Raw genomic sequence first — 44228 nt, 5'->3', positions numbered from 1 at the left:
GCATGAGAACCGACGAACTTACTTGCTTCAAGCTCATGCATTAACTCGCCCTTTAGGCAAAGAGCAATGGTTCACACGAGCTAGGGGTTTAGGCGCTCAACTTGACATGGGGAGTCATACCAACGCCTCAAACACCGGCGCAGCTTCGTTGCGTGATCTACCCCCGATAAAGTAGACACGGGTTAGGCTTCCTTTGCTCTGCCTTCGTATTCTACTGGACTTAAGTATTTTAAACTTGAGTGCAGTATAAATCGATTATAAAAATGTTGTACATATCCTGCTACTTTATCTCTCCCTTCTAACAGAGAAACCCATTACAAGCTTCAATAAAAAGATCGATGGCAACCATGCCAATATTTGGGGAGCTGGGAAAACCACATAGAAAACAACTAGGCCAATTAAAATTATGGATGCAGCATTAATCTCTTGTTGTTTCAACGTCTCCGTATAATTCACGAATAACCCGGCAACAATTGTGAATGCTAAAAGACCGAAGCAATACCATGCATGCCCTACAGCTAAAACCAATAAACCAATATGAATGAAATGCTCAAAATAGAACATCACTCTTTTCTTCGGTTTATTTTTATACCATTCCTGACTGGATTTGGTGAAATTGCCAATGGCTCCTGCAATGATGTCGAATGCCATAAGCATAAATAGAATCGATTTCCAAAGAGCGATATCTGATAATTCTGCTGAATTGTAATAGCCGATTACCGCTAGCAATACCGCGGTTACGCTCAAGATTGTCAGCTTGTCTTTTTGTGTCGGTGTTTCTCCTAAAAATTCTCTTGAAAATGCTGCTAAGAAATTCGTCATATGGGGCTACCTTGTAGTGAATATTTGTTGATATTTATTTCGTCCAATCGGTCTATTTAAATATTCTAGACATCCAGAGGGAGATATGTCAATGTTTATAGTCCGGTTGGTCTAAATAGAAGAAAAGGTAGATTTCATGCCTAAAATTGTTAATCACGAAGCATATCGAGAGGACTTGGTCAGTCGGGCGGCAAGCTATTTCGCTGAACATGGCTATACAGCTTCAAGCATGAGGAAAATTGGAACCCATCTAGGCGTATCAAAAAGTGCGCTTTACCACTACTTTCCCAATAAGGAATCTTTATTTCTCGCTTGTACAGAGTTCATGATGACGAGAGCGGGATCTGATTTTTGTATTCTCGGTGATCATCCTGTTGAAACCAAAATCGAAAAACTCACTGAAATTATGAGACGCGATTTCGGATCTGAAATATCGATCATGGTTGATTACATGCGTGGTAAAAGCAAAGAGGAAATAGCAAACGACAAAGCCATGAAAGTTGCCCTTGAGGTTTATGAAAGTAGTGTATTGGCTATTGTGAGTAAAGAAGAAGCCCGAGACACGCTCGCGAAGATATTTGGAACATTATTTTTGGAATATATGCGAGGGGAAATCTAGACCTTCGGGAAGTCGCTGACTGCATCCTCGACAAAAAATATGCCAATGGGGAGGTTTTTTGATTTTCTCTCAGAGGCGTGATTGATTTGATACATAACATCTTATCACTCATTTATTGAGTTCAAGATTATCACTAAAGCCTACTCAATTCAGCAAGCTAGCCAACACATTGACAATAAACTCATGATGAAAGTATGCAAGCAGCCGGGGAAGAAGGAAAGAAAAAGCACTGAGTGATTACCCAGTGCTTTGGTGTTGATTGAGCGTCTTAAAGGCTTATTACAGGCTAGCTAGGTAAGCGCGCCAGCCGCCAAACTCGCTGACATCTTTGGCTGTTGCTGCTGCATAACCTTCGCAGATAAAGCTGTTTACCCAGGTGCCGTCAGCAAGTTCTATTTTGCCCAAACCCAAGGGATGCGGAATGCCTTGCAGAAAGCTGCCTAAGTGTTGTTTTGGCAGTCGCCATACTTCTACTTCTATGGCTACACCGTTTTGCTCATCGCGGATCATTCCTGGTCTGGCTGGTGGTCCACCTGCTAAAGCATAAAGCTTATAAGCCGCTGCGCTATGAGTGGCTTTAACTAACTGCCCTGCTCGCTCGGTGAGTTGGCCGTTGAGCGGTAAGCCACTTAAGTGTGCACCACATACAGCCAGGTCCATCATCTCGTCTTCGCAAGGCGCTACAGCGTCTAGGGTCGGTAAAGGCTGCTTGCTCGCGCCCAGCTCAAAACCGTTGTCTTGCTGAATTAAGGCCGACATGCTGAGTAAACGTCTATCGGCATAAGCGCAACTAAACAAGGTAATGCCAAAGCTTTGTTGTTGGCCTTGCGGGTTGTGGTAGAAACCCGCCGGTACTGATACCGCACTGTAATCCAATAAATTCATAAAGTTAGTGTAGTACCCCATGTTAGAGTTAAGTTGAATGGGATCTTGGTTTACCGCTTCTATGGTATAGCTACTGCCAGCCGTTGGCGTAACAATGGCGTCAAATTGCTCCACTACTTGATCACATGTCACTTTATAGGCTTGTAGCTGGTAAAAGGCTTTAAAAGCGCCCACTGCATCGTGCTGCTTTGCGCCGCCAATAATGGTTTGTATAACGGGCAAACATTGGTTGGGATCTCTTTCGAAAAATGCCTCGATGGCAGCGTATCGTTCAGCAACCCATGGGCCTTCATAAAGTAACTTTGCAGCAGCCAAGAAGGGTTCAAAATCTATCTCCACCAGTTCAGCACCTAATCGGCGCAGTTGTGCTAGGCTTTCGCCAAATAGCTGTTCGGTAGATGCATTGCCAAAGAAGGCAAGGTTCTCAGCTTTAGCCACGGCGATCTTTAAACCAGTCAGTTCGCTTAAGGGCTGATAGTGGCTTGTATTACTGTCTTGGTTTGGCCTTGCGTAACAGTCCTTCGCATCATATTCGCCCGCTACGTCTAGCAGTAAATTTAGATCATCGGTGGTATGTGCAAACAAAGTAACGCAATCTAAACTCTTGCACGCAGGTACCACTCCGCTGCAGCTGAGTAAACCTTTGGTGGCTTTTAAGCCAAGAATATTATTAAGCGCTGCTGGCACCCTGCCCGACCCAGCGGTGTCGGTACCTAATGAAAAACACACTTGCCCTTTGGCTACGCTTACTGCGCTGCCAGAGCTAGAACCACCAGAGATATAGTTCTCGTCAAAGCTGTTTTTAACTGCTCCCCAAGGGCTGCGAGTACCGACTAAACCAGTAGCAAACTGGTCTAAGTTAGTTTTACCCAAAGGCACCGCGCCAGCTGCAATAAGTTGTTTCACCACAAAGGCGCTGTCACTGGGTTGGTAGCTGTATTCCTTACAGCCCGCGGTAGTTGGCAGCTCCACTAAATCGATATTGTCTTTAATGGCAAACGGCACGCCGTAAAGCGGCAGGTCGGCGATGTTTTGCTGCTCTAGCGCGTCTAGGTAATGATTAAGCTGTTGTTCACTAATCAGTGAGATCCAACAATTGTTAGTGTCGTTGTTTACTGCGGCTAACTGCTGCTGCAAAAACTGTTTGGCGCTAAACTGTTTGCTTAGGTAAGCTTCGCGCAACTGCAAAATAGTGTAGGTACTTGTTGTCATGTTATTCGGTCTCCATAACCATTAGGCGCTGCCCTGCGTGAACTTGGGAACCTTGAATTTGGTTCAACTGTTTTATGGTGCCGCTTTCTGGCGCGAGTACTTCCAGCTCCATTTTCATGGCTTCGAGTACTGCCACTACTTGCCCTGATTTAACCTCTTGCCCAGGCTCTACCATTACTTGCCATAGGTTTCCGGCTACGTGGCTCTCGATAGCGAGTTCCGAATCTTCTAATACGTCGTCGGTGCCGGTTTGTTCGTTAAGTTGTTCAGCCACAAAATTGGCTTGGCCTGTTTCTTCCCATCGCTGACGCTCTGCTTCAAAGGCGACTTGTTGGTTTAACTTAAAGGCTTGAATGCTTTCTTGCTGTTCATCTAGCAAGGCTTGATAACCCTTTAAGCTAAACGCTGTTTCTTCAATTTTTAGCGGGTAATCTCCACGTGGGAAATCTTTACGAATTTGCTTAAGCTCGTCGGCACCGACTGGGTAAAACTTAATTTGATCGAAAAAGCGCAGCAACCAAGGTTTGGTGAATTCTGTGGTAGTGCGATAGCGATTCCACATTTGTAGAGTACGGCCCACAAACTGATAACCACCCGGCCCTTCCATGCCATATACACACAAATATGCACCGCCAATACCTACCGCATTTTCTGGTGTCCAGGTGCGCGCGGGATTGTATTTAGTGGTGACCAAGCGGTGGCGTGGATCAATTGGCGTAGCGACGGGTGCGCCAAGGTATACATCGCCCAACCCCATGACTAAGTAATTGGCGTTAAATACAATGTCTTTTACTTGTTCAACAGTATCTAAGCCGTTAATGCGACGAATAAACTCGATGTTATCGGGGCACCACGGCGCGTCTTTTCTGACTACATCGTTGTACTTTTGAATAGCCAATCGGGTGGCTTCGTCGTCCCACGACAAGGGTAAATGAACAACCCGAGCAGGCACACTGAGCTGATTAATATCACCAAGGCTTGCTTCTGCTTGTTCAAGAATTTCGAGCAGCTTGCTTAGGGGGATCTCAAGGTTGTTGTAATGCACCTGCAACGAGCGAATGCCCGGGGTTAATTCTTGAATGCCGCTTATCGCCAGTTCTTGTAACTTAAGCATTAAAGCATGCACCCGAAAACGCAGTGCAATATCTAAGCGTTGCGGGCCATATTCAATCAGTAAATAATCTTCACCCGCTGGGCGGTAAACCACTTTTTCGCCATATAACTCAGCGGCCAAGGTTTTAACAATCGGAGTAGTAATAGGCGAAGCATCAATGGCAGTATTGTAAGCTTTGCCTAGGCTAATGCATTCTAGCTGCTGACGCTCTGCTTGTTCGGCTTGTGGAATAGTGACCGGAATAAAGCTTATTTCGTCACCCGCTTTAAGTTGACCCATTTTCCACAAGTCAGCTTTAATGATGGTAGCCGGACAAACAAAGCCACCTAGGCTTGGGCCATCGGGCCCCAAAATAACCGGCATATCGCCAGTAAAATCAATGCTGCCAACGGCATAAGCATTGTCGTGAATGTTAGACGAATGCAAGCCAGCTTCTCCGCCGTCTGTGCGTGCCCATTCAGGTTTTGGCCCAATTAAACGTACGCCTGTGCGACTCGAGTTAAAGTGCACTTTCCACTTGGCAGCAAAAAACTGCGTAATATCGTCATCGGTAAAAAAATCAGGCGCACCATGTGGGCCGTAAATAACGTGAATAGTCCAATGTTTCTGAATACTGGGCGCTTGCTCTAACGCTCGACCCACTATAAATTCGTTTAGGTGCTTAACATCGTTAATCACAGGCAGTTGTAAAACGTCTCCGCTGCGTAACGCCCGACCCGCATGCCCGCCAAACTGACCTAGAGTGAAGGTAGATTTACTGCCTAAGTATTCAGGACATTGGAAGCCGCCACTAATCGCGAGGTAAGCTCGAGCACCAGCATCGCTCACTTTGCCTAATGCCAAGCTTTGGCCGGCGCTTACTTTAAATACTTGCCACATCGCGCGGCTTTGGCCATCTAAACTAATCTCTATATCGGCGCCACCTATTGCTACCAAGCTGTCTTGATTAAACTTAAGTGTTGGCCCTTGCAGGGTAATCTCTAAACCAGCGGCATCACTTGGATTACCTAATAGCTGATTAAGAAGCTGAAAGCTTTGCGCATCCATTGGGCCTGATGGCGGTACGCCAATATCCCAGTAACCCGTGCGAGCGGGATAATCTTGAATAGTGGTTTGCGTACCTGCGCTTAATACATCAATAGTATTTGGCTTGTAGGCAAAGCTGTTTAAGCTAGAGGTAAGCAAAGTACCTTGTTGAAGTGCGGGCAGTTTAAGCAACTGCTGCAAGTACGCTAAGTTGTGCTCAATGCCATACACTTGGCAGCTAGCAAGCGAGCGAGCTAAGCCGGCGATGGCTGTGTCTCTATCTGCTCCATGAAACTGCACTTTAGCTAACATGGGGTCAAAAAATGCTGAGACTTCTACGCCACTTTCTATCCAGTGATCAATCCGCAGTTGCTCATCGCTGGCTAAACCTAGTTCTTCTGCCTTTGGCCAACTAACATGGCTTAATAAACCCGCGTTAGGCTGGAAATCTTTATTTGGATCTTCGGCATACAAACGCACTTGAATCGCGTGACCTGTGGGTTGTAAGCCCTCGGCTTTGTCACTTAGCGGATAGTTTTTATTACACGACTGAGCAAAACCCAGCTCAATCATCCACTTGACTAAATCTACGCCAAATACCATCTCGGTAACGCCATGCTCTACCTGCAGGCGGGTATTCACTTCTAAAAAGTAAAAGGCTTGGCTTTGCTGGTCAAATACAAACTCTACGGTACCTGCACTGCGGTAATTAACACTTTGGGTGAGTTGTTTAGCAGTTTGCTGTAGCTGTTCTCGAGTGGCCTGGCTTAAGTTGGGTGCTGGGGTTTCTTCAATTACTTTTTGGTTGCGGCGCTGCGCTGAACAATCTCGTTCGCCCAGGGTGAGTACTTCACCTTCGCCGTTACCAAACACTTGCACTTCTATGTGGCGTGCTTGAGTAATAAATTTTTCTAAGAACAAACCTGCATTACTAAAGTTGTTCTCGCTAAGGCGTTTAACACTGTCGAATGCTTGGCTTAGTTGCTCTGCACTGTCGCAGCGCTGCATACCAATACCACCACCACCGGCAGTACTTTTTAGCATAACCGGGTAACCCAGCTCCTCGGCACAGCTAAGTGCTTGTTCGCAATCATCTAACAAGCCGCTGCCTGGTAATAAAGGCACCTTGGCTTGCTCGGCTAATTCACGCGCTCGATGTTTTAGGCCAAAGGCATTCATTTGTTCTGCCGTGGGGCCTAGAAATACCAAACCTTGTTCTTCACAACGTTGGGCAAATTCTTGGTTTTCACTTAAAAAGCCGTAACCTGGGTGAATCGCCTGAGCGCCACTTTGCTTGGCGACGGCAAAAATTTTGTCGATATTAAGATAGGTTTGGCTGGCTGAGCCCGCGCCTAGGCAATGGGCCTCAGACGCTTGGCTAATATGTAAACTGTCGGCGTCGGCTTCGCTGTAGAGTGCAACGCTGGCAATATTCATTGAGTTGAGGGTTCGAATGATCCGACAAGCTATCGCGCCGCGGTTGGCTATCAATACTTTTTCGAACATAGTGTCACCTGAGAACTGCGGGTCGTCCCGGCTTATTAGTAAAGGCATGTTTAGGGTCGTCCCTAGCCTTAATGTGGAGCGTGTTGCTTATGCAGCATCCCATATCAGCATTTCTACTGGTGTTGGGTTATAGGCGTTACAAGGGTTGTTAAGTTGTGGGCAGTTAGACAGTAAAACTATCACATCCATCTCGGCGCGCATTTCAACGTACTTACCTGCGCCACTGATCCCATCGGCAAAGCTCAAACCGCCTTCGGCAGTCACGGGCACATTCATAAAGAAGTTAATGTTGTGGGTAATATCGCGCTTGGTTAAGCCATATTGATCGTTTTCGGCCACGGCCAATAACCAGCTGTCTCTGCAGGCGTGCATGCACTTTTTCTCTAGGGCGTAACGCACGGTATTACTTTCGGTGGCACAAGCCCCACCTAGGGTGTCGTGTCGGCCACAGGTGTCTGCAGTAATGGTGAGCATCTCGCGGCCTAGGTTTGACACTAAGGTCGTACCCGCCGTTAAATACACATTGCCTTGTTCACGAATAGTGTCCATAGCGCTGTAACGTTCGCTAGGATCGTTAGCGTTATAAAATAGGGTATCGGCAGCTTGGTTGCCTTCTAAGTCTAAGATACGCAGGGTTTGACCGGCTTTTAGCACTTTCATGTAATAGTCACCGGCTGGAACTACATCGCGTAGCGTGGCGTCATCGGCTACTAATTGGCTTGTTTTAATCATCATTTTTTCCTTTTAGTCCCAATACTTAAGCAACTCAACAACTGGCTTGCGTTGTTTCGCAACGATAACGTTCAGTGTTTTCAAAACCTCGACCATTCTCTGGTCTAAAGTTACGGCAATAATCATCTTGGCTAACGCTCTCCGCCTGACACATTTCTACGCTTACTGGATGGTTGGGATAGTCACTAGCAGGGTTCATTGGATGTGGGCAAGTAGACATGAGCACTAATGTGTCCATTTCGAAACGCAGCTCAATAATATCGCCAGCCTTACTCGCTTGTTCATCAAACTGCAGGTTGCCTTCGGCGTCTGTTGCAACTTTGCTAAATAAGTTTAAGTTGGCCGCCATGTCACGCTTGCCTAAGCCGTATTTGGCGAGCTCGACCAACATGCTGTCGTAACCATTTTGTAGCCACTGGTTCCCCTGGGTTTGATAACTACGTTCTCCCCACTTGGCGGCGACTTTTTGCTTGTTGGCTAAACCACCTACGCTGTCTATCCAGCCGCTATCGTCTCGAACGATTGAGCAAAATATTCTGCCCATGTCGGAATATAAACAGTTGCCTTTAGTCAGTTTGAAGGTGTGCTGACACTTAAGCGTATCCGGCGCGTTGTAGCGCTCTAGCAAGTCTTTTGGATTGTGAAACAACAGGCTAACATTGGCTTTACCGTTGGTATTAATAAAACGTAGGATTTTACCCGCAGGCACAGTAACCGACCAATGAGCCGCTCCTGCGATGGTTTCTTGGTAAATAATGTCTTGGGTTGATGAGGTCATAATTTGTCCTTATTACGCGACAGATGCATCGATAACCGGTTTCATATCCTCGGTAAAAGACAGATTTTGGATGTCTTTTGCAATGGGGATATCGTAAGTAACTTGAGCACCAAAACGCTCTGGGTGCTGTGCATCGTGGCGGTGTTTATCAAATACCCACAGCCGATTACCTAGGCTAAAGCCCTCTGATAAGTCGTGAGTAATCATAAAAATAGTGAGTTTGTGTTCTTGCCAAAGTTGATGCACTAACTTGTGCATGTCTTTGCGAATACCAGGGTCTAACGCACCAAAAGGTTCGTCTAATAACAAAATTTTTGGTTTTTTCATTAAGGCTTGAGCAATGGCTAATCGTTGCTGCATACCCCCCGATAATTCAGCAGGATATTTATGTGCCGCGTGGCTTAAGCCAACTTTGTCTAACATCGCCATTGCTTGGGTATAGGCTTGTTGCTTCTCTTTACCAAACAAGCGACTAACAAAAGGCGACTGGGCAAATACATCACTTAACATGACGTTTTGCACGGCACTTAGGTGAGGAAACACTGAGTACTTTTGAAACACAATACCGCGCTCAGGTCCGGGCTCGTTTGGTAGTATGTCGCCATTAAGCAATAACTGGCCTCGGCTAACGCTTTCGTTGCCCAGTAGCAAGTTTAAAAAAGTAGACTTACCACAGCCAGATGCGCCAACAATGCTCACAAACTCGCCTTCCATTACGCTCAGGTTGATTCGCTCTAACACTACGTTGTCGCCGTATTCTTTCCATACATCTTTGGCTTGTATGATGGGGGTAGCCATTACGCGTCTCCTTGTGCAGTGTGGTACCAAGTAAACGCATGTTGCGACAGCTTGCGTAACAACCAATCCATTACAAAAGCCAGCAAACTAATCCAAAGCACGTAAGGTAAAATAACGTCCATGGCGAGGTAACGACGAATCAGAAAGATGCGATAGCCTAAACCTTCGGTAGCGGCAATGGCTTCAGCTGCAATCAAAAATAGCCACGCGCTGCCAAGGGTTAAACGCACTGCTTCAATTAATTTAGGCAGTATTTGCGGCACAACAATGGCAATTATGGTTTGCCAACTTGATGCTCCCAAGGTTTGTGCTTTAAGAATTTGTTCTGGCGGTAAGGCATCGGTTCGTAGCTGCAAATCACGGATCATAATTGGACAAATTCCAATGATGATTAACATCACTTTGGATAGCTCACCCAAACCAAACACAATGAACAAAATTGGTAGTATTGCCATGGGTGGCACTAACGACAAGGCTGTAACCAAAGGTGATAATGGCGCGCGTACAAAGGGCACCATACCGTTAGCCACGCCTACGATTAAGGCAATCAGTGCGCTAATTCCTACTCCCATCGCTAAGCGACTCAAGCTAGCTAAGGTGTCGGCCAACATTAAGTATTCGCCACTACGTCTACTTGGCTCAAAGGCCATGCGGTTTATTGCGTCTACAAAGCTAGACATAGCCGGCAATAGCTTGTCGTTTGGGTTGTCTACCAAACGCGCTTGCGAAGCCATCATGTACAACACAATTAGTACAATGAAAGGAAGTAAGCCCAACAGCAGCCGAGTAATTCGGCTAGGCTTTTTATTTATTAGTCGAGTCATAGAACGGCCTTATAGTTTGCCTTGAACCGCCATGTCCATGTACTCAGAGGTAAAGCGTAGTTTTACATTTGCGCTGTCACCATAGGTACCTGATGGAGTTTCGATACCAATGAAACTAGCATCTGGCGCCCCTTCACCTAGTAGGCCGTGGTGGTGAGAAAACTCAGCCACTTTAGCCATGGTAGATGGCAAGGTTGCACTGTTAGTGAAATCAACAGCGTCTTTTGCGTCGTAGAACATTTTGGTAGAGGCCAGTTGCGCATCGTAACCCGCTAAATCTGTACCCGATGCTTCGGCCATAAAGCTGCGTGCTTTAATTGCTGCTTCGTCATTGCCCGACATGGTAGCCATAATTTCGTACCAAGCGCCGGTTAGCGCTTTACCCAATTTAGGATCTTGATTTAGGGTATCGGTATGCACGACTAATAGGTCGATAATTTCGCCAGGGATCTTAGATGAGTCAAACACCATGTTGGTATCTGGCATAGAGGTAATTTCGCTTAGCAGTGGATTCCACGTGGTTACTGCCGTTACGTCTGAAGTAGTAAATGCAGCAACAAGGTCTGCATCGGAAGTATTCTCTACTTTAATGTCACGCTCTTTTAAGCCTACCGACTCCAATGCACGTGCTAATAAGTAATGAGAAACGCTGAGTTCAACAAGGTTTACTTTTTCGCCCTTCAGATCTTTTAGGCTCTTATTACCTTTTAACACTACGCCGTCGTTACCGTTTGAAAAGTCGCCCACAATTAATGCCGTAGAATCAATGCCGCTAGCTGCGGGAATGGTTAAGGCATCCATGTTAGTCATTACGGTAGCGTCGAAGCCGCCTGCAGTGTATTGGTTAATAGATTCGATGTAGTCGTTAACTTGCACTACTTCGATATTGATGTCGTATTTGTCAGCCCATTTTTGCACGATGCCAGAAGCAGCGCCATAATCCCATGGCATCCAGCCCACGTAAATTGTCCACGCAAGTTTATAAGTAGGTTTATCGGCGGCTTGCGCTGAGCAAATGCTCATTACGCTAGCACTTAGAATAGTGGCTGCTACAGCCAAAGAACGGAGTGGAGATTTAACTAAGTTCAACATGGTCACCTCAATGTGGTTGTACACTTAAAATAAAAACATGAGAGACGTATTTAAGTGTCATCTCCCGGGCTTTTATCCCTCCGTGTAACCCCGCAATGAGGTTGACAACTCTCGGTCCAGACACTGCGTTGCAGCCGGAACCCTAGATGTCTATTGCAAATTGTAGTGGCGGCTCTTGATGTGGCAAAGCCATACATCTCTCATATCGCATAGTTAATACAGCAAACGCTATGCCAAAGTATTAGTACCTAGTTTTGGGTACTTGATGGGTCATTACAAGAAACTTTGCGCACCTAATTGGAGCATATCGACCTAGCGCGCACCAAAGCAGTGAAACTAAGCAAAAGGATAATTTTTATGGGAATTAGAAACCAAAAAAGCCAGTAGCAAATGCTACTGGCTTTTCTGAATTGGTGCCCGGGGCCGGACTTGAACCGGCACGTCCTTTCAGACGAGGGATTTTAAATCCCTTGTGTCTACCAATTTCACCACCCGGGCAAAACTTTACTTTGTAATGGAGGCGGGTCCCGGAGTCGAACCGAGGTCCACGGATTTGCAATCCGCTGCATAGCCACTCTGCCAACCCGCCATACAGCGCTACAAATTTTGGAGCGGCACATCAGGTTCGAACTGATGACCTCAACCTTGGCAAGGTTGCGCTCTACCAACTGAGCTAGTGCCGCTTAATTCTTTAATCAACACTGAAGCAGTGCTAACTAATTCCTATCTTCATTAGCCTTTGGTAAGGACTAACAAATTAAGTCTTTTGTTACCGCTTATGCAGTAGCGAGATTCTCAACTCTAAATACTGGTGCCCGGGGCCGGACTTGAACCGGCACGTCCTTTCAGACGAGGGATTTTAAATCCCTTGTGTCTACCAATTTCACCACCCGGGCGACACGTTTGTTGCTAACAATATCGGCCTACGGCCTGAAAGCGAGATGTACTTTAACGTATTACAGAAATGAGTCAACGGATTTTTTAAGGGAGTTGATTCAAGTGCTTAAAAAGCGATCTAGCAAGCACCAATTAGCTTCTTTAGTGAACGACTAGCCTGCATATTACGCGCTATGAATTAGCGTTTAACTATAGATTACGTCTAGAGAACATGATTGGTGAATTAACAGATGCAACTAAACTAGAGAAGAGTTTGAATCACAGTACAGATGAAAGGTTAGCTGAAAAGCTGGGAGAATAATGCAAAGAAGAGTTGGTGCCCGGGGCCGGACTTGAACCGGCACGTCCTTTCAGACGAGGGATTTTAAATCCCTTGTGTCTACCAATTTCACCACCCGGGCGACACAAATTTCGATAGTAATGGAGGCGGGTCCCGGAGTCGAACCGAGGTCCACGGATTTGCAATCCGCTGCATAGCCACTCTGCCAACCCGCCATACTATCTGTGTTAAATTGGAGCGGCACATCAGGTTCGAACTGATGACCTCAACCTTGGCAAGGTTGCGCTCTACCAACTGAGCTAGTGCCGCTTCTCTGCTTTGCTTGCTAATTAGGTAACTAGTCAAGTTCGGCTTTTTAACACTCCAGCGTTGCCGCTGAATGTGCTGTGCATTTTAGCGGCCAGAATCCTTACGTCAACTGTCTTTTAGCAAGTTTCTTACTGTTCGTTGGATTTTTAGACTAAAGCTGCGATTTATTAGCCATTCTGCTTTAATTGTGGCCATGCCAGCATTAAATAACTGACCATTGACCATAACGTTAATATGGTTGCGACATAAAACAAGCCATAACTTGCTTGGGTAACCAGTGGATCAATTTGTGCAGTAAGGCCGGTAATAGCTGCCATTTGCGCAGCTGTTTTGTATTTGCCAATCCAAGACACTGCTACGCTTGAGCGTTTACCTAACTCCGCCATCCACTCTCGTAGAGCTGAAATAATGATCTCGCGAGAAATCATGATTACCGCAGGCACGGTAATCCAAAATGTTTGGTAATGCTCAACCAATAACACCAAGGCAGCAACCACCATGGCTTTATCGGCTACGGGATCTAAAAACGCGCCAAACGGAGTGGTTTGGCCTAGGCGACGCGCTAGGTATCCATCTAAATAATCTGTTGCAGCTGCTAAACCAAAAATGAATGCAGCAGCAAGCATGCCCCACTCTACAGGAAGGTAAAAAGCTAAGACGAAAAATGGAATTAATACAATTCTAAACGCGGTTAGTAAATTTGGAATATTTATCATTATTTTTCATTTATAAAACTACTGCCGCTATGTTGCCTAATCTTGCCTAGTGATGCAACGTATCAAAAATCTTTTGCGCTAAAGTCGGGCTAATTCCGGGAACTTTTTTCAATTCGTCTACGCTGGCGTTTTTCATTTGTTGCATTCCACCTAAATGGGTAAGCAACGTTTGCCTACGTTTAGCTCCTATGCCTGGAATATCTTCAAGCACACTGGTTTTACGTGCTTTGTCGCGCCTATTTCGATGGCCAGTTATCGCGAAACGGTGGCTTTCATCACGAATATGTTGAATTAAATGCAGAGCAGCCGAGTCACTCGGTAGATGAATCTCAGTCATTGCCTTACCAATTAGCAAAGTTTCTAAGCCTGGTTTACGTGTTACACCTTTAGCGACACCTACCAACAATGGCATAGGATCGAGGTTTAAAGGTTCAATACTGGAAAATGCCGCGGATAACTGCCCTTTCCCACCATCAATAAACAATACGTCGGGGATCTTTTCAGCCAATTGGGCTTTTTGATAACGCCTTTTTAAGGCTTGTGCCATTGCCGCATAATCATCTCCGCCGGTAATACCTTCAATATTGAAACGCCGATACTCTGATTTGTTAGGCCCTTGCCTATCAAATACCACACAAGACGCCACGGTACGTTCACCTTGGGTATGGCTGATATCAAAACACTCCATCCGTTTTATCGGCTTGTCTTGTTCAAGCAAGCTCTCTAATTCGGTCACTCTATGGTGAATAGTCGCTTCTTGGTTAAGCTTAGTGAGTAGTGCGTTCTCTGCATTGGTATTGGCCAAAGCCACAAAACGGAGTTTTTCACCACGCTTAGGTGTAGTGAGTTTTACCTTCGTACCTAACTCGGATTCTATCGCCGCTTCAATCTCAGGCCAATCGCCTTCTACGTCAGGGAGCAATACCTCGTTAGGCTGGTTACCTTTGCGCTGTTCAGAAAAATAATACTGCATCACAAAGCTTCGTAATACTTCTGGCAACTCTGCTTGTTTTGGCACTTTAGGGTAGTAAGAGCGACTACCCAGCACTTGGCCATCACGAATAAGTAATAAGTGAACCACTGCAATACCGTTTCTAAAGGCAAAGCCAAGTACGTCACTATGTTCGGTATTACCGCTAACAAACTGCTGCTCTTGCACCTTACGCATGGCTTGAATTTGGTCTCTAAAGCCTGCCGCAGCCTCAAAATTCAGGTTATCGCTAGCAGCTGACATTTTATCAACCAGCTGATTAATCACCTGCTGGCTTTTACCTTTTAAAAACATGCTCGCAAGATCGACCTGCTGCTGGTAGTCAGGTTTTGAAATAAAATTAACACAAGGTGCTGAGCAACGCTTAAGTTGATATTGCAAACATGGCCGTTGACGATTGGCATATTCGCTATCACTGCATTGACGAATGGGGAACAATTTCTGCATTAAGTGCAGACTTTCGCGCACCGCATTGCCATTAGGATAAGGCCCAAAGTAGTCACCCTTGGTACGTTTAGCGCCACGGTGCATCGAGATACGCGGATGTTTATGATTACTGATTAAGATATAAGGATACGATTTGTCATCCCTAAGCAATACATTGTATTTGGGTAAATACTTTTTAATCAGGTTATGTTCAAGGATTAACGCTTCGGTTTCAGTATGAGTAACCGTTACTTCGATATTGGCAATGTTCGACACTAACGCGCGGGTTTTATTACTATCAACATTTTTTCTAAAGTAACTACTTAAGCGTTTTTTGAGTGACTTAGCTTTACCGACATAGATCACGTCGTTAGCGGCATTGAACATCATGTAAATGCCGCTAGCTTCTGAGACTTGGTTGAGAAAAGCCTTACTGTCGAATGGCGTGTTTTTGTCAGCCAAAATTACAATTTGTCAGTATCAATCATACCGTGGCGAATAGCTAAATGCGTTAGCTCTACATCGCCGCTAATATCGAGCTTGCTAAACAAGCGATAGCGGTATGAATTAACCGTTTTAGGGCTAAGACTAAGTTGCTCTGATATATCCGTGACCTTTTCGCCTTTGGTAATCATTAGCATTATCTGTAACTCTCGTTCAGATAAACTTTGAAACGGATTGTCTTCTGCTGGATTAAATTGGCTTAGCGCCATTTGCTGAGCGATCTCAGGTGATAAGTAACGTTGACCAACATTAACTGCACGAATGGCCTTTAGCATTTCGTCTGGGGCTGCGCTCTTGGTCAAATAGCCACACGCACCAGCCTGCATTACCTTGGTAGGAAACGGGTTTTCGGTGTGTATGGTTAATACAATAATCTTGGCATCTGGATCGTAACGTAAAATTTTACGGGTAGCTTCTAAGCCACCGATCCCAGGCATGTTCATATCCATTAGGATAACGTTGGCTTGATTGCTTCTGCACCACTGAACGGCTTTCTCGCCACTTTCAGCTTCACCAACAACTTTAAATCCTCGAACGTCTTCTAAAATGCGACGGATCCCTGTACGCACTAGCTCATGATCGTCAACCAGAAATACGTTTATCAAGCGTTCTCTCCGCTGTAACTAAAACATCAATCTACTAATTGGGCGGGTTGGCAGACGGAGTGTTGCCTGCGCAGCAAATGTTATATCCCATCAAGATAAGAATTTAAAGGATTAAGCTTTATAAGTTTAGATTAGAACCGTGTTTATTGGCAGGTTGCGTAATAAACTAGCAATTTATCAGTTAGAGATACTGGATTGGATTTAGCTAAGCGGAAAACAAAAAGCGCCGACTCATTAGTCAGCGCTTTTCGTTTAATATGGCGGAGGAGGAGAGATTTGAACTCTCGAAGGGCTATTAACCCTTGCCGGTTTTCAAGACCGGTGCATTCGACCACTCTGCCACCCCTCCGCAGCAACGGGGCGCATATTACCCCCCTATCTTGGGCTTGTAAACTGTCTTTTTAAGGTTTTTTGACAAGAGCATGCCAAGTGCACATTTAGCAAACAAATTTTGCTTATAAAAAAACCCAGCCAAAGCTGGGTTTTTAATCTTTTAAGACGACTTACTTAGGCAGGTAGCTTTTACCCATTAAGAAGGTGTCTACTGCCTGTGCAGCACCACGACCTTCATTAATTGCCCAAACAATCAAGCTTTGACCACGGCGAGCATCACCCGCAGCAAATACGCCTTTTACACTAGTGGCATATTCATCGTAAGCCGCTTTAGCATTTGAGCGAGCGTCTTTTTCTACGCCTAACTCATCAATAATGCCAGCTTCTGGTCCCATAAAGCCCATTGCCAATAATACTAAGTCAGCTTTAATAACTTCTTCGCTGCCTTTCACTGGCTCAGGAATCATTTGACCGTTGGCGTTTTTAGCCCAGTTGATCTTAGTAGTATGAACTTCGGTAACATTACCTTGTTCATCACCAGCCATTTTCTGCGTCATTACTAGGTAACGACGAGGATCTTCGCCTTGAATAGCAATAGCTTCGTCTTGACCGTAATCGCGCTTCAACGTGCGTTTAAACTCAGGCCAAGGGTTATCTTGAGCACGCTCTTGTGGAGGCTGAGGCATAATCTCTAGCTGCATCACGTTTTTACAACCGTGACGTAAAGATGTACCCACACAGTCAGTACCTGTATCACCACCGCCAATAACCACAACGTGTTTATCTTTAGCGCTAATGTAACGGCCGTCTTCTAGGTTGCTATCTAGCAAGCTCTTAGTATTTTTACCTAAGAACTCCATCGCAAAATGAACTCCGTTAAGCTTGCGACCTTCAACTGGCAAGTCACGAGGTACCGTTGCACCAGTGGCCAGCAGTAAGGCATCAAAATCATCGTTTAAGCGAGTGATTGAAATATCTTTACCAATCTCAACAGAGGTTTTAAAGATAATGCCTTCTTCACGCATGATATCAATACGACGCTGAACAATCTCTTTTTGCAGCTTCATATTCGGAATACCGTACATTAACAAGCCACCAATGCGATCAGCTCGTTCAAATACCGTTACCGTGTGACCAGCAGAATTCAATTGCGCCGCTGCAGCTAAACCAGCTGGGCCTGAACCTACGATAGCAACTGTTTTACCGCTGCGTTTTTTAGGAATGTTAGGTTTAACCCAACCTTCTTTAAACGCGCGTTCAATAATGTTTACTTCTTGGCTCTTAATGGTTACTGGTGGAGCATTAATCCCCAGTACACAAGAATCTTCACAAGGAGCTGGACATACTCGACCCGTAAACTCAGGGAAGTTATTGGTTTTGTGTAAACGGTCGATGGCATCTTTCCAGCGACCACGGTAAACCAAGTCATTCCACTCTGGGATCAAGTTGTTAATCGGACACCCAGCTACGCGCGGGGCGTAAGCTGAGTCACCTGAATGACAAAATGGGATCCCGCAATCCATACAGCGCGAAGCTTGGTCTTTAACCGCTTCCTCGCTCATAGGCGTTTTAACTTCTAGCCAATCTATCAAACGCTCTGCTGGGTCGCGGTCTGTCGATAGCTTCCTGTCTATTTCCATAAATCCAGTTGGATTTGCCATGTCTCTCTCCTAAACCGCTTCAGCTTTCTGTTTGGCTTGTTCAGCCTTGGCTTTTTTCGCTTGCGCAACGCTATCAAGGTGCATATCGAATGCAGCAACAGCTACATCGTAATCCGTTTCATATTCACCGGTAGCTTTAGCGTCTTTCATGTAATTTTGCATACGTTCATAATCAGTAGGCATTACACGAACAAACAGACTTAGCGCATTGTCCCAATCTTCCAACAACTCTTTGGCTACGTCTGAGCCAGTATGAGCTAAGTGGTTCTCGATTAGAGCTTTTAACTCGGCGGCCTCAGCCGCATCTTCGATGCCACCAAGTCTCACCATTTCCATGTTACAGCGAGAAGCGAACTGGTTGCTGCGGTCTAATACGTAAGCCACACCGCCAGACATACCAGCAGCGAAGTTACGGCCAGTTTCACCAAGAATAACCGCTTTACCGCCGGTCATGTATTCACAACCATGGTCGCCAACACCTTCTACAATGGCGGTAACACCAGAGTTACGAACACAGAAACGTTCACCAGCGATACCGCGAATGTATGCTTCACCCGCTGTACCACCAAAGAAGGCTACGTTTCCTACAATGATATTTTTGCGTGCTTCAAACGGTGCACTTGAATCTGGGTAAACCACCAATTTGGCGCCAGATAAGCCTTTACCGAAGTAGTCGTTGGCATCGCCTTCAAGTTCAAACTTGATACCTGTAGCCGCAAACGTACCAAAGCTTTGTCCTGCACTACCGCTAAATTTAACGTTAATGGTATCTGCTGGCAGACCTTCAGCGCCGTAGCGTTTAGAAATCTCGTTCGACAACATAGTACCCACACTTCGGTCGGTATTGATGATTTCAGAGCTTAAAGAAACTTTCTCGCCTGACTCTAGCGCAGCAGCAGCATCTTTAATTAAGCGACGATCAACAATGTCGTGAATTAAGTGTTTTTGCTCTTGGCTACAATAAAGCGTCTCGTTTCCGCTATCGTCTGCTTTATACAAGATTGGCGATAAATCTACGCCTTTGTATTTCCAGTGGTCAACGTCGGTGCGAGGTGTTAAACATTGGCTCTGACCTACCATCTCGTTGATGGTACGGAAGCCAAGTTCAGCCATAATTTCGCGTAAACCTTCTACCATCATTTGGAAGAAGTTAACAACGTGGTCAACTTGACCCGCGTAACGCTCACGTAAACGACGGTCTTGTGTAGCAATACCTACCGGACAGGTGTTCAAGTGACACTTACGCATCATGGTACAACCTTCAACCACTAGTGCAGCAGTCGCCACGCCCCATTCTTCAGCACCTAGCAAGGTAGCTACTGCTAAATCGCGTGGTGTTTTAAGTTGGCCATCGGCTTGAACTGTAATACGGCTACGCAGTTTATTTTGAATAAGGGTTTGGTGTGTTTCTGCTAGACCCAACTCCCACGGTAAACCTGCGTGTTTAATTGAGCTCAGTGGAGAAGCTCCGGTACCACCGTCGTAACCAGCAATAAGCACTACATCGGCGTAACCTTTACAGACACCCGATGCAATTGTACCTACGCCCGCTTCTGATACTAACTTAACGTTAATACGTGCGTCGCGGTTGGCATTTTTCAAATCGTAGATTAGCTGAGCTAAATCTTCGATTGAATAAATGTCGTGGTGTGGCGGTGGTGAAATTAGACCTACACCCGGCGTTGAGCCACGTGTTTTACCAATCCATGCATCGACCTTATCACCAGGTAATTGACCACCTTCACCAGGCTTAGCGCCTTGTGCCATTTTGATCTGTAATTCTTCAGCATTCGCTAAGTAATGGCTGGTTACACCAAAGCGACCAGAAGCAACCTGTTTGATCTTAGAGATCATTGAGTCGCCATTTTCCATTGGCTTAAAGCGAATTGGGTCTTCACCGCCCTCACCAGAGTTGCTCTTACCACCAATACGGTTCATGGCAATTGCCAAGGTAGTGTGAGCTTCCCAAGAAATTGAACCAAAGCTCATTGCACCTGTAGCGAAACGCTTGAGGATCTTGTCAGCTGATTCAACTTCTTCTAGAGGTACACTTTCGCGGTCAGTCTTAAACTTAAGTAAGCCACGCAGTGTAAAAGCTTCTTTCGCTTGGTTATCTACATTGGCTGCGTATTCTTTAAATACCTTGTAGTCATTAGTAGATGAAGCGTTTTGCAGCAAACGGATAGTCGTTGGGTTGAACAAATGACGCTCGCCATCTTGACGCCAAGCGTAATCACCACCGGTTTTAAGAATCAAATCATTAAATGGATTATCATCTGCTGGGAAACCTTCGCGGTGACGATTTAATGCTTCAGTGGCAATTCCGTCTAGGCTTAAGCCTTCAATTCGAGTTACTGTGCCAGTAAAGTATTTCTTAACCACATCAGAGTTAATACCCAGCGCTTCAAAGATTTGCGCGCCTTGGTATGACTGAAGTGTGGAGATACCCATTTTCGAGAAGATTTTTAGTAAGCCACTATTTACTGCATTGCTGTAACGCGATATCACATCATCGTTAGACATGCTGCTATCAATAATGGCTTGGTCACGCATGTCTAGCAGTGTTTCAATGGCTAGATATGGGTTTACTGCTGCCGCGCCGTAACCTAATACAGTGGCTAGGTGATGCGTTTCACGAATGTCGCCTGATTCAACAATCAAGTCTGCGTGAGCACGGATACCTTCGCGGATTAAGTAGTGGTGAACAGCGGCTGTGGCCAATACCGATGGCACTGCAGCATGGTCGCTATCTACTCGACGGTCACTCAAAATAAGGATTGAGAATCCGTCATCTACAGCGTCTTTAGCATGACGACAAATACGGTCGATTGCTTTTTCTAGTTCATTTTCCGCGCCAGTGGCTTGGAAAGTAGTAGAAATAGTCGCTGCTTGGAAGTGGTTATGATCAATGCTACGTAGCTTAGCCAACTGTTCGTTGGTTAATACTGGCTGCTTGATTTCTACTTTACGACAATGCAGTGGTGTTTCTTCAAGTAAGTTTAAGTCCGCGCCTACGTAAGTACGTAGCGACATCACCATTTCTTCTCGAATTGGGTCAATTGGCGGGTTAGTTACTTGAGCGAATAACTGCTTAAAGTAATGTGATAGATGCGGATTTTTGTCAGACAAAATCGCCAATGGCGTATCTGTACCCATTGCACCTAATGGTTCTTTAGACGTTCCAACCATTGGCTTAAGAACGGCATTAATGTCTTCTTGGCTGTAACCAAAAGCTTTTTGACGTTTTTCTAGGCTGTGCTGCGTAGCAAAACGGTCGTAACCTTCTGGTAAAGGTAGGTCATCAAGAACAATCTTATTCTCTTCTACCCACTTGCCGTATGGCTGACTAGAACACACAGTGTGTTTAACTTCGTCGTCAGCAATAATGCGACCTTGTTCTAGGTCTGCAATAAAGATTTTACCTGGCTGCAAGCGACCTTTTTGAACCACTTTAGATTGGTCTACAACTAAGGCACCTGTTTCTGAACCCATGACAACTAGGCCATCATCGGTAACAAGGTAACGAGAAGGACGTAGTCCGTTACGGTCTAAAGTTGCGCCAATCACTTTACCATTGGTAAATGAAATTGAAGCTGGGCCGTCCCATGGTTCCATCATGCACGAATAGTACTCGTAGAAGGCGCGCTTCACAGGGTCCATATCGTCTTGAGTTTGCCATGCTTCTGGCACAACCATCATCATTACTTGCTCAAGTGGGCGACCACTTAACACCAGTAATTCTACACACATGTCTAGGTTGGCCGAGTCAGAACGCGTGATATCACACACTGGATTAATCATATCCAGTTCTTCTTTGCTGAAGTTTACACTTGCAAGCAGTGATTCACGGGCACGCATCCAGTTTACGTTACCTTTAACCGTGTTAATTTCGCCATTGTGGGCAATGTAACGGAAAGGCTGTGCTAAACGCCAAGCTGGGAAGGTATTAGTAGAGAAACGCGAGTGGAACATGGCAATTGCCGACACTACGCGTGGATCTTGCAAGTCTAAATAGTATTTACGTACTTGCGCTGTTGTTAACTGCCCTTTATAGACAATAGTGCGCGACGACATCGACGCCATGTAAAAGCTTTCATTTACACCAGCAACCGTTGCATCAGCAATGTGCAGCGTGTATTTACGTAAAACAAATAGCTTACGTTCAAAAATCTGTTGGTCTAGATCAGATGGGCGCGCAATAAAGACTTGCTCAATTTGCGGCTCATTATCAACTGAGGCCTGACCCAAACTTGAGTTGTCTTTTGGCACTACGCGGTAACCTAATAAGGTTAAGCCTAGTTTCTCAATGTTTCGGTTTAAAATTTCGCGACATTCGCGACGAATAGCTTCATCACGCGGGAAGTAAACCATACCCACGCCATACTCACCTGGGTTAGGTAAGCTGAAACCTAGTTTTGTCGCTTCTTCGTTAAAAAACTCATGAGGAAGCTGAATGAGGATACCTGCGCCGTCTCCACTATCGACGTCACAACCTGTACCACCACGATGCTCCATGCAAGTAAGCATGGTTAATGCGTTTTCGATCACATCATGACTTTTACGCCCTTTTAAGTGGGCAACAAATCCGATACCACAGCTATCGTGTTCGAATTCAGGCCTATAAAGGCTCTTATTGTGTTGAGTTATGTTTGTCATCCAGTAATTCCTATTTACTGCTATATTGATGTTATTCAGACCGACAAGACCTTGAACATCAATAGTATTTTCATTTAAAGAGGAGCCACATCAGCTCTCGATGATGTGTGAATAATCGTCTTTATCAGTAGATTATCCTTACAACCTCCAAAACAACAGCATTCAATAACGCAGGAGCTAGTCCATTCGTCACGAAAGTAACGGAAATGCTATCACAGATATAATGAGAATTTCAGACTTGACTTGAAATTAAGTGTGATTTTTTTTTACAAAAACGCCTAAGAGACTAAATAAACGAGTTTTTTCTCACATTTTTTGCAGAAAAATTCATTAAGTGACGATAATAACAGTAAATACTGTTTAAAAAGTAATTAAATAACGTAATTTGTAAACTAAAATCAGCACGCGAGTTACTGAAAACGAAACTCAAAGTTAGAAAATTAATTTAGCGATCAACAAACACAAAAAAACCAGCCTAAATTGGCTGGTTTTTTATACAAGGGTGAGTGTTTAACTGGCGTCAAACTCACGCTGTAAGGGCGGCATCACCTGCTTCTTACGGCTAACTACGCCAGGTAAATCAATAATGGAGCCATCAATGCTTCCACCTAAAGTAGACGCCACCAATGCGGCTTCATCACTACAGATTAAACCAGTAGAATTTAATGTAGTTATATCAGTAAGCAATACTAATGCGGTGTGGTAGTTATGAGCTTGTTTAAGCGCCACTAATTCTGTTTTTAACTCATCTAAGCGCGCTAATACCGGTGCTACCGAGGTTAACTCAAGCTGAGCGATAGCAAATTGCTTACCGTTAATCTCGTAAACCTTTTGGTCGCGAAGCACCAACTCAGATGCAGGCACTGATGCGACATCTGACTTAGCAGCAAACTGCTCATCAGCGAAGGCATTAATATCGGCTACGCCGGCCAATTTCGCTAAGGCTTCTGCAGCTTCACGATCTACAGGAGTAAATGTAGGCGAGTTAAACTTAACCGTGTCGCTCAAAATAGCACCAAGCATTAGCGTTGCCGCTTCTTTACTTGGTGTAATGTTCGAGGCTTGGTACATGCTGTAAACGATGGTACAGCTACAGCCCACTGGGCGGATCCAACACTCTACTGGTTCAGCAGTGGTAATGTCGCCGAGTTTATGATGATCAACAATACCGCGAATATTGGCTTTTTTAGCATCTTTAGGTGCTTGGCCCCAATCAGAGTAATCAATTAACCATACATCTTCACCGGCAATCTCGGTGCGCACTTCTGGCGCTTGAAAGCCAATTTTGTCTAAAAGAAATTGTGCTTCAGGGTTTGGTTCGCCCTGAGCAATAGCAGTAGCAGGTGTACCTTGCTTAGTTAATAACTCTGCTAAAGATATTGCACCAGCAATACTATCGCAGTCTGGATTAGTGTGTCCTAAAACTAACATCTGTTATCCGTCTCACTTAATCGTTGAAGGGTTGAGGCAAACTGCCCTGTTAATGCGCTGATCATAGGGCTATGTGAAACCGAGTGCAACACTCGCTTTAGTATAAGGTAAGGTGATTTTGCACTGACAAACATTCAAAAAGCTAAGTCTTTGAGTGCTTTATTAAATTTATCTGTGATGAATTGGTGACGCTACCAGCATTTTTAGATGGCGGATTTGATTTTTTTTAGTTAAAAACTGGTTATACTACAATTTCGGTTTATATAAACTAACCAACTAACTCAGCCTGAACGGAGTGAAATAATGAATCAGCCTAGCACGATAAACTATAGCGCTGCATCGAAACTGGAAACAAATAAGGTATTGCGTAATACATACGCTTTACTATCGATGACCTTGTTTACCAGTGCAATTGCAGCTTTCTTTGCAGTAGTCGCCGGTATTGGTCACATGGCGTCTATTGGTATGATGGTTGCCGCTATGATCATCGTATTCTTCGTCTTACCTCGCAGCATCAATTCTTCGATGGGGCTTGTTTGGACATTTGTATTTACAACCTTAATGGGTGCCTCGTTGGGTCCATTGCTTAGCGCTTACCTACAGTTTCCACAAGGCCCAGCCATTGTGATGCAAGCCTTAGGTATGACAGGTCTTATTTTCTTCGGCTTGTCTGGCTATGTACTCACCACCAAAAAAGACTTCTCATTTATGAGCGGCTTTTTAATGGCGGGTTTAATTGTGGTTGTAGTGAGCATGTTACTTAACTTGTTCTTACAAATACCAATGCTTAGCCTAGCCATTAGTGGTGCAGCGGTAATGTTGTTCTCTGGTTTTATTCTTTACGATACCAGCAACATCTTAAACGGTACCGAAACCAACTACATTCGAGCAACTATCTCTATGTACTTGAATATATTTAATATTTTCGTACACTTATTACATATCTTAGGTTTCTTGAACGACGACTAAGCCAGATTGGTAAAGGATAAATACGCCCTGCCTTTGCAGGGCGTTTTCATTTATGGCACTAACGTTAAAAATTGATTCATCTGCACTTAACTGGACTGTAGCGTTAAAAGCTGCTGGTTTAGCTACGTTAGTATTAAGCCTAGGCTTGCTGCTAGACGTAGATCTCGCACTTACTGCCACTCTCGGTATTGTGGCTGCGGGATTAGCCGACAGCCCCGACTTCTATCAGCAACGCCTGCAAAGCACAGCCTTAATGGCAACCAGTTTTACCTTAGCGACTGTATCGGTCACTCTATTGTTCCCTTGGCCGTGGTTGTTCGCTGTTGGTTTATTTAGTTCATGTTACTTGTTTATGCGCATGCCGGTGCTTGGGCAAAAATACGGCTCTATCTCTCTTTGTTCCTTGATTATTGCCATTTACACCATGCTAGGGTATTCCACCTATGCAAACCCTTGGGTGCAACCACTTTGGTTAGTGATAGGTGCACTTAGTTATGCATTACTTTCGCTGGTTATAAACGCCCTTTACCCTACCCGCTGGGTAGACAAACAGCTGGATAATGTATTTCGCCAAATCAGTTTGTACCAATTAACTAAAACCCGGCTATTTCAACGCGCAGCTAATATCAACGACATTCAAGTTAAGCTAACAGCCCAAAGCGCGGATATTGCTGAGCAGCTAGGCGTTATACGCCACGGCTTGTATGTGCACCAACAGCGTAACAAACAGCAAGTTGGCTCAAGCCAAATGGACCGATTTTTTAAAGCCCAATTACTGCATGAGCGCTTAAGTTCGTCCCATTTAGATTACGAACGTTTGCAAAAGGTTCTTCCAAGAACATTGCTAGCTGAAACGAGAACTATATTAGTTAAAATCGCCCGGGTTATTGGTGCAAGACAAACCCCGCCAGAAATAGAACAAGAACTTAACTATGCAATTGATACTCTTGAGCAAAACCGAGCTAATTTAAAAGATGTGCCACCGCGCTTTGCCTACATGCTCAAAAACTTAAAGAAAGTCACCGCTCTATGCTTTCATGAGCAGCACTTTCCTGAACCAGAACAGAGCTTTTCACCTTTTAGTTCTATTTCAATAAAACAATATTTGCAGCAAGCTTTCGACTTTACACTCTCCATAAACCGCCATGCCTTAAGAATGGCGACCATTATGTTAGCAGCTTACGGTTTAATTCAGCTCTCGGGAGATGAACACGCCTACTGGTTGATGCTAAGTTGTTTATTAGTAGTTAAGCCGAATTATCACGATACTAAAAAGCGAGTAGACAAACGAGTTTATGGCACTATCGTGGGTGTTGTACTTGCTGCTGGACTCAGCTATTTAGCTCTTCCAGAGATCATTCTTATAGCATTGCTCCCAGGCTTTATATTGCTGTTCTTTTTGTTCTTCCATTTTAACTATGCTATCTCAGTGGCTGTTATTACGGTGTTTGTAGCCATGTCTTTAGACATACAGGGCTATCCCGCAAACGAAGCGTTAATGGTAAGAACCTTTGTCACTATTCTTGGGGCTGTAATGGCAATGACAGCGATGCGTTATCTGTGGCCCGATTGGCAACATAAGCAAAGCCGCAAAATTATTAGCCTGTTATTTGCCAATATTGCTAAGTATCAGCAAGCCATATTCGAGCAGTATTTCTCTCAAACTACCGATGAGTCAACGGCCTTTCGCTTAAGCCGCTACCACGCCTATCAAAGCGAAGCCGAACTGGTTCGCCATTGGCAACATATGCTGGCAGAACCCAGTGCTAAGCAGCGATTATCACCTGATTTGTATCAACTGGTAGGTTTAAGCCATCATTTGCTGTCTCACCTGTCTGCCCTCTCTACGCATCGTAATCAGCTGCAATCTATCCATGCAGCTGAACGCTTAGCGAGTCTAGGCGAGACCATTCAAAACGAGCTGTGTTTAATGCACGATTACCTGTTGCTAAAATCGGAGCAAAGGCCAAGTTTAAGCCTGCAGCATGAGGCTTTAATGCGCGCCATTAACCGACTATTGCCTCAATTAGTTGGCAACGAACTATTAATTGCTTATCAGCTACAGCTCATCGGTAAAGACTTAAAGAAAATTCGACAGTTATTGCTTAATGGTAAGTGGTAAACTAGCCGTGATAACAGGCTAATAAGGCACGAAACACTGGCATGATTGAATTTAACGGCAAACAATACCCTACCGATAAAAACGGCTACTTACTTGAGTTAGAGGTATGGACAGAAGCGCTAGCCGCTCATATTGCTGAACTAGAGAACATTGAAATGAATGAAGCCCATTGGGAAGTGGTTCACTTTGTTCGAAATTTCTATCTAGAGTTTAATACCTCACCAGCCATGCGGGCGCTAGTTAAAGCCATGGCCAAAAAGTTTGGCCCAGAAAAAGGCAATAGTCGATACTTATATAAGCTGTTTCCAGAAGGTCCGGCCAAACAAGCAACCAAAGTAGCTGGCCTACCTAAACCAGTTAAATGTATCTAAGTTAAATAACGAAAAAGCGCCTTAAGGCGCTTTTTTAATACTCATTTATTCGTTAGTGCTAAGCAGAAATAAGCTCTACTCCGCCCATGTAAGGTTGCAGGACGTCTGGAATACGAATACTGCCATCAGCATTTTGGTAGTTCTCTAAAATAGCCACCAAGGTACGACCTACTGCTAAACCAGAACCATTTAATGAGTGTAACAACTCTGGTTTTTTAGCGCCGGTTGGTCGAAAACGCGCTTGCATACGGCGCGATTGGAAGTCTTCACAGTTAGATACTGAAGAAATTTCTCGGTAAGCATCTTGCGCCGGTACCCATACTTCTAAGTCGTAGGTTTTAGTCGCGCCAAAACCCATATCTCCAGTACACAAAGTAACTACCCGGTATGGCAATTCAAGTTTCTGAAGAATGTTTTCCGCATGTTGACGCATCTCTTCCAAAGCGTCATATGATTTCTCTGGGTGAACCAGCTGCACCATTTCAACTTTGTCGAATTGGTGTTGGCGAATTAAACCGCGAGTATCACGCCCGTAAGATCCGGCTTCACTGCGAAAACACGGTGTATGAGCAGTCATACGAATGGGCAACTCAGTTTCATCTACGATGCTATCACGCAACATATTAGTGAGCGGTACTTCGGCCGTTGGAATCAAACTCATGCCAATACCTTCTTCGGTTGCCGGCTGAGTATGAAATAAGTCTTTACCAAATTTAGGCATTTGACCCGTGCCATACAAAGAATCAGAGTTAACCAAGTAAGGCACGTACATCTCTTGGTAACCATGTTCTTCGGTGTGCGTGTCTAGCATAAACTGAGCAATCGCACGGTGTAACTTAGCAATTTTGCCTTTCATTACGATAAAGCGTGAACCACTAATCTTTACTGCGTTGGCAAAATCTAAACCTTGTAAGTCAGTACCTACATCAACGTGATCCTTAACGTCAAAATCAAAACTCGGTAGTTCCCCCCAAGTATGCAACTCAACGTTTTCATCTTCATCTTTGCCTATTGGCGCGCTTGGATGAGGCAAGTTAGGTAGCGTTAAAGAATAATCTTTAATTTCTTCCAGTAACGCATTTAGCTCGCCTTTCGCGGCGTCAAGTTTTTCACCCAATTGGCCTACTTCGGCAAGTAGCGGTGCAATATCTTCGCCACGGCCTTTGGCTTGACCGATTGATTTGGAACGGGTGTTACGCTCATTTTGTAGTTCTTGGGTGCGAACTTGTAGTTCTTTACGACGACTTTCTAATTCAGTCAATCGAGCTACATCAAGTTCAAATCCACGAGTCTTTAAGCGCTCAGCGGTGGTGTCTATTTCGCCGCGCAACAAATTAGCGTCTAACATTCAATAACCTACTTCCAATTCAATTTGATAATTAATCACAATACCCAGCCAAATAACGCCTACTAAGGTATTGCTAAATGTTTGCTTTACAAAACTCGCTTATTATAGAGCAACTACCTACAGACACAATCTAGCTTTCGACTAGATCGCGCAATATAGGCGAATTACTTTGAATAAGTGAGTGCTTATTTAGCTTGCTGGTCGAGATTATGTAAATAACTCAGTTTTTCAGCTATCTGTTTTTCTAAACCGCGCGGTTGTGGGTAGTAAAATTGGCTACCGTGTAAGGCGTCTGGCAGGTATTCTTGACCAGCCGAATAAGCATTGGGTTCGTCGTGTGAATAACGATACTCTGCCCCATACCCTAGCTCTGCCATCAATTTGGTGGGTGCGTTACGTAAATGTACTGGCACTTCTGCATCGCCGTATTCTTTGGCTGCAACACGGGCGGCTTTAAAAGCGGTATACACCGCGTTGCTTTTAGGTGCGCAAGCCAAATAAACCACCGCTTGAGCAATCGCACGTTCACCTTCTGCTGCGCCTACTCGAGTAAAGCAGTCCCATGCACTAACCGCAATTTGCATCGCGCGAGGATCGGCATTTCCAACATCCTCCGAGGCAATTGCTAAGCAGCGACGCGCAACCGATAAAGGGTCGCCACTGGCTTCCAAAATACGGCTATACCAATACAAGGCTGCATCTGGCGATGAGCCACGAATTGATTTATGTAAAGCCGACAACAAATCATAAAACTTGTCGCCTCCTTTATCGATATGGCTATAACGCTCTCCAGCCACTTGCTTAAGCAGACTAAAACTTAAGTACTTACCTTTTGCATCTACTTCAGCCAGCTCAGACATCATCTCAAGCAGATTGAGTGCACGACGCGCGTCGCCGCTCACTAAGCCAGCTAAGGCCTCAAGCACACCATCTTCGAAGTGCAGATTTTGTTGCTTTAGAAGTGAGTCATCGTTAATCGCACGATCTAGCAGCTGCATAATTGCCGCACTATCTAGTGAGCGTAATACATAGGTTTTTGCCCGCGACAATAAAGCGTTGTTAAGCTCAAACGAGGGGTTTTCGGTTGTTGCACCCACAAAAATAACGGTGCCATTTTCTACATATGGTAAAAATGCATCTTGTTGGCTTTTGTTGAATCGATGTACTTCATCAACAAACAATATAGTGCGGCGGCTTACTTGCTGATTTTGTTGAGCCCGCTCAATAGCAGCTCGAACTTCTTTAATGCCACCAGTTACGGCAGAAATTTTTTCGACTTCAGCATCGGCATAATGCGCAGCTAGCTCAGCAATAGTGGTTTTACCGGTGCCAGGCGGCCCCCATAAAATCATTGAATGTAGCTGGCCACTTGATATTGCTTTATACAAAGGTTGATCAGCCGCTAAAATGTGCTGCTGGCCAACGTAATGCGCTAATTCTGTAGGGCGCATTCTTGCTGCTAGAGGCCGAAAATCGGCCTCAAAGTTTAACTCCAAACTCATTAGCGTTGGTCGTCAATCATTGTGTTTACCGGAATATCGAATTGAAACAGTTTGCTATCAAACTTTGGATTAGCTTTAAAACTGTCTAATGTAAATTCACTGCGCTGGCCGGTACTTTCAATGATATCGAAACGCGAAATACTGCTATCGGCATTTAGTTTCACCCAAAACGCAGCTTGCATTGGATCTTGTTTAGATTTAACTAAATAACCCTGCTCTAACTTTTCTACCTGATAATTCTGCCAACTCTCTTTACGATCGTCAGCTAGCAAAATAAAGGGCGATTGATTAATCGCTTCACCCGCATCCATGATGGTAACTTGCTCAACAAACGGGCTGTAATACCAAATAGTTGAACCGTCCGACACAATCATATCTTGCTCTGGCATCACTTGTTGCCAGTTAAGTTTGGCGGGCCTTGCTAAGCTAAGTTTACCTTCTGCCTCATGAATATTGACACCGTCGGCATCTATCACCGTTTGTTTAAACTGCGCTTGAAAGCCCTGCAAATCTGCAAGGTGTTGTTTTAATTCAGCAGCGGCATCAGCCGCTACAGCCTGGCTTGATACCAATGCAGCGAAAGCAATACTTACTAATGTTTTCATCTTATCTCTTTAATCAATTCGAACAGGAGGTGGTGCAATCACTTCACGATTGCCGTTGTGCCCTGGGGCACTCACAATGCCTTGAACTTCCATTTGTTCAACGATACGTGCCGCGCGGTTATAACCAATTTTAAACTTACGTTGTACTCCAGAAACAGAGCCGCGGCGAGTTTCGGTAACGTGCATTACCGCTTGGTCAAATAAAGCATCTAATTCTTCGTCGGATTCAGCGACTTCGCCAGGTAGCATTGCATCTGGGCCAGCTTCGCCGTTTAATATCTCATCAATGTAATCGGGTTCGCCGCGTTCTTTCCAGGCAGAAACCACTGCGTGAACTTCGTGATCGTCTACAAATGCACCATGCACACGTGTTGGAACACCGGTACCCGCTGGCAAGTACAACATATCGCCCATACCCAGTAAGGTTTCAGCTCCTTGTTGGTCCAAGATGGTTCGAGAATCAATACGACTAGAAACTTGGAATGCCATTCGTGTAGGAATGTTGGCTTTAATCAAACCCGTAATCACATCCACCGAAGGACGCTGTGTTGCCAAGACTAAGTGAATACCTGCAGCACGGGCTTTTTGCGCAATACGTGCTATCAGTTCTTCTACCTTTTTGCCTACAATCATCATCATGTCGGCAAATTCATCAATCACCACCACAATATGCGGCAGCTTTTCTAAGGTAGGCGCAATTTCTGCCATGCTGTCTTCTGGCTTCCACAGAGGATCGACAATAGGATTACCCGATGCCATGGCATCCAACACTTTTTGGTTATAGCCTTTTAGGTTACGCACGCCGAGTGCTGACATTAATTTATAGCGTCGTTCCATTTCACCCACACACCAGCGCAGTGCATTAGCTGCCTCTTTCATGTCTGTAACTACTTCAGACAACAAATGAGGAATGCCTTCATAAACCGACAACTCCAACATTTTAGGGTCGATCATGATCAAGCGAACATCTTCGGGGGTAGATTTATAAAGTAGGCTCACGATCATTACGTTTACCCCAACAGACTTACCCGAGCCTGTTGTACCTGCCACCAACAAGTGCGGCATTTTGGCAAGATCGACCACTACAGGTTGACCGGCAATATCTTTACCCAACACCATAGTGAGTGGCGATTTAGCCTGATGAAATACTGGGCTATCTACCACTTCACTTAAATAAACTATTTCTCTAAAGCGATTTGGCAGTTCTAAACCAATCACCGACTTACCGGGAATAACCTCAACCACACGCACACTAATTGCCGATAAAGCTCGCGCCAAATCCTTAGACAAATTGGTGATTTTGCTTACTTTTACCCCAGGGGCTAAATCCAATTCAAAACGGGTAATTACTGGGCCAGGGTGCACTGCTACTACCGATGCTTGAATATTAAAGTCCAGTAATTTGGCTTCGACTAAACGAGAAACTTGTTCTAACTCTTCTTGAGAAATCGGGTTTTGCTTTTTGTCTGGCCTATCCAATAAATTCATATCGGGTAGTCTGCTTAATCGAGGTTGAGCTGCTGCAGCCGGAGTTTGTGGCTGACTGGGTGCGACAGTTTTAGCCTTAGCGGGCATTGAGCCACCGTCAAAGGGGATGTCAGGCATTGGCTCAGGTGGAGTTTGGTCAAGAATCACGCTTGGTGGGTCTACACTTTCGTCTTCAAAGGCAAACTCAATATCTTCTTTAGCTTGAGATAACTCTTCCTCAAATGAACTGTCTATTGAAAAGCTCGGTTCAATCGCTTGCGAGCTCACTACAGGCTCTGCATCTAATTTTTCTTGTAAAGAGGACTGCTGTTCATCTACAAAATCAGTTTGCAAATGAATATCAGACTCTATATTTGGCTCTGGCAATTCAGTGCTTTCTTCAGCTTTTGCTTCTGGTTCAAAGTCGCGCATTAATACATCTTGCTCTAATTCGCGTTGTTTCTTATTCCGCATTCGCTCGGGCAAAGATACCAGGCCACTATAGGCTGCGTTTAAAAGACTGCCCAGTTGCTCAACAAACTGAATCCAAGATACGCCGGTAAATAAGGTTACACCACCGGCAAATACTGCTAACAAAATAATACTAGTGCCTAACAAACCAAACACTGGGATCATTAGCTGAGTGAAAATATCTCCCACTAAGCCTCCTGAAGAAAAAAAGAAAAAATCATCAATATGAATGCTCGCTAAAGTGGTTAAACTCGCGAAAGTGAAAACAAACCCAATTACCCTTAAACCTAGAGTAAAGAAATTGAGTTGGGCTACCGGACAAGGTCGCCAAAATAAAGCCCAAGCTAAAAAACCACTTATCAAAGGAACGCTATAAGCCATAAAGCCAAAACTAAATAGCAATAAATCGGCAAACCAAGCACCAGAGCTGCCCGCTGCATTAGCAATGGATTGTTCAACTGCTGTTTGCGACCAACTCGGATCACTAGGATTAAATGTTAATAAGGCTACCATTAGGTAAACACCTAAAGCGCCCATTGCGATAGCGCATACTTCCGCAATACGAGCAAAGCCAGACAATCTGTTGTCTGTAAGATCTGTCACAAGCGTTCCCTTGAACTAAAAATATCCAATAAATATTCTGTTTGGTTAAAAACAAAACAAGCGGCATTAGCCGCTTGTTTAACTTTATCAAAAATGAATTGGAGGGGGAAACGACTCCGTTAGTTTTTGATAACTAGTCGATTACTCTGCTTCACTTCTTCCATAACAACGTAAGTACGTGTGTCGTTTACACCAGGCAAACGAAGAAGAGTTTCGCCTAACAACTTACGATAAGCAGACATATCTGCTACGCGAGTCTTTAATAGGTAGTCAAAATCACCAGATACTAAGTGACATTCTTGAATTTCTTCAAGCTGCTGCACTGCATGGTTAAATTGTTCAAATACATCTGGCGCACCACGATTCAACGTGATTTCAACAAAAACCAACAGTGAAGCGTCTAAATACTGAGGATTTAAAATTGCGGTGTAACCGGTAATGTAACCTTGGCGCTCCAGGCGTCTAACCCTTTCTAGACAAGGTGTAGGGCTTAAACCTACGCGTTTTGAAAGTTCCACATTTGATATGCGGCCATCTTTTTGCAACTCATTAAGTATGTTGCGATCAATACGATCCAGTTCCTTCATTGGTCGACCTTTTGCTTCCATTAGTGGTGATACGATTGTTGTCCCTAAGTACACCAAGTTGAGCTGACTTTTTATGCATTATTACTGGTTGTCACTGCATAAACTATGTGGGTATCCCTTCACACATAAATAAGTCATTACAAGCGAGATGCAGAGCTAAAACCCAAGCGAACAGATTTTTCTAAACTTTTGTTTTATCCCCGAGCATTATTTATTCCACAAAATGCCCAGACTATCAAGTAAAAAGCCGAATTAAAGGCTAGATAAATACGCATATCCATATAAAGTTTTATTATTTGTTGGGATTAACGAAGACGATTATGCTGTATCCAACAAATTAGCTTGCCTGTGTAGACCGCAAGTTTTTCATATTTTGATGCTTGATATTGAGTTTTATACCCTCATATACCAAGCAAGGACTTTAAGGAATTGAAACAATCATGAGCAACGCGAAACATCATAAACTAATCATTCTCGGTTCAGGCCCTGCGGGTTACACTGCAGCGGTTTACGCTGCCCGAGCAAACCTTAGCCCTGTTCTTATCACAGGCATTCAACAAGGTGGCCAGCTAACCACGACTACCGAAGTTGAAAACTGGCCTGGCGATGCCGAAGGATTAACCGGTCCAGCGTTAATGGAACGGATGCAAGCTCATGCTGAAAAATTTGAAACTGAAATTGTGTTTGACCACATCAACGAAGTCGATTTTAAAGAGAAACCATATAAGCTTAAAGGCGACAGCGCTGAATATACCTGCGACGCTCTAATTATCGCTACAGGCGCTTCCGCTAAATACTTAGGGTTGCCATCAGAGGAAGCATTTAAAGGTAAAGGTGTATCGGCTTGTGCAACCTGTGATGGATTTTTCTACCGCAACCAAAAAGTAGCTGTTGTGGGTGGCGGTAACACTGCTGTTGAAGAAGCCCTATATCTTTCAAATATCGCTTCAGAAGTTCACCTTATTCACCGCCGCGAAGAGTTCCGTAGTGAAAAAATCCTTACTAAACGCTTAATGGACAAGGTGGCAAACGGCAATATTGTTCTTCATTTAAACCAAACATTGGATGAAGTACTGGGTGACGAAATGGGCGTAACAGGTGTTCGCGTGCGAAACGTAAACGACGACACCACTCAAGATATCGACGTTATGGGCGCATTCATTGCTATCGGTCACCAACCTAACACTGGCATTTTTGAAGGCCAATTAGCAATGAAAGATGGTTACTTGACCATACAATCTGGTACCGAGGGCAATGCAACTCAAACCAGTATTCCGGGGATCTATGCCGCAGGTGATGTTGCAGACCACATTTACCGTCAAGCAATTACCTCTGCTGGCGCTGGCTGTATGGCTGCCTTAGATGCTGAGCGTTACTTAGATAGCCTAAACGACTAGAGTTACCATCTGCGTCAATCTAAAGCCGGCCTCAATGCCGGCTTTTTTATTACCTATTCACTTTGATTTTGCTGATATACTCAGCCAATAACCATTTTACATCCAAGTTATTTTGCAGCCGGTATATCTAGATCTTAATCGACCCTTTCCTGACCCACACCAAGCACTTAGCGATCCAAACGGGCTACTCGCTGTAGGCGCAGACCTGAGCAGTAAACGGCTAATCGATGCATATAACAATGGTATTTTCCCGTGGTTTAGTGATGAGCAGCCAGTATTATGGTGGAGCCCCGATCCTAGAATTGGGCTAGAATTATCAAGCCATACCATTAGCAAAAGCATGCGTAAATTTATCCGTAAATCTTCCTTAAAAGTCACCATCAATCGTGATTTTGAACAGGTTATTCGTCAATGTGCATTGCAGCGAGAAGGTGAGACCTGGATTAACAACGACATGTACCAAGCTTACATAAAGCTTCATCAACTTGGTCATGCTCAATCAGTTGAAGTATGGCAACAACAGCAATTAGTCGGTGGCCTTTATGGCGTTAATGTAGGCCAGGTGTTTTGTGGTGAGTCGATGTTCCATACCGTAAGCAACGCTTCAAAACTGGCCTTTCACCTTTTCTGCCAGCACTTTGCTGCTCATGGTGGCGTTTATATTGACGGCCAAGTAGAAAACCCTCACTTGCTAAGTTTAGGTATGCAAGCTTTAGCAAGAGATGATTTTCTAAGTTTATTGAAAACTACCAAAGATAAACCGCTAAATCCAAGCTGCTGGCGGCCACAGGAAATACGTTAATGCAATTACCTATTGGCTTAAGTCAAATAAGCCCCTGCCCTTACCTACCTGAACAAAAAGAGCAGTTATGTTTTACCCTATGTAATTCTCAGCAAAAGACTGACTATTACCCACAGTTATTGGCCTTAGGATTTCGCCGTAGCGGCAATGAGCTATACCGCCCAGCCTGCGAACACTGTCACGCCTGTCAGTCCTTACGCGTTGATACTCAAGGATTTAGCGCTAGCCGCTCTCAAAAACGTATTTTGAACAAAAACAAACTAGTGACAATGCAATGGGAGGAAGAACTTAATCAAGTTGATTACCGGCTCTTTGAACGTTACATAGCCGCACGACATCAAGATGGCAGCATGTACCCTGCCAGCGAGGAGTCATTTTTTCAGTTTTTAAGTTGTGATTGGTCAAATACCCAATATCTAAAACTGTTTCTAAATGACCAGCTGATAGCGGTATGCGTCACCGATGTACAAGAAAACGCCTACAGCGCCGTATATACATTCTTTGAGCCGAATTTAGCACAACTGTCACTGGGTAATTTGGCGGTACTAATGCAAATATCAGCCGCTCAACAAAACAATAAGTCATGGTTGTACTTGGGTTATCAAGTCGATAACTGCAAAAAAATGAACTACAAACGGAACTATTTGCCACATCAACGATTTATTAATGGGAAATGGCAATAGATTTGGAGGATAAACTTTACACAAGGCAGTAAATCTGGCATTCTCCCTGCGTTTTTATAAGTGCGTGTCAAACAGAGGACTCAATGGCGAAAGAAGACAATATTGAAATGCAAGGCACAGTGTTAGACACCTTGCCTAACACAATGTTCCGTGTAGAACTAGAAAACGGACATGTTGTTACAGCCCACATTTCTGGCAAAATGCGTAAGAACTACATCCGCATTTTAACCGGGGATAAAGTTACGGTTCAACTAACACCGTACGACTTGTCAAAAGGGCGCATTGTTTTCCGCGCGCGCTAATCCGCATATTGTTGTGAGCAACAATTAAAAAAGCCAGCTTATCGCTGGCTTTTTGCATATTGGCCTAAATTATACTTCGGCCACTTCATCTTCATACTGAAAATCAAGCTTGCCATCTTTCAAACCAATATCAACATGGCCACCTTGGTTTAAACGTCCAAACAAGATTTCGTTAGCGAGTGGTTTGCGTAGTTGTTCGCGAATAACCCGAGACATTGGCCTGGCTCCCATAGAGCGATCGTAGCCTTGTTCAGATAACCACAAACGTGCTTCTGTGTTCACTTCCATAGATACGCCATTAGCATCAAGCTGTGCTTGCAGCTCTACAATGAACTTATCCACCACTTGCTCGATGATGTCTTCACCTAAGTGATTAAACCAAATAATGTTATCTAAGCGGTTTCTAAACTCTGGAGCAAAAATACGGTTAATTTCCGCCATCGCATCAAAACTCATATCCTGCTCTTTAAAACCAATCGCTGAACGTTGAGTTTCTTTAACACCAGCGTTACTGGTCATAACCAAAATAACGTTGCGGAAATCTGCATGACGGCCGTTGTTGTCGGTAAGCGTACCGTGATCCATTACTTGCAATAACAGGTTAAATACGTCTTCGTGTGCTTTTTCAATCTCATCGAGCAATACCACACAATGAGGATGTTTGAGTACTGCATCCGTTAACAAACCACCTTGGTCGAAACCAACATAGCCAGGAGGCGCTCCAATCAAGCGAGAAACAGCATGGCGTTCCATATACTCTGACATGTCAAAACGAATAAGCTCTACGCCCATAGCTTTGGCTAACTGTTGAGTAACCTCAGTTTTACCGACACCAGTTGGCCCTGCAAACAAGAATGAACCCACTGGTTTTTGTTCTGCACCTAATCCTGAGCGGTTTAAGCGAATCGCATCCACTAATACATCAATGGCTGGATCTTGCCCAAACACCACCATTTTAAGGGTATCGTTTAAGCCGCGTAAGGTTTCTCGATCAGAAGACGATACTTTGGCTTCAGGAATACGCGCAATTTTTGCAACAATCGCTTCGATATCACCGGCACCAATGGTTTTTTTACGGCGACTTACCGGCAGCATTCGCATACTAGCACCCGCTTCATCGATGACATCAATGGCTTTATCAGGTAAATGACGCTCATTAATATACTTGGCTGCTAATTCTGCAGCGCTGCGCATTGCTTGTTTGGTATAACGTACGTCGTGGTGAGCTTCATAACGACTCTTCAAACCCATCAAGATCTTAGTGGTATCCTCAACTGTTGGTTCCACCACATCAATTTTTTGGAAACGGCGAGCCAACGCTCGATCTTTCTCAAAGATCTGATTGTATTCTTGGTAAGTTGTTGAGCCAACACAACGCAATAAACCATTGCTTAGTAGAGGTTTAATCAAGTTAGCGGCGTCAAGTTGACCGCCTGATGCTGCACCTGCGCCAATAATGGTGTGAATTTCGTCGATAAACAAAATGGCGTTTTCAGCATTTTCTAGCTGTTTTAGTAACGACTTAAAACGCTTCTCAAAATCACCGCGATACTTAGTTCCGGCAAGCAAAGAGCCAATGTCTAAAGAATAAATAGTAGCGTCTTTAATTACATCGGGGACGTCTTCGTGAACAATTCTGTAAGCAAGTCCTTCAGCAATAGCGGTTTTACCTACCCCTGCTTCACCCACTAACAACGGATTGTTTTTACGACGACGACATAATACTTGAATAGTACGCGACAGTTCTTTGTCACGACCAATAAGAGGATCGATTTTACCTTTCAACACTAAATGATTTAGGTTGCTAGCAAAACTCTCTAGTTGTTTAGTTTCTTCAGATTGCGCTTCAGTATCCGCTGCAGGGCCTTGTTCAGCACTTGGTTCATCATCTTTGCGAATACCATGCGATATAAAGTTAACCACGTCTAAGCGGCTAATATCCGCTTTTTTAAGGAAGTAAACCGCTTGGCTCTCTTGCTCACTAAAGATAGCGACTAATACGTTAGCCCCGCTAACTTCACTGTTGCCTGATGATTGAACATGAAACACTGCACGTTGCAGCACACGTTGAAAACCTAGAGTAGGCTGAGTCTCGCGCTCGCCGTCGTCCTCTGGAATGATTGGGGTGGTTTGTTCAATGAAACTACTTAACTCTTGGTTAAGTTGATTGAGATTAGCCCCACACGCGACTAGGGCTTCTTTTGCGGCAGAATTTTCTAGTAAACCCAACAACAGGTGTTCTACCGTCATGAATTCGTGTTGCTGTTGTCTCGCTTCTTTAAACGCTTGGTTTAAAGTTTGTTCCAACTCTTTATTTAGCATGCATAGGCCCCCTAAAGACAATCAATACTACGTAGCTATGCTTTCTCCATGGTGCACATCAAGGGATGGTCATTTTGTTTAGCATAACTATTTACTTGTGCAGCTTTTGTTTCAGCTACTTCGGCCGTGAAAACCCCACAAACTCCTTTACCTTTATAATGAATGGTTAACATTATTTGTGTTGCTTTATCTAAATCCATATTAAAAAACAACTGCAACACTTCGATAACAAACTCCATAGGAGTATAGTCATCATTATTTAATACCACCTTATACATTGGTGGCGGTGCCGTCTCGCTTTTGGCCTCTTTGGTGAATTCTTCAACATCTAGCCAGTCAGATAATTTGCTCATAAAAACTATAGTAGTAAAAACGCGTTTCTGTATTCAACATAACCGCTTTGAGTTAACAAGGCTAGTAGAAAAATGCCTTGAAAACTTGACTGTAGTAAATATTTTACTAAATTGTTAAACAGCTGACTTAAAGTTGCGTCAAAAATGACCAACAAGTTGGTTTGGTAGATAAATTTAATAGGGAAATGTCGTATGCCAAACGGTACAGTTAAATGGTTTAACAACGCAAAAGGATTTGGTTTTATTTGCCCGGATACAGGCGGAGAAGATATCTTCGCTCACTATTCGACAATTCAAATGGAAGGGTATCGCACTCTTAAAGCTGGTCAGCCAGTCCAATTTGAAACCCAGCAAGGGCCGAAAGGTAGTCATGCTGTTAGCATTGTCTTTGACGATAGTCAGCAATGACCTTTAAATAGCAATACTCTGCTAGGCCAAATGCCAGTCTTAATGACTGGCATTTTATTTTCTAGCTCCCCCACTCTCATTTATCAACAGATACAAAAAAGCCGATAACAATGCACCGGCTTATTGAAATGGCTTAGCTCGAAATTAACGCAAGCTATCAACTATTTCGTTAAAGATAGCACTTGGGCGCATTGCTGCAGACGCCTTAGCGGCATTAGGCTGGAAATAGCCGCTTAAGTCTACACTTGGGCCTTGAGCCGCGTTTAACTGCTCTACAATCGCGCTCTCTTGCGCAACTAGCTTATCAGCAATGGCTGCAAACGCTTGCTTAAGCTCTTTATCACCTTCTTGCTCGGCTAAGCATTGAGCCCAGTACATGCACAAGTAGAAGTGACTCCCACGGTTATCAAGCTCTTTAACTTTGCGTGAAGGCGACTTGTTTTGGTCCAAGAAAATGCCCGTTGCTTTATCTAAGGTCGCAGCTAGAACCGCAGCTTTAGCATTATTGGTAACTTGTCCTAAATGCTCCAAAGAAGCAGATAGAGCTAGAAACTCACCTAAAGAATCCCAACGTAAGTGGTTCTCTTTCTCGAATTGCTGAACGTGTTTCGGTGCTGAACCGCCAGCACCCGTTTCAAACAACCCACCACCATTCATTAGCGGAACAATCGACAACATTTTAGCTGATGTACCCAGTTCCAATATTGGGAACAGATCCGTCAGGTAATCACGCAATACGTTACCCGTTACTGAAATAGTATCTAGGCCCTGTTTAACGCGCTCTAGCGAGAACTGAGTTGCATCATTAGGTGCTAAGATCTTAATCTCTAAACCACTAGTATCGTGATCACCTAAGTAGCTCTCTACTTTAGTAATCAACTGAGCGTCATGGGCACGGTTTGCATCTAACCAAAATACTGCTGGAGTATTGCTTAGGCGCGCACGGTTAACGGCGAGTTTTACCCAGTCGCGAATAGGCGCGTCTTTAACCTGACACATACGGAAAATGTCGCCTTGATTAACTGATTGGCTAAGTACTACTTGGCCATTTGCATCAATTACTTCAACTGTACCCGCCGCAGGAACAGCAAAGGTTTTGTCATGCGAACCGTATTCTTCAGCTTTTTGCGCCATTAAGCCAACGTTAGCTACCGAGCCCATTGTCGTTGGGTTAAATGCGCCATTCTCTTTACAGAAATCAATAGTTTGCTGATAAATACCGGCATAGCTACGATCTGGAATAACCGCTTTAGTATCTTGTTGCTTACCGTCACTATTCCACATTTGACCAGAAGCACGGATCATTGCAGGCATTGAAGCATCAATAATCACGTCACTAGGCACGTGCAGGTTAGTAATCCCTTTATCCGAGTCCACCATCGCTAACGCAGGACGCACAGCGTAAACAGCTTCAATAGCGGCTTTTATTTCCTCTTGCTTTGCACTGTCTAAGCTTTGGATTTTAGCGTATACATCGCCTAAACCATTACGTACGTCTACACCTAGTTCGTCAAATAACTCACCGTATTTAGCAAATACATCTTTGAAGAATACTTTAACTACATGGCCGAAAATGATGGGGTCAGACACCTTCATCATGGTCGCTTTCATGTGAAGTGAAAACAAAATACCTTTTGCTTTAGCGTCTTCTATCTCTGCTTCAATAAAGGCTGATAACTGGGCCACATTCAGTGCCGCAGCATCAATAACTTCACCCGCTAATACAGGGAAAGCCTCTTTTAGCGTAATAGTTTCACCAGCGTCAGTTTTTAATTGAATCGCTACCGTGCCAGCCTGTTGAATAGTTGCCGATACTTCACTACCGTAAAAATCGCCCTGCTCCATACTGGCTACATGGCTTAAAGAATCTTTAACCCAAGCTCCCATAGAATGAGGGTTGTTGCGAGCATATTGTTTAACAGAACCAGGCGCGCGGCGGTCTGAGTTACCTTCTCGTAGTACCGGGTTTACGGCACTGCCTTTAATTTTGTCGTATTTAGCTTTAGCATCACGCTCTTGGTCGTTGCTTGGCTCTTCAGGGTACTCTGGCAAGGCATAACCTTGTGCTTGAAGCTCTTTAATTGCCGCTTTTAACTGCGGAACAGAAGCACTAATGTTAGGTAACTTGATGATGTTAGCTTCAGGCTTCTTCGCCAATTCACCTAACTCTGCTAATGCGTCTGAGATTTGTTGTTGCTCAGTTAAGAATTCTGGAAAGCTAGAAATAATGCGACCCGCTAAAGAGATATCGCGGGTTTCTACGTGTACACCAGCAGCGCCGGTAAACGCTTGTACAATAGGTAGCAATGAATATGTGGCTAAGGCTGGCGCTTCGTCCGTTAAGGTATAAATAATCTTTGACGTCATGTCGGTCCCTAAAGTTGTGGTTGCTCTCGCTACGGCTGCCATTTTTTGAATAATGATCGAGTCCGCGAGGTGGTCAATTTTACGTATAAAAGCAAATAAGCTGCTGTTATTAGCAACTGACCGTCCAATAATTCGGCCAAAATAATAAACCATTTACAAACGCATTAACATTGTTTTACTAGTGGTACATGCATTAGCTGTTACAATCGACGTTATGAATAAGTTTGCAAAAGCGCCAAAGCCGCGCCGTTTTAAACGAAAGGCTGAAGCTAAACCCATTAAACCGCTCAACGGCCCACGCCGTTTAGTTTTATTTAACAAACCTTTTGACGTACTCAGCCAATTTACCGATGGCCAGGGCCGAGCCACCTTAAAAGACTTTATTGATATTCCAGAAGTGTATGCCGCTGGCCGTTTAGATAGAGACAGCGAGGGGTTATTGCTATTAACAAACGACGGAAAGCTGCAACATCAATTAGCGAACCCTAAAGCCAAAACCAGCAAAACCTATTGGGCACAAGTAGAAGGTGCGCCAACAGAGCAAGATTTAGCGCCGCTACGTAGCGGTGTAACGCTCAAAGACGGTCCTTGTTTACCCGCCAAAGTAAAAATAATAGCCGAGCCAAACCTTTGGCCACGCAATCCTCCCGTTAGAGAGCGTAAATCTATTCCCACTACTTGGCTCAGCATTAGCATTAAAGAAGGTAGAAATAGGCAAGTAAGGCGCATGACAGCAGCGATTGGTTTCCCTACTCTACGCTTGGTACGTTATCAAATTGGTAGCTATACCTTAGATGGCATCAACAATGGTGAGTACCAACAATTAATTGGTGATCAGATAGCATAGTTTGGCTATGTGAAATGCTGTTTTCATCACAGATTTTCTGGTAGAATTCGCCCCAAATTTTTTCCAACTAGTTAGCATGAACTCAAACAACACTAAAAAAGTGATTGTCGGTATGTCCGGCGGCGTTGATTCCTCAGTTTCAGCCTACTTGCTTATTCAGCAAGGCTATCAGGTTGAAGGTCTTTTTATGAAGAACTGGGAAGAAGACGATAACAGCGAATACTGTGCAGCGGCTGAAGATTTAGCCGATGCCCAAGCTGTGTGTGACAAATTAGGTATTAAACTTCATACCATAAACTTCTCAGCGGAATACTGGGATAACGTATTTGAACACTTCTTAGAAGAGTACAAAGCGGGTCGCACGCCAAATCCAGACATTATGTGTAACAAGGAAATTAAGTTTAAGGCATTCTTGGAATTTGCCGCAGAAGAATTGTCTGCCGATTACATCGCAACCGGTCACTACGTACAACGTCGCTTTAAAG

General features: G+C 44.3%; 33 protein-coding genes, 8 tRNA genes, 1 pseudogene and 1 riboswitch (1 of these 43 only partly in view). Of the genes and pseudogenes, 11 read left to right on the top strand and 31 right to left on the bottom strand.

What is annotated here, in order from left to right; genetic code table 11:
• Positions 1 to 182 precede the first annotated feature (182 nt).
• Positions 183 to 293 (bottom strand): annotated as a pseudogene (locus tag FFR00_RS22060) (IS3 family transposase); the annotation flags it as partial.
• Positions 286 to 822 (bottom strand): hypothetical protein, encoded by a 537-nt coding sequence (locus FFR00_RS17830; RefSeq protein ID WP_137674765.1) that lies wholly within the window; start codon positions 820 to 822, stop codon positions 286 to 288. The gene FFR00_RS17830 and the pseudogene FFR00_RS22060, both read right to left, overlap by 8 nt.
• Positions 823 to 958: 136 nt before the next feature.
• On the opposite strand from FFR00_RS17830, the gene FFR00_RS17825 reads away from it, so the two are divergent.
• On the top strand, positions 959 to 1441 hold the full coding sequence (locus tag FFR00_RS17825) for a TetR/AcrR family transcriptional regulator (RefSeq protein ID WP_137674764.1): 483 nt from the start codon (positions 959 to 961) through the stop codon (positions 1439 to 1441).
• A gap of 279 nt (positions 1442 to 1720) precedes the next feature.
• Here FFR00_RS17825 and atzF read toward each other — a convergent pair whose 3' ends face one another.
• From atzF to FFR00_RS17720, 21 genes are all read right to left on the bottom strand, one after another.
• Positions 1721 to 3538, bottom strand: a complete 1818-nt coding sequence (gene atzF / locus FFR00_RS17820) for an allophanate hydrolase (protein ID WP_137674763.1) — start codon at positions 3536 to 3538, stop codon at positions 1721 to 1723.
• A 1-nt stretch (position 3539) separates the two neighbouring features.
• Entirely contained in the window at positions 3540 to 7232 is a 3693-nt protein-coding gene (gene uca, locus FFR00_RS17815; RefSeq protein WP_235836255.1) for an urea carboxylase, read from the bottom strand.
• A 39-nt stretch (positions 7233 to 7271) separates the two neighbouring features.
• Entirely contained in the window at positions 7272 to 7919 is a 648-nt protein-coding gene (locus tag FFR00_RS17810; RefSeq protein ID WP_235836254.1) for an urea amidolyase associated protein UAAP2, read from the bottom strand.
• Positions 7920 to 7950: 31 nt separating this feature from the next.
• Positions 7951 to 8694 carry an urea amidolyase associated protein UAAP1 gene (locus FFR00_RS17805; RefSeq protein WP_137674762.1) on the bottom strand — a complete coding sequence of 248 codons (744 nt, stop codon included), beginning with the start codon at positions 8692 to 8694 and terminating at the stop codon, positions 7951 to 7953.
• 12 nt (positions 8695 to 8706) lie between these two features.
• Positions 8707 to 9492 (bottom strand): ABC transporter ATP-binding protein, encoded by a 786-nt coding sequence (locus FFR00_RS17800; protein ID WP_137674761.1) that lies wholly within the window; start codon positions 9490 to 9492, stop codon positions 8707 to 8709.
• Complete coding sequence (locus FFR00_RS17795) at positions 9492 to 10316, bottom strand: ABC transporter permease (protein ID WP_137674760.1); 825 nt, start codon at positions 10314 to 10316, stop codon at positions 9492 to 9494. The genes FFR00_RS17800 and FFR00_RS17795 overlap by 1 nt, the downstream gene beginning before the upstream one ends.
• Before the next feature lie 9 nt (positions 10317 to 10325).
• Complete coding sequence (locus FFR00_RS17790) at positions 10326 to 11408, bottom strand: putative urea ABC transporter substrate-binding protein (RefSeq protein WP_137674759.1); 1083 nt, start codon at positions 11406 to 11408, stop codon at positions 10326 to 10328.
• 59 nt (positions 11409 to 11467) lie between these two features.
• Positions 11468 to 11565: riboswitch (guanidine-I (ykkC/yxkD leader) on the bottom strand.
• 254 nt (positions 11566 to 11819) lie between these two features.
• Positions 11820 to 11906: transfer RNA gene (locus tag FFR00_RS17785), tRNA-Leu, on the bottom strand.
• A gap of 17 nt (positions 11907 to 11923) precedes the next feature.
• Positions 11924 to 11997, bottom strand: a tRNA-Cys gene (locus tag FFR00_RS17780).
• A gap of 18 nt (positions 11998 to 12015) precedes the next feature.
• Positions 12016 to 12091 (bottom strand) — tRNA-Gly (locus FFR00_RS17775).
• 126 nt (positions 12092 to 12217) lie between these two features.
• Positions 12218 to 12304: transfer RNA gene (locus FFR00_RS17770), tRNA-Leu, on the bottom strand.
• A 315-nt stretch (positions 12305 to 12619) separates the two neighbouring features.
• Positions 12620 to 12706, bottom strand: a tRNA-Leu gene (locus FFR00_RS17765).
• Positions 12707 to 12726: 20 nt separating this feature from the next.
• Positions 12727 to 12800 (bottom strand) — tRNA-Cys (locus FFR00_RS17760).
• 18 nt (positions 12801 to 12818) lie between these two features.
• Positions 12819 to 12894, bottom strand: a tRNA-Gly gene (locus FFR00_RS17755).
• A gap of 167 nt (positions 12895 to 13061) precedes the next feature.
• The gene (pgsA, locus tag FFR00_RS17750; protein WP_201798767.1) at positions 13062 to 13613 is read right to left on the bottom strand and encodes a CDP-diacylglycerol--glycerol-3-phosphate 3-phosphatidyltransferase; all 552 of its coding nucleotides are present in this window, start codon (positions 13611 to 13613) and stop codon (positions 13062 to 13064) included.
• A gap of 43 nt (positions 13614 to 13656) precedes the next feature.
• Positions 13657 to 15489 (bottom strand): excinuclease ABC subunit UvrC, encoded by a 1833-nt coding sequence (gene uvrC, locus FFR00_RS17745; protein WP_137674757.1) that lies wholly within the window; start codon positions 15487 to 15489, stop codon positions 13657 to 13659.
• A 2-nt stretch (positions 15490 to 15491) separates the two neighbouring features.
• Complete coding sequence (gene uvrY, locus FFR00_RS17740; RefSeq protein WP_137674756.1) at positions 15492 to 16136, bottom strand: UvrY/SirA/GacA family response regulator transcription factor; 645 nt, start codon at positions 16134 to 16136, stop codon at positions 15492 to 15494.
• 258 nt (positions 16137 to 16394) lie between these two features.
• Positions 16395 to 16485, bottom strand: a tRNA-Ser gene (locus FFR00_RS17735).
• A 154-nt stretch (positions 16486 to 16639) separates the two neighbouring features.
• Positions 16640 to 18130, bottom strand: coding sequence for a glutamate synthase subunit beta (locus FFR00_RS17730; protein WP_137674755.1), 1491 nt, complete (start codon positions 18128 to 18130; stop codon positions 16640 to 16642).
• Between the two features lie 9 nt (positions 18131 to 18139).
• The gene (gltB, locus tag FFR00_RS17725; protein WP_137674754.1) at positions 18140 to 22786 is read right to left on the bottom strand and encodes a glutamate synthase large subunit; all 4647 of its coding nucleotides are present in this window, start codon (positions 22784 to 22786) and stop codon (positions 18140 to 18142) included.
• A 510-nt stretch (positions 22787 to 23296) separates the two neighbouring features.
• A complete protein-coding gene (locus tag FFR00_RS17720) occupies positions 23297 to 24217 on the bottom strand; it encodes a manganese-dependent inorganic pyrophosphatase (protein WP_137674753.1) in 921 nt (306 codons plus the stop codon).
• A 303-nt stretch (positions 24218 to 24520) separates the two neighbouring features.
• Here FFR00_RS17720 and FFR00_RS17715 point away from each other — a divergent pair, with 303 nt between their 5' ends.
• Genes FFR00_RS17715 through FFR00_RS17705 form a run of 3 tightly spaced genes read left to right on the top strand, consistent with a single transcriptional unit; the run spans position 24521 to position 27679 of the window.
• Complete coding sequence (locus FFR00_RS17715) at positions 24521 to 25186, top strand: Bax inhibitor-1/YccA family protein (RefSeq protein ID WP_137674752.1); 666 nt, start codon at positions 24521 to 24523, stop codon at positions 25184 to 25186.
• A 52-nt stretch (positions 25187 to 25238) separates the two neighbouring features.
• Positions 25239 to 27308, top strand: coding sequence for an FUSC family membrane protein (locus FFR00_RS17710; protein WP_137674751.1), 2070 nt, complete (start codon positions 25239 to 25241; stop codon positions 27306 to 27308).
• Positions 27309 to 27349: 41 nt separating this feature from the next.
• A complete protein-coding gene (locus FFR00_RS17705; protein WP_137674750.1) occupies positions 27350 to 27679 on the top strand; it encodes a TusE/DsrC/DsvC family sulfur relay protein in 330 nt (109 codons plus the stop codon).
• Between the two features lie 58 nt (positions 27680 to 27737).
• On the opposite strand, the gene serS is transcribed toward FFR00_RS17705, so the two are convergent.
• The 5 genes from serS to lrp form a co-directional block, all read right to left on the bottom strand.
• Positions 27738 to 29027, bottom strand: a complete 1290-nt coding sequence (gene serS, locus FFR00_RS17700; protein ID WP_137674749.1) for a serine--tRNA ligase — start codon at positions 29025 to 29027, stop codon at positions 27738 to 27740.
• Between the two features lie 185 nt (positions 29028 to 29212).
• On the bottom strand, positions 29213 to 30478 hold the full coding sequence (locus tag FFR00_RS17695; protein WP_373681416.1) for a replication-associated recombination protein A: 1266 nt from the start codon (positions 30476 to 30478) through the stop codon (positions 29213 to 29215).
• A gap of 50 nt (positions 30479 to 30528) precedes the next feature.
• Complete coding sequence (gene lolA, locus FFR00_RS17690; RefSeq protein WP_137674747.1) at positions 30529 to 31134, bottom strand: outer membrane lipoprotein chaperone LolA; 606 nt, start codon at positions 31132 to 31134, stop codon at positions 30529 to 30531.
• A gap of 9 nt (positions 31135 to 31143) precedes the next feature.
• Positions 31144 to 33609, bottom strand: a complete 2466-nt coding sequence (locus tag FFR00_RS22050) for a DNA translocase FtsK (RefSeq protein ID WP_235836256.1) — start codon at positions 33607 to 33609, stop codon at positions 31144 to 31146.
• A gap of 185 nt (positions 33610 to 33794) precedes the next feature.
• A complete protein-coding gene (gene lrp / locus FFR00_RS17680) occupies positions 33795 to 34283 on the bottom strand; it encodes a leucine-responsive transcriptional regulator Lrp (protein ID WP_040306996.1) in 489 nt (162 codons plus the stop codon).
• A gap of 419 nt (positions 34284 to 34702) precedes the next feature.
• Between lrp and trxB the strand changes: the two genes are divergently transcribed.
• The 4 genes from trxB (at position 34703) to infA (ending at position 37446) form a co-directional block, all read left to right on the top strand.
• On the top strand, positions 34703 to 35659 hold the full coding sequence (gene trxB, locus FFR00_RS17675; RefSeq protein ID WP_137674745.1) for a thioredoxin-disulfide reductase: 957 nt from the start codon (positions 34703 to 34705) through the stop codon (positions 35657 to 35659).
• Between the two features lie 109 nt (positions 35660 to 35768).
• The gene (gene aat, locus FFR00_RS17670; RefSeq protein ID WP_137674744.1) at positions 35769 to 36461 is read left to right on the top strand and encodes a leucyl/phenylalanyl-tRNA--protein transferase; all 693 of its coding nucleotides are present in this window, start codon (positions 35769 to 35771) and stop codon (positions 36459 to 36461) included.
• The gene (locus tag FFR00_RS17665) at positions 36461 to 37144 is read left to right on the top strand and encodes an arginyltransferase (protein ID WP_137674743.1); all 684 of its coding nucleotides are present in this window, start codon (positions 36461 to 36463) and stop codon (positions 37142 to 37144) included. The genes aat and FFR00_RS17665 overlap by 1 nt, the downstream gene beginning before the upstream one ends.
• An 83-nt stretch (positions 37145 to 37227) precedes the next feature.
• Positions 37228 to 37446: a translation initiation factor IF-1 gene (gene infA / locus FFR00_RS17660; RefSeq protein ID WP_016401030.1), complete on the top strand. Its 219-nt coding sequence runs from the start codon at positions 37228 to 37230 to the stop codon at positions 37444 to 37446.
• Positions 37447 to 37515: 69 nt separating this feature from the next.
• On the opposite strand, the gene clpA is transcribed toward infA, so the two are convergent.
• Together clpA and clpS are read right to left on the bottom strand one after the other, a co-directional pair.
• Positions 37516 to 39768 carry an ATP-dependent Clp protease ATP-binding subunit ClpA gene (clpA, locus tag FFR00_RS17655; protein ID WP_137674742.1) on the bottom strand — a complete coding sequence of 751 codons (2253 nt, stop codon included), beginning with the start codon at positions 39766 to 39768 and terminating at the stop codon, positions 37516 to 37518.
• Positions 39769 to 39803: 35 nt separating this feature from the next.
• Positions 39804 to 40121: an ATP-dependent Clp protease adapter ClpS gene (gene clpS, locus FFR00_RS17650; RefSeq protein ID WP_137674741.1), complete on the bottom strand. Its 318-nt coding sequence runs from the start codon at positions 40119 to 40121 to the stop codon at positions 39804 to 39806.
• Between the two features lie 192 nt (positions 40122 to 40313).
• Between clpS and cspD the strand changes: the two genes are divergently transcribed.
• A complete protein-coding gene (gene cspD, locus FFR00_RS17645; protein WP_137674740.1) occupies positions 40314 to 40529 on the top strand; it encodes a cold shock domain-containing protein CspD in 216 nt (71 codons plus the stop codon).
• Between the two features lie 144 nt (positions 40530 to 40673).
• Here the strand turns inward: cspD and FFR00_RS17640 are convergent, their stop codons facing one another.
• Positions 40674 to 42896, bottom strand: a complete 2223-nt coding sequence (locus FFR00_RS17640; protein WP_137674739.1) for an NADP-dependent isocitrate dehydrogenase — start codon at positions 42894 to 42896, stop codon at positions 40674 to 40676.
• 214 nt (positions 42897 to 43110) lie between these two features.
• On the opposite strand from FFR00_RS17640, the gene FFR00_RS17635 reads away from it, so the two are divergent.
• Positions 43111 to 43743, top strand: a complete 633-nt coding sequence (locus FFR00_RS17635) for a pseudouridine synthase (protein ID WP_137674738.1) — start codon at positions 43111 to 43113, stop codon at positions 43741 to 43743.
• A gap of 76 nt (positions 43744 to 43819) precedes the next feature.
• Positions 43820 to 44228 carry the 5' end (the start) of a tRNA 2-thiouridine(34) synthase MnmA gene (gene mnmA, locus FFR00_RS17630; protein WP_137674737.1) on the top strand. Its footprint extends 695 nt past the window's final position, so the window shows 409 of its 1104 coding nt (coding positions 1-409); its start codon is at positions 43820 to 43822; its stop codon lies beyond the right edge, outside the window.

Source organism: Agarivorans sp. Toyoura001, assembly GCF_005405585.1.
Classification (GTDB): Bacteria; Pseudomonadota; Gammaproteobacteria; order Enterobacterales; family Celerinatantimonadaceae; genus Agarivorans.
The sequence above is the reverse complement of the archived record's forward strand: the minus strand, read 5'-3'. Positions and strand labels throughout refer to the sequence as shown.

Bases quoted from the DNA above. Each gene is read 5' to 3' on its own strand.
- serS (WP_137674749.1), bottom strand. From the start codon at position 29,027: ATGTTAGACGCTAATTTGTTGCGCGGCGAAATAGACACCACCGCTGAG.
- FFR00_RS17710 (WP_137674751.1), top strand. From the start codon at position 25,239: ATGGCACTAACGTTAAAAATTGATTCATCTGCACTTAACTGGACTGTA.
- cspD (WP_137674740.1), top strand. From the start codon at position 40,314: ATGCCAAACGGTACAGTTAAATGGTTTAACAACGCAAAAGGATTTGGT.
- clpS (WP_137674741.1), bottom strand. From the start codon at position 40,121: ATGAGCAAATTATCTGACTGGCTAGATGTTGAAGAATTCACCAAAGAG.
- FFR00_RS17800 (WP_137674761.1), bottom strand. From the start codon at position 9,492: ATGGCTACCCCCATCATACAAGCCAAAGATGTATGGAAAGAATACGGC.
- lolA (WP_137674747.1), bottom strand. From the start codon at position 31,134: ATGAAAACATTAGTAAGTATTGCTTTCGCTGCATTGGTATCAAGCCAG.
- gltB (WP_137674754.1), bottom strand. From the start codon at position 22,786: ATGACAAACATAACTCAACACAATAAGAGCCTTTATAGGCCTGAATTC.
- FFR00_RS22050 (WP_235836256.1), bottom strand. From the start codon at position 33,609: ATGGGCGCTTTAGGTGTTTACCTAATGGTAGCCTTATTAACATTTAAT.
- FFR00_RS17695 (WP_373681416.1), bottom strand. From the start codon at position 30,478: ATGCGCCCTACAGAATTAGCGCATTACGTTGGCCAGCAGCACATTTTA.
- FFR00_RS17790 (WP_137674759.1), bottom strand. From the start codon at position 11,408: ATGTTGAACTTAGTTAAATCTCCACTCCGTTCTTTGGCTGTAGCAGCC.
- FFR00_RS17640 (WP_137674739.1), bottom strand. From the start codon at position 42,896: ATGACGTCAAAGATTATTTATACCTTAACGGACGAAGCGCCAGCCTTA.
- FFR00_RS17720 (WP_137674753.1), bottom strand. From the start codon at position 24,217: ATGTTAGTTTTAGGACACACTAATCCAGACTGCGATAGTATTGCTGGT.
- infA (WP_016401030.1), top strand. From the start codon at position 37,228: ATGGCGAAAGAAGACAATATTGAAATGCAAGGCACAGTGTTAGACACC.
- FFR00_RS17795 (WP_137674760.1), bottom strand. From the start codon at position 10,316: ATGACTCGACTAATAAATAAAAAGCCTAGCCGAATTACTCGGCTGCTG.
- FFR00_RS17705 (WP_137674750.1), top strand. From the start codon at position 27,350: ATGATTGAATTTAACGGCAAACAATACCCTACCGATAAAAACGGCTAC.
- FFR00_RS17635 (WP_137674738.1), top strand. From the start codon at position 43,111: ATGAATAAGTTTGCAAAAGCGCCAAAGCCGCGCCGTTTTAAACGAAAG.
- FFR00_RS17715 (WP_137674752.1), top strand. From the start codon at position 24,521: ATGAATCAGCCTAGCACGATAAACTATAGCGCTGCATCGAAACTGGAA.
- uca (WP_235836255.1), bottom strand. From the start codon at position 7,232: ATGCCTTTACTAATAAGCCGGGACGACCCGCAGTTCTCAGGTGACACT.
- atzF (WP_137674763.1), bottom strand. From the start codon at position 3,538: ATGACAACAAGTACCTACACTATTTTGCAGTTGCGCGAAGCTTACCTA.
- clpA (WP_137674742.1), bottom strand. From the start codon at position 39,768: ATGCTAAATAAAGAGTTGGAACAAACTTTAAACCAAGCGTTTAAAGAA.
- FFR00_RS17830 (WP_137674765.1), bottom strand. From the start codon at position 822: ATGACGAATTTCTTAGCAGCATTTTCAAGAGAATTTTTAGGAGAAACA.
- FFR00_RS17730 (WP_137674755.1), bottom strand. From the start codon at position 18,130: ATGGCAAATCCAACTGGATTTATGGAAATAGACAGGAAGCTATCGACA.
- FFR00_RS17665 (WP_137674743.1), top strand. From the start codon at position 36,461: ATGCAATTACCTATTGGCTTAAGTCAAATAAGCCCCTGCCCTTACCTA.
- trxB (WP_137674745.1), top strand. From the start codon at position 34,703: ATGAGCAACGCGAAACATCATAAACTAATCATTCTCGGTTCAGGCCCT.
- lrp (WP_040306996.1), bottom strand. From the start codon at position 34,283: ATGGAAGCAAAAGGTCGACCAATGAAGGAACTGGATCGTATTGATCGC.
- FFR00_RS17825 (WP_137674764.1), top strand. From the start codon at position 959: ATGCCTAAAATTGTTAATCACGAAGCATATCGAGAGGACTTGGTCAGT.
- FFR00_RS17810 (WP_235836254.1), bottom strand. From the start codon at position 7,919: ATGATGATTAAAACAAGCCAATTAGTAGCCGATGACGCCACGCTACGC.
- FFR00_RS17805 (WP_137674762.1), bottom strand. From the start codon at position 8,694: ATGACCTCATCAACCCAAGACATTATTTACCAAGAAACCATCGCAGGA.